The organism is Paraburkholderia adhaesiva (assembly GCF_021390575.1).
Lineage (GTDB): Bacteria > Pseudomonadota > Gammaproteobacteria > Burkholderiales > Burkholderiaceae > Paraburkholderia > Paraburkholderia adhaesiva.
Window position 1 is genome coordinate 1718638 of the sequence record NZ_JAJEJQ010000002.1, and the last position, 57671, is coordinate 1776308.

Below are 57671 nucleotides of genomic sequence, written 5' to 3' on the forward strand. Positions count from 1 at the left end.
GGGGCCCGCCACGAAACCGTACGAGCGGCGCGAGTCGATGTGCGTGTTGACTTCGGTGCGGATGCGCACAGTCGGATAGCACGCGCGCACCCGGCGCTCCAGCGCCTCGCCGCGGCGGTAGCGCGCGAACGCGTCGCGCAGGAACGACGTGTTCGCCTCGTAGATCGTGGAGAGCTGGGCGACTGCATCGGCGGCGTCCTCGTAAGACGCGGTCGGGAATTCGTGCGCGGGCATCATGAGCGGCCGCGCGTTGGTGTAGTTGTTCATCGTCATTCGCCTCCGGTCGGTCAAACCACATTACCACGGAACTCCGGCTTTCTGACGACACCCCTCGCCGCCGTACGGTGCCTCGCGGCGAGGGGCGGGGCAGCGGCGGATTTGCTAAAATTCGAGGATCGAACCGGAGAATCATCATGAAGTCGCTCCTTCCCGTTGTCGCCGCAGTCACACTCGCGATTTGCGGCGCCGCCATGGCCGCACCCGCCGATGACGCGAAAACCGCCGTCGAAGCCCAGTCCGCGAACGAACGGGCCGGTCTGCCAGACCTCGCGGCAATCAACAACGAGCCGGCCGCGAACGTCACGTCGAAGGTCGATGTCAACGTGCCGCGCACGCCGAGTTTCCACCTGGTGACCCCGTCCGGGACGGAAGTCACTGAGTTCCGCGACAAGGGCAAGCCCGTCGAAATCAACGTGCGCTCGAACCTGGGTACGCGCTACACGATGAGCGCGCCCGCGGATACGTCGCCGCAAGTGCGCCCGAACGGTACGCCCAGTACGCGGCTGCCGTCGGTCAACCTGCGCTACTGATACCTGATACCTGATAAGCAGCGCCGTCCGCCCGCTCCAGGTGCCTGGCAGACGGCGCGTTTCACCGGGCCACGGATTCGCTGCGAATCTGCGCCCAGGGGCCGGGCGTCACTAAGCGCCCTTCGCCCCTGAGCCGGCCACAAGTCTGCTGAAAGTCCGATAAAACACGTCGGCCGCACGTGCCAGCGCCGGCCGCCTGACAACACAACCAACCTACTTCCCGCATGGCCGTCTTCACCGCTGTCACAGAAACCCAGCTCGGCGCATGGATGCGCGACTACGATCTCGGCGACGTCGTCGAATTCCGCGGCATCCAGTCCGGCATCGAAAACAGCAACTTCTTCCTGACGACGACGCGCGGCGAATACGTCCTGACGATCTTCGAAAAGCTGTCGGCAGACCAGTTGCCGTTCTACCTCGACTTGATGCGCCACCTCGCGTCGCATCGCGTGCCGGTGCCGGACCCCATGCCGCGCGCCGATGGCGCCCTCTTCGGCCTGCTACACGGCAAGCCGGCGACGATCGTGACGAAGCTCGACGGCGTGCCCGAACTCGCGCCTGGCGTGGAGCACTGCACGGAAGTGGGCCAGATGCTCGCGCGCATGCACCTCGCCGGTCGCGACTTCAAGGGCGATCAGCCGAATCTGCGCAGCCTGCCGTGGTGGGAAGAAACGGTGCCCGCTGTGCTGCCGTTTCTCGAAGAAGCACAGCGCGACCTGCTTTCGGGCGAGCTTGCGCACCAGCGCGCGCTTTTCGCCTCGCCGGATTACGCCGCGTTGCCTGGCGGCCCGTGCCACTGCGACCTTTTCCGCGACAACGTCCTGTTTGCGCACGCGAATCCGGCGCCGGGTCATGAGGTACGCCTCGGCGGTTTCTTCGACTTCTATTTCGCAGGCTGCGACAAGTGGCTGTTCGACGTGGCGGTCACCGTGAACGACTGGTGCGTGGACCTCGCGACGGGCAAACTGGACCACGCACGCGCCGTTGCGCTGCTGCGCGCCTACCAGACAGTGCGCCCGTTCACGCCCGCCGAAAAGCGCCACTGGAACGATATGCTGCGTGCAGGCGCGTACCGCTTCTGGGTATCGCGCCTGTATGATTTTTACCTGCCGCGCTCGGCGGAACTGCTCAAGCCGCACGATCCCGGCCACTTCGAACGCATCCTGCGCGAGCGCCGCGCCGGCGATGCATCCGATGCCCTTCATCACGCAGAGCCAGGTTCATGCAACTAATCGAAGTTCCCGCGAAAACGGGCTACGTCTGGTTCCGCCAGGGAATCTGGCTGTTCCGCCGCAGCCCGCTCGCGTTCCTCACGCTGTTCTTTACGTATCTGCTTGTCGGGACGCTTATCTCCGCCATCCCGGTCGTGGGCGCCGTGCTACCGCTCATCTTCGTGCCTGGCGTGGCGGTCGGGTTCATGGCAGCCTGCCGCGACACGATTGCGGGCAAGCCGGTTTTCCCGACCATTCTCGTCGACGGCTTCCGCGCCTATGGCCAGACGACGGCGAAGCGCCTTTTCGCGCTCGGCGGCATCTATGTGGCGGCGATGGCGCTCGTGCTCGCGGCATCGGCGCTCGTGGATGGCGGCACGCTGCTGCAGTTGATGACCGTCGGTGGTTCGATGGATGCCGAGTCGTTCGGAAACAGCGAGACACCGCTCGCGCTGCTCGCGTCGATGGTGTTGTACGTGCCGGTAGCCATGCTGTTCTGGTTCGCACCCGTGCTGACGGCATGGCACGACGTGCCGCCTGCCAAGGCGATGTTCTTCAGCCTGGTGAGCTGCTGGCGCAACAAGGGCGCCTTCGTTGTGTACTGGGCGTTGTGGATGGCGGTGTCGATCAGCGTTTCGCTGGTGCTCACGCTGCTGGCACAGGCGCTCGGTGCTGGCGAATTCGCCCCGGCTCTGCTGATGGCGGCGCTCATCGTCGTGGTGACGATGCTCTACTGCTCGTTCTACGCCACTTATCGCGGCTGCTTCGGCGTCCAGGAGCAGCAGGCCGGCGATCCAGCCGACCCCAGCCGCTGAAATCCTGCTCCGGGCGGCGTTTTGCGCGCCGTCCGCTCTCTCAGGTCTAGTGCGAAGCCACGTGCGTGGTCAACGGCGTTACCCGCCAGCACCACGTGCGCTACATGTGTGCCGTCCAGGCACCAGAATCAGCGCTGGCTCATCCAGGCCGGATGACGCGTCGCCTTCTCGCGGTCAAGCTTGCGCAGACGGAATTCCAGATCGTAGATATCGACCGCGTCTGCAAGGTAGGCCTCTTCGCGCTCTCTTTCGACCACGGCGGAAGGCTTCATGATGGACAGGAAAAGACGGCTCAGGAATTGCATGATTCAGACCTGCTTCGAAAAGATATTCGCCCCGATGGGATGACAGAATTATAGGGTAAACCCTAAGCTCCTGTCAGCCATCGGAGTCGAATAACACTTCGAATCGGTCGCCGCTAGCCCGTCCCCTTGGCCGGTTCGACGCACCAGGCATCGTTGGCCGCTTCACGGCGGTGGCCCTCGAAAAAGCTCCAGATCATCGCGCTGGCGTCCGGCCCCGTCGCCGAGTGGAAGGGTACGGCGTCGTCGCCGCCGCTCCATGCGTGATCGAGATCCGCCACACGGCACAGGCGCACCACGCTCGCGCCCCGGCGTGCGTAGTCCTGCACGACGAACCCCTCACGCTCCGCTTCGCGCGACCTGACATCAGGCCGTACTCCGTCCGAGTCGGCGAGGCCATTCAATCGCAGAAATTGCACCGTAAGCTGCTCGGCATTGATCGGTGCGACCACGCCGTCGTCGTCGCCCTGCACGACGATCGCGGGCATGCCGGGGTGTGCCTCGTCGCCGAGCTGCCGTTCGAGCAGTTCGACCGGATCCTTGTGAAGCCCCCGCCGCATGACATCGAGCGCGGTGACACCCGAGCTGGCCTCACCGAATGCCGGCCCGGAATGCAGCGCGACCGCGGCAAACCGCCCGGGAGCACGAACCGCCAGCAGCGCCGCGAGACCGGCACCCGCCGACAACCCCGCGAGATAGACGCGCGAGGCGTCGAAGCCATACTCCTCGAGGAGCGCATCGACGAGCGAGACGACCGCCGCCGCCTCGCCGCCGCCAGCCTCGTCGCGGGCGTCGTACCAGTGCCAGCATTGGTGCGGGTGGGCGAGTTCGGACTGTTCGGGATACACCACGGCAAAGCCGTACCGGTCGGCGAGCAGGTTCATGCGCGTGCCTTCGGCGAATGTGTCCATCGACTGTTTGCAGCCATGCAACATGACGACGAGCGGCATTCCCGCCGTACGCCGGTTCGCCGGCAGGTAGAGGCCGTGGTGCAGTGCGCGCGATGCGCGTTGCGGCGTGGCCGGTACGATGTGTTCGGCGCGGCGCCATTCACCGGCGGCCCAGGCAGCCGCACGCGGGCCTACGCGAGATTCGCGCGGAGGCGTTGCCGGAGTTGCCATTCGGGATGTCGCCTTATGCGACGCTACGGCGCGTGCCGCGGCGGCACGTGGGGCGCCTGTACCGGGCGCTTGTGCGGTTCCGGTTTGCGCGTCCCGCCACGGCGGCGGGGGATGCTTCGTGTGACGGGCCGCCTCGCGCATCATCGTGCGGGCAGCCCGCGTCTGGACGGCGAGCAGACGTCGCACGCCAGTGGCCCACAACTTCGTCAGATTGTTCGTCATCGTCATCCTCACGAAAGAGGGTCGGATACGGTGCGGCAATCCACCGCGCCGCTTCGTTGTGCATTGCACCATAGCATCAAACGAACGAGGTTGCAGAGCTGTGCGCGCAAACCCTGCCGGACGATCGTGCAGCGCATCCTGGATGTTGGCGGGACGCGAACCGCCGCGCCCGACGTGCGCGGCTATACTGCAAAAATATGTGAGGTGCGTGTCTGTCCCTCCACTCGCTCGTGCGTTAAACAAGTAACCCTTTCCACTGCGTCGTCACGGCGCCGACTCATGCCAGACCTACCCCTTCACATGTGGTATGCGATCACGAACCTCGGCGGCGCGGGCCTCACCCTGCCGCTCGCGCTCGCGATCGCCCTCTGGCTTGTGACCGGCTACTCCTGGCGCATGGCGGCAAGCTGGCTGCTGCTGCTTGGCGGAGCCGTCGTCCTCGTGACCGCCACGAAGGTCGCGTTCCTCGGCTGGGGCGTGGGCGTGCGCGATCTCGACTTCACGGGCTTCAGCGGCCACGCCGTGCTGTCCACGGCCGTCTATCCGGTTGCGTTTTTCCTGATGCTGCAAGGCGCGCGCACGCCGATGCGGATCGCAGGCGTCCTCGTCGGGTTGGCTGTGGGGGTTGCGGTGGGCTGCTCGCGCGTCGTGCTGGAAGCGCATTCGCCGTCCGAGTCCGTCACCGGTTGCCTGGTCGGCGCGTCGACGGCGCTGGCGTTCATTGTTTACTGGTGGAATGCGCAGTCGGGTCGTCTGACAGCGTCGGTGGTCGCCCTGAGTCTCGCCGCGCTCACGATCGCATTGCACGATGTGCGTGTGCCGACGCACCGCTGGGTCACGGATATCGCACTAACCGTCTCTGGTCACGAGCGGCCCTATGTGCGCGCCCGCTGGAAGGCCAACCGCGCGCCGCATTCACCGGCTTCGCCCATCTCGCAGACGCGCCGCACGGTTGCGCTTCCCGTGCCTGGTCACGCCTGAAAGCGGACTCAGCCGCCCACACCCAGAATCACACTCGAAGCCTTGAATACAGCCGTCGCGGGTACGCCGGCGGCCAGGTCAAGCGCGTCGACACTCGCGTCAGTCACCACGGCTGCGATCACCGTGCCCCCCGGAAGATCGAGCGTCACCTCGGCGTTCACCGCCCCGCGCCGCACGTGACCGACCGCACCCACAAGACGGTTGCGCGCCGAAAGCCGCGTGGCGGCCTCCTCCCCTGCAACCAGCACTACCGACGAAGCCTTGACGAGCGCAACCGCTGCCGCGCCAACAGCCAGCCCGAGCGCCTCCGTACTCTCGCGCGTCACGACCGCCACCACCGTCTGGCCGCCCGGCAGTGTCATCGACACCTCGTCGTTCACCTCGCCGTGCACGATTGCCGCCACGGTGCCGTAGAGCTGGTTGCGTGCGCTCGTGCGCAGGCTGAAGCGGCTGAGCAGCGCCCAGTCGCTGTCGAACGCCTGCGCGGAATCGGCTCCGCCGAGCCCGCTGGCCGCCGCCGCCCGTTCGAGGAAACGCTGATGCTCGCGTTCGATCGCCCGCCAGGTCTCGATGAGGCGCAGCGCCCGCGGCGTCAGGGTCGTTCCGCCGCCGCCCTTGCCGCCAGTCGCGCGCTCGACGAGTGGAACGCCCGCGAGATTGTTCATTGCGTCGATGGCATCCCAGGCGCCTTTGTAGCTCATGCCGACCGCCTTCGCCGCGCCCGTGATCGAGCCCGTTTCGCCGATCGCGGCGAGAAGCGCGATACGCGCAGCACCACCGAGCATTTGCTGGCCGGACTGAAGCCAGACCGAGCCGCCGACGCCGAGGTCGTGCTCAGCGGCCCCGGTGTCTGAAGAGGACTGTGAGGAAGGATTCATCGCGGAGTGGCGTGGTGCAGGGCTGATGGAGGTCGGGCGTTCGATTATAGAGAGGACGGGCAACGACGACTCAGCCGCCGGAGACTTTCGGCTTGTGCAATTCGCGCAGCAGTCGCTCGCCCTCGCGCGCCGTGTAGCGCTTGACGGCTTCGCACCACCCGCGCGCGAAGCCGATCTGATACGGCTCGACCTCGATCATCTGAAGAAAGCGCAGCGCGACGGCCGCGTCGTTGCCGTCGCCCAGAACCGTCTGCAGCCGGGTGAGCGTGCGCACGGTCTCCGTGCGCGTGCGACGCGAGGTGGTCGACTCGAAGAACTCCAGCGTGTAACGCAGATACTTGGCATTGATGCGCGCGCGATGGCGGCTCGATTCGTCGATTGCCGTGAGCTTCTGCGTCCCGGCAAGGCGCGAGTAATACCGGCGCACGCGCCGGGCCGCATGCGCATGCAGCGGGCGGGCGTTTTCGCCGCCTGCGCGCGTGCGTCGCGCAAGCGCCGCCAGCCATTGCAGCCACGCCAGCGCGACGTGCGCATAGCGCGGTGAAGCCAGTGCCTCGCGCACCCGCTCACGCGCCGCGCGCCGCGCTGTTTCCGCCTCTTCGCGCACGGCGTCCCAGCGCGCGGCGTCGGTGTCGGCGGCGGCCAGCGCGGGCAAGGTCGACTCGACGAACACGTCGAGATCGCGTGCGTCGCCCAGCAGGCCGCCCAGCCACTTCAGATCCGGTTTGATACGTTCAGCCCACGTCTCATCCTGCCAGTGCGAGAAGATCCGCATCGCGGTGCTCAGCCGCCGCTGCGCGACGCGCATCTGATGGATGAACTCGGTCCTGGCCGAGTCGCGCACGGACGCGTCGTTGCCGAACCACTGCGTGCTGATGTTGCGGCCGATCACCACTAGCGCGGCGTCGGCGGTACTCACGCCGACCAGATCGACGGGTTCGGCACGCACGGCTTCGTCGTCACCGGCGAGGCCGCGTTCGCGGCGATCGGCCGTGCGCTCAAGTGCATCAGCCATCCGGACGAAGGCACGCAAGCTGGGAGAAAGCGCATCGACGAGATCGTGCGCACAGGCGAACAATGCGTCCACGACCGGTGCGTCGTCAGTCCCCTCGGGCCACGGCGCGCGCACGCGAAGCTCATTCAGCGACGGAATCTCGTCGCCCGCGTGGTTCGGATCGTGAAGACCGGCGTCCAGCATGAGCTCAACGTCGATGCCATCCCGCGTCCACCGCCAGCAACTGTGCTCGCCGTGCAGCTCGGCGACAGGCACAGGCACGCCTGCTACAGCCAGCACTTCCCGAAATGGCTCGGGTGCCGCGTCGAACAGGGAAGTGGCGAACCCGCTTGCGTCAAGCGGCGCTTCGAAGATGGACGTGAGCGCCGTGATACCCGGCGTACAACGCTGGCGATTCGACACGACGACCTGCTGGCGGTCGCGCCGGGTCTCGACGGCGACCCGCCAGCCCGCGCGGGTCAATCTGGCATCCTGATCGAACGTGATGGTCGTCACGCGCTCGTTTTCACACGACGCCGCAATGAGTTGCGGCAGCGCATCAGCCAGTGTCTTCGCGAGGGCCGTGGCGGTTCTGTCACGGGGAGGCCGGATATCGGCGGTCCCGTCACGCGACACGGGAAGGACGATTTCCAGCGCGATTTCGAGAACACGAACCATGAACGCTCCATAAACGAACGGACGCGCGAAACAAGGACCGGGAAAAATCGAAACGGCGTGAAGCCGACGTGAAGCCGACCTATTGTCCCCAATACTATACGGCTGTCTGCCAGGTCTGGGTGCCACACACGCCGATTGCGCGCACTCACTCTTCCCTGCTCTGACATCTTGACTATTATCAAGTCAGCAATTAGGCGGCAGTGAAAAAATGCTTACAACTTTGTTCGTACAAATCTGACGTTTGCAAGGAGTGTCGAGTGTTTCCCGAATACAGAGACCTGATTTCTCGCCTCAAAATCGAGGACGAGCATTTCGCACATATCTTTGATCGCCACAACGAGCTCGATCAGCAGATCAAGAACATGGAGGCCGGTATCGTCCCGGCCAACGGCGTGATGATCGAGAACCTGAAGAAGGAAAAACTTCAGCTCAAGGACTCGCTCTACCAGATCCTCCGCAAAGCTTCGAATGCCTGAATTTCACCGTGTGCCGGAGCACGGTGTACTTACTACACGGTCGCCGCAAGCGCGTGAACACGCGCTTGCTCGATCCTGTGCCGCGCCAGCAGGGCCGCTGGCGCGGTAGCGGGTACGGTGGCTGGCGCGGTGGCCGGCATTAAAGGGCGGATTTGCCGCTCCTGTGCCAACCATCGACGCCTGCAACAACGAAGGGACGATGCCGCCTCCAGGCTTCTTTGCCTTTCCGTAATCTCAAAAAAAATACCTATGCCAAAACTTGCCACGGAAACATCCTCTGCCTCGAAAGACTCCAACGAGCCCACCATCGCCCGCACGCAGCGCAACACCAGCCGAGGTGGACGGCTCGTGTCCGTCACGGCAGAGGAAGTAGAAAAGGACGCGGTCGACGATGCCGTGGAAGCGGCCACGCAGGTCAATGCAGGCTCGATGGGGGATGTCGTCGCAGCGGAAAACGCAGCGCACACGCCGCCCGCTTCGGTGATCGAGTCGATCACGGCGCTGATGAAAGGCATGTCGCCGGACGAAGCCACCCAGTTGCGCAGCCTGATTCTCGAGGGAAATCCCGCCGACCTGGTCAATGCGCGCTCGCGCCATCCCGACGACGAACTTGCGGCAGGCTGGCGCGAAGGCAACTATCCGTACCGCAACCTGATGTCGCGACGCGCGTACGAACGCCAGAAATACCGACTGCAGGTCGAACTGCTCAAACTGCAAGCGTGGGTGCGAGAAACGGGTGCGCGCGTCGTCATCCTGTTCGAGGGCCGCGACGCGGCCGGTAAGGGCGGCACCATCAAGCGGTTCATGGAACACCTGAACCCGCGCGGCGCGCGCGTCGTCGCACTGGAGAAACCCACCGAGGTCGAACGCGGCCAGTGGTACTTCCAGCGCTACGTGCAGCACCTGCCTTCGGCGGGCGAGATCGTGCTGTTCGACCGCTCCTGGTACAACCGCGCGGGTGTCGAGCGCGTGATGGGCTTCTGCACGCCCACCGAATACACCGAGTTCATGCAGCATGCACCGGAATTCGAGCGCCAGTTGATCCGCAGCGGCATTCATCTGATCAAGTTCTGGTTCTCGGTGAGCCGCGCCGAGCAGCGACGCCGCTTCAAGGAGCGCAAAGTTCACCCGCTGAAGCAGTGGAAGTTGAGCCCCGTCGATCTGGCGTCGCTCGACAAGTGGGACGAATACACGGTCGCCAAGGAAGCCATGTTCTCGCAGACCGACACCGCGGACGCGCCCTGGACCGTGATCCGCTCGGACTGCAAGAAGCGCGCACGCCTGAACGCAATGCGCTACGTGCTGCACAAGCTGCCCTACACGAGCCGCGATAGCAAAGCGATTGGATCCGTCGATCCGTTGCTCGTGAGTCGCGCGCTGTAGCGCGCACTCGCGCCGTGTGCCGGAGCGGATGCGGACACGGCGCGTCGTAATTCTTGCTGCGACCGCGCAGCCGGATCGCGTAATGCGATTGTCCGCGCTCTTCAACGTTTTGCCGTGAAACGACGCGATTTCCTGACGCTGCGTGCGTCGAGCGCCATGACCGCAGCGTTTCCGTCATGCGTCATGATTGCAGCGGCGGACGATCTGCGCGCCATGGTCCCACGACGCTTACCTGTGCGTACTGCCGCTCCTGACAATGGCGACCACTCTTGTTGCGTGGGAAGCATGCCCTGCCTGCAGTGACATCCGGGACCTGAACGGCAATTCAGCTAGTTGTGCCTGCAAACGTCTGCAGGATGCCCCCTCAGTATGAGTCATGCATAAGCTGTCGCTCTGAAATTACAGTTCGACACGGGACTGTTCATGCAACGCCTCGACAAAGCGAGCGTTAAGCCGTGTTTTGCAGTAGTCTGATTTGCGTTTGACGAACGTTTGCTGTGCCAACCGGGTCCTAACCGCCATCGCAATCTGATCCAGGAGCAAACACTGTGGACAAACTCGCCGATCCAATACTGCAGGTCCTGCACGACTACAAAGCTGCGGTTTTCGCAAAAGACGTCGATGGTTTTGTCGCCCTGTACGACCGTGACGTATCGGTCTTCGACATGTGGGGTGTCTGGTCATACAACGGCATCGCGGCGTGGCGCAGCATGGTGGCGGGCTGGTTCGGTTCGCTGGGCGCCGAAAGCGTTGTCGTGGATTTCAGCGAAGCGCAGACGATCGTCTCTCAGGACCTCGCCGTTGTTCACACATTCGCGACATATAAAGCTGTTACTGGCGACGGCGCGGTTTTGCGTTCTATGGACAACCGGCTGACCGTCACGCTCAGGCAAAAGGACGACGCGTGGAAGATCATCCACCAGCATTCGTCCGCGCCTATCGCACTCGATACAACACAAGTGATATTCAAGCGTTGATGGGTGCCCGCCGTAACGGCGGGCACCACAACCACAACGGCACTGGTATGGAATCTAGTCAGCTATCGACGATTGCAGACACCACGTGCCGTTCAGTCTTGCGCGCTTATTGCACCTTTATTGCACCTTGTTAGCCGTCTCCTTTGCAAGCAGACGCTGCGCCTGCCGATCCCCCTTGGCGGCTTCCTGTGCGGTTTGAACCGAGGTCTCCGTGGCTTCCGCCAGCAATGCACGCGCCTCGCTGCTGATGGTGACCGTCGACGACGACGTGGGTGCGCTGGTGCTCGATCCCGACTTCGAAGAACTGCTGGTGCTGGACGTTGCGGCCGTCGACGCTGAACCCTTACTCGATGCGACAGATTGACCGGTCGCCTGGGCGTTATTTTGTGTAATCGCCTGAATGGACATCTGATTCTCCCGATAGAAGATGTGGGTACTGCGTTCTATCTATCGGCCTCGATTTATAACGCTTGAGAAGTATATTTTTTTCGTTTATCGCTATTCTTAAGCGTCTGTTAAGGCCTGATATGAATCATGCCCACGCACCACTATTCGCGATCACCGCAATACGGGTACTCGATCGATTCCGTCTCTCCGCCGGTTCAATGGTTCGATGCAACAGGACGTTGCTCAACTCCCTGCATCCTCATCGTGCGCTTTCAATCTGTTCGACACGGCCCTGACTCCGAGCACGTTTCGCGCTGCGATGCCAGCGCGCGAGATCTGCCAGCTCTCCGGCACCCATCCGGTTAGCGTAACGACGCCGAGGCGCGCCCTGATGTGAATCTCCGAATCATCCAGATCCGGTACGCGCCTGATGGCACGGCGAACGTCGCGAATGATCGACGTGTCTGGCCTCGTGCCAGGCGGCGACGTCGAAGCCGCCACCCTTTGCACGCCCGCCCCGGCCGGTGTGCTCGCACTAGTTTGAGCGTTCGCATACGTTGCACAACTCGCGATGGCCGCAAAGAACATTGCTCCGATTATTCCGCCCGCGCCGCTTGTTTTCATGCTGCCTCCTTTGGGCTCTGCCAGCCTGGCAGGGGAAAATGGTATGCGTCGACAAGTGTCGACAAGCAAGCAACGTTGTGCGTTTCGCCTTGCGTGCGATTGAAGCAGTACGCAAGTATCGAATTGAAGAATACCTGGAATTGTCAAAACGGTACTCGCCAGAGTGCTCCGGACCCCACATCCTCGACGACGCGAACGGCGTCATGCCGTCGATTCACGCGCCAGTGAAACCCGCCTTGACCGGGTTGCGTCTCGCAACTAATATTGATTGCGAATCGCAACTTTTCTGGACGAGCCATGGATTTCATCGACGCTCCCGCGAAGCCCCGCGACACAACAATCCTCGAACTCCGCGACTTCTCCCGCAAGCTGGTTCGCGAACTAGGCTTCATGCGCGCGACCCTTGCCAATAGTGATCTGGCACCTTCAGCGGTTCACGCTGTCCTTGAAATCGGCATGACGCCAGGCATTAACGCGAAGGACCTGGGCAACATCCTGCGTCTGGACAAATCGAATACCAGCCGGCAAGTTGCGCGTCTCGAAGCGGACGGATACGTGGAGCGTCGCGTATCCAGCGACGATGCGAGAGCGTCCGAGTTGTACCTGACGGCGGAAGGAAAGAAACTCCGGAAGAAGATTGACCAGTTTGCGACGGATCAGGTGTCCAACGCCCTCCGACGCATGCTTCCCTCCGACCAGCAAGCCCTGCTCCGCTCCCTCGCGCTATACGCCGATGCATTGGCGAAAGACAACGACATCACGGCGACGGGTACGACGCTGGAACCGACGCCCATCGTCGAAGGTTATCAACCCGGCTGCATCGGCGATATTGCGAGCCTGCATGCGCGTTTTTGTTCAGAGCACTGGGGGTTCGGTTCGTACTTTGAGAAGAAGGTCGCAACTGAACTTGCGGAGTTCGCGGACGCACTCCCCGCCGAAGGCAAAGCACTTTGGCTTTATCTCGAGAACGGCCGCGCGCTCGCTTCTCTCGCCATCGATGGAGATGTCGGGGCTGGAATCGCACGTTTGCGCTGGTTCATCGTGGACGATTCACTGCGCGGCACTGGCATCGGTCGGCAACTCATGACGCGGGCAATGCGCTTCGTGGACGAGCAGCGGTTTCGCGAGACGTACCTTTGGACATTCAAAGGACTGGATGCCGCGCGCCATTTGTACGAGCTGTCTGGTTTTACGCTGACCGATGAATTTGCGGGTACGCAATGGGGCACTGAAGTGATCGAACAACGTTTTAGTCGGGTCGCCAGCTAACCGCCGATTTTTTCCAGCAATACAACTGCCTTCGACTACACCCATTATCGCCATGAAAATCGCTGTGTTATCCGACATTCACGGTAACCTCGCTGCGCTAGACGCCGTGCTGGAAGATATTCGTTCCGCTGGCGCAGACCTGATCGTCAATCTCGGCGACATTCTTTCCGGTGCGCTGCATCCACGCGAAACCGCTGATCGATTAATGCCTCTCGATCTTCCGACTATCCGGGGCAATCATGAACGACAGGTGCTAACGGTCAATCGCGAACGTATGCGGCTATCCGACCGCTGGGCACTCGATTGCCTGCGTCCGGATCAACTTGCCTGGATCGCCGGATTGCCTGATACGTTGTCGCTTGACGAAGATATTCTCCTCGTCCACGGGACACCGAAAGACGACCTGACCTACTTTCTGGAAACCGTAACGGACGCCGGATGCAGGAAGGCGACACACGACGAAGTCAAACTTCGCGCAGGGGATACGGATTCGAAGCTGATTCTTTGCGGTCACACGCACGTGCAGCGCGCGATGAAACTCGATGACGGACGCCTGATTGTGAATCCCGGCAGTGTCGGCCTTCAGGCTTACGAGGATGACCAGCCTTTTCCTCATCGCGTGGAAATGGGTTCACCGCACGCGCGATATGCCTTTGTGGCCAAAACCGGACTGGACTGGAAAGTCGAATTCCGCGCGGTTGAATATGACTGGGACACCGCATCGGCAACGGCACAATCCAATGGACGGCATGACTCGTCCGTCGCGCTTCGCAGTGGCCGTTGTTGAACCAGCGGTTGAAAGAGCGCTTACGCCCGGGCGAGTCGCCGCACTATCGACGCAACGGTCACCATGGCGCTTTCGAGCTCCTCGCAACGCGGCGTGCCGCAATTGATGCGCAGGAAACGATCGAATCGATTCGAATTCGAAAACATGAATCCCGGCGCCACATAGACCCCTTGCTCCAGCGCCTCTTCGAACACCGCCTCGGAAGACACGCCGTCGGGCAGCGACACCCACAGACATAGCCCACCGCGCGGCAGTGTGAGACGCGTGCCGGCCGGAAAGTTCGCTGCAATGAACCGGGCTGTCCATTCCCGCTGCGCCCGCAAGGCGGTGCGCAGCCGACGCATATGCCGGTCATAGCCGCCCGTCGCCAGAAAATCGGCCACTGCCCGCTGCGACAGCATTTCGTTGGGACGTGACAGCGCGAACTTCAGCATGGCTATCCGGCCATGCCACCGGCCGCCCGAAAGCCAGCCGATGCGCAAGCCAGGCGCCAGCAGCTTGTGGAGCGATGCACAGAAGATCACGTTGCCGGTTCGGTCGTGGGACTTGATGGCGGGCGGCGCTTCGTCGTCCACGGTGCCGGACAGACAATCGTCCTCGATCAGCGCCACACTGTGCTCCTCGCACAACTGCATCAGCCGAAGCCGATTTGCATCCGGCATGATGCTGCCCAGCGGATTCTGCAGCGTGGGGACGACCACGACCGCCCGGAGTTGCGGCTCGGTACGGATTGCGAGGTCAAGCGCCTCAAGCGACATACCCGTGGTCGGGCTGCAAGGGATCTCGAGCGCGCGAATATTCAGGCTTTCCAGGATCTGTAGCAATCCGTAGTAACAGGGCGATTCCACGGCAACGACATCACCGGGCGCGGCCACGGCGCGTAACGCCAGTTGCAATGCTTCGGTGCAACCGTGCGTTATCAGTATCTCGTCGGGCGACAGCGTCATGCGGTGTTGCAGCGCGAGCCTGGCCAGCGCCGCACGCAGTATCGGGTCTCCCGAGGGTGTGACGGCCCGACCAAGGACGTCCGGATCGCCGCGCAGCACCCGGCTGGTAGCCTGATTAAGCGCAGTCAGCGGATAGAGCGACGGTGCACCGCGGGCGCCGCCAAGACTGAAACGTATGGCGGCGCCATGGCTGCGCGCGAGAACCGAGGCAATACGCTGGTGGATGCCGACGTACTGGGCGGAGTCGGGCACTGCGGACACCGGTTCGTCGAGCGGCGCCAAACGCAAGGAAGCGGGTACGCAAACGAAGTAGCCGGAGCGCGGACGCGCCTCCAGCAGACCATCGGATTCGAGCTGCCGGCAAGCCTGTAGCGCGGTGGACAGGCTCACCGCGTGCTGGCGCATCAAGACCCGTACAGACGGCATCCGGTCACCCGGCGCCAGTGCGCGGGCGCGAATGGCCTGGCGGTAATGATCGGCGACTTGCTGGTAGAGCGGGACGGAATCCATGCGCCATGATCACGTATTCAGGGACGCCCGTACAGATGCAGTAATCGACGTATTGGACCGGAACAGATCTGATTATTTTGCTCTGTTCCGATCCGGGTCCCGATTTCCTGTGCCGGTCCGACGGCTTGCGCTGGCGGTAGCCTGAAGGCTCCTACCACCGCTCCCGAGGAGACGACCATGTCATCCCCCGTCACAGCTCCGGCATCGCAACGACTGACTCTGCCAGCCGGACAGGCGCTGCGTCAACGCATGGCGCGAGGCACCGTCGTGCATGTCGAGTCAGGCCGGATCAACGTGCGATTGCCGTTCCAATGGCTCGCGCAGACAGCATGGCGCCCCGAGCACCCGATGTCGGCTGGCAACGTACTTGTCATTGAGGCGAGTGGGTGGCTCGAAATCACCGGCGAGGCGCAAGCCGTCATCGAAGTTCGGCCGCCGGCCGCTTCCGCGTGGCGTCGAGGGCTGTGGCGAATTCGCGGGGTATGGGCTCATTCGTCGCATGCGGACAACGCGACCGCAAACTCGTCGCCCGTCGCGCGGTGAGACACATGGGCGGCGCGACAGCGCCGCCCGGCTACAGTCAACCATTTCGATCGACTGAGTTAGGCGCAAAGGCGAAGCATCGACGATGCAGCGCCCCACTCACTCTCAAGTGGCATATTGCGCGATGCCATTGCCGAACGACCAATTCTCCCGCGCCACGTCCACGAGATTGACGAACACGTCTTCGGGCCGCACGCCCGGACTTTCCGCGAGATTGCGCGCGATCTGCGCAAAGAGCGCTTTTTTCTGATCCTGTCCGCGTGTGTTGCTCACCGCGATCTGGATCATCACGAGGTCGTCGCTCCGCTCAATGCCGAGGTAATGCCGGCCGAAGAAAAAGTTATCGGCGTCGTGCTCGTTCACGAGCATGAAGATGTCGTCTTCGGGCGCCTTGAACACTTCCATCAGTGCGCCGTGCACGCCTTGTGCGAGCGCCTGGCGATATTCGGCTGACTTGCCGGCGCGAACCGCAATCCGGGTAAATGGCATGTCGTTCTCCTTCGGGTAACTGAACATGACAGGAGTCTAGGCAAGCACTATCATAATAAACAGCCATGATTGCCTATTTCATCCATTTACGTTTGAAATGAAAACACTCGACCTCGATGCGGTGCGAGCCTTTGTGCTGGTCGCCGAGCTGCGCAGCTTCACGCGCGCCGCCGACGCGCTCGACACCACGCAATCGGCCGTCAGTCTCAAGCTCAAGCGCCTCGAAGGCCACCTCGGAAGGCGGTTGCTCGAACGAACGCCTCGCGTCGTGCGGCTTTCGGCGGATGGACTCGCGTTCCTCGGCGCGGCGCGCGATCTGCTGGGCGCGCACGAGCGAGCGCTCGGCATGCTGGCCGATGACGAGCGGCGGCTCTCGCTGGGCCTGAGCGAGCACGTCGCCGACGCGCAGCTCGCACGACAGCTTGCGAGCCTGCGCGCTCATGATCCTGGGCTCGTGATCGAACTGCATCTTGGCCTCTCGGCGGCGCTGGTCGCGCAATACGACGAGCGCCGGTTCGACGCGGTGATCGTGCGCCAGGAGGAAAGCGAGATGCCGCGCGCCGATGCCCAGCCGCTCTTCGCCGAGCCGCTTGTCTGGCTTGCGGCACCAGGATTCCAGTGGCAACCGGACGGCACGCCGCTGCCGCTCGCGCTGCTGGCGGGGCCGTGTGCCGTGCGCGCGACCGCCATCCGCGCGCTCGACGCGGCGCAAATCGGCTGGAGCGAGGTGTTCGTGGGCGGTGGGGTCGCCGCGGTCGGCGCAGCGCTGGAGGCGGGGCTGGCGATTTCGCCGCTCGCGCGGCGCGTGGCGCCCCGTGGGCTCGTCGACGTGGGAGCGCGGTTCGGATTGCCCACGCTGCCCGCTTCGCGCGTGCTGATGTACTCGCGGGTCCGTGAGCCGCGCTCTGCGGCCACGCTGCAATTGTTTGCAGCCAGTCTGGAGGCAGGGTGAGCGCACGCCGGCGCTCGTATCGTCAGTGCAGAATCGGGGGCAGTGCCTGCGGTTGCGCAATCGCGGGACTATGCGGCTGGACAGCCGGTGCGGAAGGCGTCTGGGCGACAACCTTGTCATGCGGTGCAGGGAGCGCCTCGGTAGGCTTTGACGCGTTCGCAGCCGGGGCGTGTGCGGGCACGGAATGCACCGAGCTCGCGGCCGGTTGTTGTCGGGTTGAACGCGCCGTGCTGGCGTGGACTTGAGGCGCGTGTTGTACGCTCGCCCGCGTTGTGCTCGCGTGAGGCTCGGCGTGCCGTGCGGTTGCGTCGGGCTGCGTGTGTCGCGCCGAGGCGTGAGCCTTGCGCGAATGCGGATCGCCGTGCGTTGCAGCGGCGCTCCGCTCTCCGGAACGCGGTGACTTGTGCCCGCCCGCCTTTTTCGCAGTCATCGTGGCGGTGCCCGCGGCCTTGCTCTTCGCCTTGCTGGCCGACTTCGCGCCATGGCTGCGTTCACTATGCGTCACGTGATGCGCACTGCCGCTCCGTGCATGAACCTGCGCGCCATGCTTGCCTGCATGCGCCGCCCCCTGACGAGCCTCAGGCGGGTTCCAGGTCTCCTTGACCTGCCCGGCTGCCATCGCCGTCGACATCCACATTGCCGCGACCAACACTGCTACTGCCCGCACGCCGCCCTCCTGAACACCCGTCAAAGTCTGTCAGCTACAGGTCGGCGATTATACCCAGCCCAATCTTGCAATAATCCATATATGGACTAATATTTATCAAAAGTTCATATTAGGACTCAATCATGCCGCACGCGTCCGCCGCTTCGTCAGCCACGCCTGCTCGACGACCAGGCGCAGAACCCTCGCTCACGGAGATGTCCGCGGCTGGCTTGCGTGCCTTCTTCAAAATCGCGCACGACTGGGACCTGGGCGTCGACGAGCAGATCGTGCTGCTCGGTTCGCCGGGCCGCTCGACGTTCTTCAAGTGGAAGCACGCGCCGGAAAGCGCGCGCCTTGGCCGCGACACGCTCGAGCGTCTGTCGCTGCTGCTCGGCATCTACAAGGCGCTGCAGATCCTGCTGCCGCAGCCCGCCGCAGCCGATGCCTGGGTCAAGCGTCCCAACAGCGCACCGCCGTTTGGCGGGCGGCGCGCGCTCGACCGCATGCTGGCGGGCAATATCAGCGATCTCGTGGCCGTGCGTCAGTACCTCGATGCGATGCGGGGCTCATGGGCGTGACGCAGGCGAACTGGCAAGACCGCTGGCGCAGCGCGCCGCTCGCGTGGACGCCCGCGTACCGCGTGATTCCCACCCGCTTTCCCGCCGTGAACCTGTTCGACCGCGTGGCGTCGCCAGAGGACTTCGACGCCCTCTACGCGCTCGAAGCGCTGACCAACGACCGGCTGCGCACCGAAACCGGCGACCTCGATCTCGTGCCGCGCGAAGAACGCCGCTTCGGGCCCGGCTACGGACCGATCATGGCGGCGTTCACCCACCTGAATCCGCTGGGCAGCCGCTTTTCGGACGGCACCTACGGAGTGTTCTATTGCGCTCGCTCGCGCGAAACCGCGATCGCGGAGACGCGCTATCACTCCGGGCTGTTTCTCGCCGCGACCAGCGAGCCGCCACTGCGTCAGCAGATGCGTCTCTACACCGTCGCGGCTGAAGGCGACGTGGTGGATCTGCGCGGCGATCCCACGCTGGATCCCACGGTGCTGTCCCCCGACGACTATTCGGCGGGCCAGGCGCTTGGCCGCGCAGCACGCGAGGCGGGGGCGCCCGGCATCGCGTATCCGTCGGTGCGCGACGCGGGCGGCGAATGTCTCGCGGCGCTGCGCACGTCGCTCGTGCGCGCGTGCCATCACGCTGCGTATCTGGAATACAACTGGAACGGTCACACCATCGACATGGTGTTCGAGTTAAACCGTATCGTCTGAAGCCGGAGGTCTAAACCGCGCTGAACTGCGCCGAACCGCGCGTTCAGGGCAGCGCGAAGCCCGCCGCGCCCGCTTTGCGCGCGTCGACCGTGGACACGGACCAGCGCCGCGTCGTGAGCGCCTCGACCATCGTGAGCCGGCCCTCGGCGATGAATGCACCGGTGTCGATGAACATATGCGAGCCGACCTGCCTCACCTCATGCACGGGCGTATGCCCGCAGTACGTGAGCGAGAGCGCACGCTTCGGTGGCTTGGCCGAGCCGAGCGCCAGCTCGCGGCCCCACAGCATCTGCTCGCGCACGGTGTCGCTGAAGCGGCCTGCGTCGAGGTCGTCGTCGTCGCCGAAGAATTCCGCGTGCAGCACGTTGAAGCGCTCAGCGCCCTCGCCCACCACGCGCACGAGCGGCAATCGACGCAACCGCTCCGCCTCGCGCACGAGTTCGCCGTCGGGCAACGCCTCGGCCCAGGCGCCGCCGATGCCGTACCAGCGGTAGCGCGGCAGGGTCCCTTCGGCGACGGCGCACAACGTGTCCTCGTGATTGCCGAGCACCGGAAAAAACCACGGCTCGTCGATGAGCGCGAGCGCCTCCTCGCTCTGGTCGCCGCGGTCGACGAGATCGCCGACGGAAAAGAGACGGTCGCGCGACGCGTCGAAGCCGGCGTCGTGAAGCAGATAGCGCAGCGCATCCACGCAGCCGTGCAGGTCGCCGATCACAAAATCGCGGCCGGCACGGTTGCTCTCGTGATGCTGCACGACAGGGACAGAAACGCGTGTCATTTCTTCATAATAGTCCGGCCCGCGACGCCCGTATGCGCGCCGCGCCGCTCTCGGCGCACGAGCGTTCGCGACTGTTTTCAGCACCCTTACTGCGCCCTGCACGCAGCGCGCCGACCTGGTCGGGCATGATCGTCGCCCGCGGATTGACCAACTGTTTCGCCACGTATTCGAGATCGCAGCAATCCGATCGTTGGTCAGTTCGGTGCCGAACGGGGGCACCAGCACAAATCGTCCGCTGCGCGCGCACGCAGGTCATGATCGAACGCAGGTTTATCCTGACCGGACGCGCCACACAGCGAGATATATCGCTCCGCATCACCGGATGCGCGCTGTAGAATCGCCGCCACCCGCCAACGCCTCACATCCCGACGACATGAACCTCTACCCGCAGGTGCTTCGCAACCGTCCACACATGACGCTCGGCCTTGCCGCAGGCCTCCTGGTCGCCCTGCTGTCGCCGGCCAGGCTCACGCCTACCGCGCGCATCCTGCTCGGCTGGGATGCCGCGGTCTGGGTTTATCTCGTCCTCATCTGGTTTCACATGGCCTTCACCACCGAGGAAGGCGTGCGCAGCCACGCACAGCGCGACGACGAAAACGCCGTCACGGTCCTGTTCGTGATCTGCGTGGCGGCTGTTGCGAGCATTGTCGCCATCGTGCTCGAACTCGGCACGACGAAGGACCTCGGCATCGCATCCAAGGTGCTGCATTCGGTCATTACGGGCCTCACGCTGGTCGGCGCGTGGTTCCTGATCCCGACCATCTTTACGTTGCACTACGCACGCGTCTACTACGAGTCCGAACCGGACGCGCCCGCGCTCGTCTTCCCGGATCGCGATCTCACGCCCAACTACTGGGACTTCCTGTACTTCTCGTTCACGATCGCCGTTGCGTCGCAGACGGCCGACATCGGCATGCGAGGACGCAGCGCGCGACGCAGCGTCCTCGCACAATCCGTCCTCTCGTTCTATTTCAACGTCGCGGTGCTCGGCCTGTGCGTGAACATCGCCGCTAGCATGGTTGGAAACTGACCGCCCTGCGTTCCCCGCCTCCGTCCCCCGCCGTCGACCTTTCACGTCGCGTCCATCGCGACCGTTCTCGCCCCAACTTCGGGCATGGCCTTTGCTGAACCAGCCCGCGAGATGCCTGGCTGCGTTCGCAGTTTGGCTCCGGCCTGCTTCTGCACTACATTGAACAGGACGCGCCGCCACGAGCGCAGCGCGGCACGTTCCGGCACTCTCCGGGCAACGTGATCGCGGCAGGTCCGCATCCACTTGCCCGACGCATCTGGAAGACGACCGATGGAAGCGCCTCAGGCCTATGCGCCGCGGATCTACTTCGTCCATTCCGTCCATGTCGGTCCGCTCGACGCGTGGCCAGCCCTGTTCGCGCACGCGGCGTCGCTCGGTTTCGATCATGTGCTGATCGGCGCGTTGTTCGCGCCGGGTGTTTCGGGCGACGGTCGTATCGTCGCCGATCATGCGCGTCTCAATCCCGCCTTCGGAACGTCACAATCCGCAGATGTTGCGTTGCGCACGCTCACGCAATCCGCACGCGAGCGTGGCATCACGCTGCTCGCCGATCTCACGCTCGACCGCGCCGCCGCCGATGGCGTGCTCTACGCTGCGCACCGCGAATGGTTTCATCCGTTCGAGCCGGAAGATGCGCGGCTCGATCCGCGCCACGGCCATAGCGACGCGCACGTCGCCTACGCCGACTTCGAACGCGCGGCCGCGCCGCTCGCCGCGTGGTGGTCGCAGCGCATGATCGAACTGGTGCAGGCCGGGCTCGGCGGCTTTCGCGTCGAGTCGCCGCATCGCACGCCCGCGAACGTCCTGCGCGGCATCTTCGATGTCGTGCGCGAACGTCATCACGACGCACGCTGGCTCGCCGCGACACCTGGGCTCTCGCGCTCGGCCGTTGCCGGGCTGGAGGGCGCGGGATTCGATGCCGCATTCACGTCGCTGCGCTGGTGGGACTTTGCGTCGAGCTGGATGATCGAGGAGCACGACATAGTGCGTCGCGTGGGCTCGCCAGTGGCGTTTCCCGAGGCGCCCTACGGCAAGCGTTTTGTCCACGACCAGGAGGGCGCCGCCGATGCGCGGGCGATCGAGCGCGCGTACCGGCGCATGCTGCGCGCGGCCGCGGCGCTCGGCACGGGCTGGCTCGTGCCGATGGGCTTCGAATACGGCGTGGCCGATGCCGTCGAGTTCGCAGGCGGCGCGCCGGCGGACTTCGAAGCCGCCAGGGCGCGTGCGCCGTTCGATCTCTCCGCCGACATTGCGCACGCCAATGCGTTGCAGCGCGAGACGTGGGCCTTGCAGTGCAATGGCGAACTCCGCGCGCTGAACGGACCGGGCGCGCCCGTTGTCGCGCTGTTGCGCGGTGATCGCGCGGACTTGCGCGACGCCGAAGATGCCGTGCTCACGCTCATCAACCCCGCGCTCGCTGCACCCGTGCGCGTGAACATGGCGCATCTGCTCGACGCCGTGCCCGGCGGCTTCACGCGCTTTTCACCGCTCGACGCCGAGACATTACGCGGCGCGCACGGCGCTCCCGCTCGCGACGCAAGCGCGGTGCCGGACCATTTCGCGCTGCCCGCAGGCGCGTGCTGGATGTTCCGCGCGCTGGCCGCTCCGGCGGTCTTGCTCGCGCCGCGCGAGGACGTCGCCAAGGGCCGCACGAGTGGTCACAAGACCGTGGCCGATGCGCTCCTCTCCCCGCGCATCGCCATCGAAAGCGTGACGCCTTCGGTCGACGAAGGCCGCTTCGTGGCGAAGCGCATCGTCGGCGAACGTGTCGAAGTGCGCGCGGCGATCTTCGCCGATGGCCACGACCGCATCGACGCAGCGGTGCTGTGGCGCGCCGCCGACGAAACCGCGTGGCACGAGTCGCCGATGGCACCCGTGCTGCCGCCGGGCACCGACATGTGGAGCGGACACTTCCCGCTCGATCGCATTGGGCGCCACGAATTCGTCGTCATCGCGTGGCGCGACGACTTCGCTTCGCTTGTCGATCACGTTCAAAAGAAGCGCGCGGTGAACCAGAACGTCGATCTGGAGATGGAAGAAGCGAGCCGTCTTCTCGCGCTCGTCCTGGCGACGGCCGAAACCTCCGACACACCCGATCAAGCAGACGGCGGCCACAGCGCGGTGAACGCGTCACTCGACGCGATCGTGAAGCGTTTCGTCGGCGCGGACACGGACACGCGCTGCGCCCTGCTCGCGGCCCCCGCAACGGCCGCCGCTGTGCGCGCCGCGCGTCATCGACCATTCCTCTCTCGCGACGCTCACGTGCGCCGCGTCGACGCCGAACGCCGAGCCGCGCGTTTCGCGAGCTGGTACGAAATCTTCCCGCGCTCCATGAGCGACGACGAAGGGCGCCACGGCACCTTCGACGACGTCATCGCGAAGCTGCCGCGCATTCGCAACATGGGCTTCGACGTGCTGTACTTCCCGCCGATCCACCCGATCGGCCTCGCCAACCGCAAGGGCCGCAACAACACGCTCACTGCGGGGCCCAACGATGTGGGCAGCCCGTATGCGATCGGCGCGGCCGATGGCGGGCACACGGCGGTACATCCGCAACTCGGCACGCTCGACGATTTCCGCCGCATGCTGGCCGCCGCGCACGAGCACGGCCTCGAAATCGCACTCGATTTCGCAGTCCAGTGTTCGCCCGATCACCCGTGGCTCAAGGCGCATCCGGGCTGGTTCGCGTGGCGTCCCGACGGCACGCTGCGTTATGCCGAGAATCCGCCGAAGAAGTACCAGGACATCGTCAATCCCGAGTTCTACGCGCACGATTCGAAACCGGGCCTTTGGCTCGCGCTGCGCGACGCGATCCTGTTCTGGGCGGACGCGGGCGTGCGCATCTTCCGCGTCGACAACCCGCATACGAAACCGCTGCCGTTCTGGGAATGGATGATTGCTGACGTTCGTGCGCGCCATCCCGACGTGTTCTTCCTCTCCGAAGCCTTCACGCGGCCACGCCTCATGTACCGGCTCGCGAAACTCGGTTTCTCGCAGTCGTACACGTATTTCACCTGGCGCGAGTCGAAGCGCGATTTCACCGAATACCTCACCGAACTGACGCAAACGCCTGTACGCGACTTCTATCGCCCGAATTTCTTCGTCAACACACCGGACATCAATCCGCGCCATCTTCAAACGGGCACGCGCGCGAGTTTCATGATCCGCGCGGCGCTTGCCGCGACGCTCTCCGGCGTGTGGGGCGTCTATTGCGGCTTCGAGCTTTGCGAGGGCCGCGCACTGCCTGAAAGCGAAGAATATCTGGACTCCGAAAAATATCAGTTGCGGGCATGGGACTGGAACCGCCATGGCCACATCGTCGGCGAAATCACCGCGCTCAATCGCATCCGCCGCGCGAATCCGGCACTGCAAACGCACCTCGGCGTCACGTTCCTCGATGTGCACAACGATCAGATTCTCTGCTTCGAAAAGGCCACACCCGCACGCGACAACGTCATAGTCGTCGCGATCAGCCTCGATCCGTACAGCGATCAGCGCGCCGATTTCGAACTCTCGTGGCACACGTTCCACCATTGGCAGATCGACGATGGTGCAACGCTCACCGTCACCGACGAATATACGGGCCAGCGCTTCGAATGGCGCGGCCGCTGGCAGCATATGCACCTCGATCCGCACACGCGGCCCTTTGCGATCTGGCGCATCGAGCCCGCACGCGGCCTGCCGCGCGACGAGCCGCTCCCCGAATCGCCCGACGCGCACGTCGCGGGCCACCCCGAACTGGATACGGATTTCCCGCTCGCAGGTGCGACATGAAACGCGATTCCCCCAATCACGCACCGTCCACACACGACGTCACGCACGACACCGCGGCGCCCGGCGAGCCTGGCGAGCCCAGCGAACCCGGCGTACTGAACGCGACGCAGCGGCGCGGCAAGCTGTCGTTTCTCTCCGACGATCCGCTCTGGTACAAGGACGCCGTGATCTACCAGGTGCATGTGAAATCGTTCTACGACGCCAACAACGACGGCGTAGGCGATTTTCCGGGCCTGCTCGCCAAGCTCGACTACATCGCAGGACTGGGCGTCACCGCAATCTGGCTGCTGCCGTTCTACCCGTCGCCGCGCCGCGATGACGGCTACGACATCGCCGACTACCGCAACGTTCACCCCGACTACGGCCAGCTCGCGGACGTGCGCCGCTTCATCCAGGAAGCGCACGCACGCGGTATCCGCGTGATCACCGAACTCGTCATCAACCACACGTCCGATCAACACCCGTGGTTCCAGCGCGCGCGCCGGTCGAGGCCGGGCTCGAATCATCGCAACTACTACGTGTGGTCCGACACCGACACGAAATACGCTGGCACGCGCATCATCTTCATCGACACGGAGCCGTCGAACTGGACCCACGATCCCGTCGCGGGCGCGTACTACTGGCATCGCTTCTACTCGCACCAGCCGGACCTGAACTTCGACAATCCCGCCGTGCTGCGCGAAGTGCTGCAGATCATGCGCTTCTGGCTCGACATGGGTATCGACGGGCTGCGCCTCGATGCGGTGCCCTATCTCGTCGAACGCGAAGGCACGAACAACGAGAACCTGCCCGAGACGCACGAGATCCTTAAACAGATCCGCAAGACCATCGACGAGCACTATCCGAACCGGATGCTGCTCGCCGAAGCGAACCAGTGGCCCGAGGATGTGCAGGAATACTTCGGTAGCGAAGACGAATGCCACATGGCGTTTCACTTCCCGCTGATGCCGCGCCTCTACATGGCGATTGCGAGCGAGGACCGCTTCCCGATCATCGACATCATGAAGCAGACGCCGGATCTGCCGCCCAGTTGCCAGTGGGCGGTATTTCTGCGCAATCACGATGAACTGACGCTCGAAATGGTCACCGACTCCGAGCGCGACTACCTCTGGAACACGTATGCGAGCGACCGGCGCGCGCGCCTGAACCTCGGCATCCGCCGCCGCCTCGCGCCGCTCATGGAGCGTGACCGCCGCCGCATCGAACTCATCAACTCGCTGCTGCTCTCGATGCCCGGCACGCCCGTGATCTACTACGGCGACGAACTCGGCATGGGCGACAACATCCACCTCGGCGACCGCGACGGCGTGCGCACCCCGATGCAATGGTCGTCGGACCGAAACGGCGGTTTTTCGCGTGCAGATCCCGAACAACTCGTGCTGCCGCCGCTCATGGGCTCGCTCTACGGATACGACGCCATCAACGTCGAAGCGCAGAACCGCGATCCGCATTCGCTGCTCAACTGGACGCGCCGCATGCTCGCCACGCGTCGCGGGAAACAGACCTTCGGGCGCGGCACGATCCGCTTCCTGCGCCCGGAGAACCGCAAGATCCTCGCGTACCTGCGCGAAATGCCGGGCGAACCGGCGATCCTGTGCGTCGCGAATCTTTCGCGTGCGCCGCAGGCCGTCGAACTCGATCTTTCCGAATACATCGGCACGTCGCCCATCGAAATGACGGCCGACTCGGTGTTCCCGCCCATCGGCCAGTTGCCGTATCTGCTCACGTTCCCGCCTTACGGCTTTCTGTGGTTCCTCCTGTGTCCGGGCACCCAGCGTCCCGCATGGAGCCAGCCCACTTCCGAGCAATTGCCCGAGTTCGTCACGGTCGTGATCCGCGAAGGACAATTGGGCCCCACGCCGGAGAACGTGCGGCTGCTCGAATCGGAAGTGCTGCCGTCGTGGCTGTCGCGGCGACGCTGGTTCGCGTCGAAGGACCGGCAACTCAAGGGCGTGCGACTCGCCGCGCTCACGACGATCCAGGGCGGCGGCTTCGCCTTCACGGAAGTCGAAGCCGAATTCAGGGACGGCACGAGCGCACGCTACGTGCTCCCGCTCGCCATTAGTTGGGGAACCGAAACAACGACGCCGCTGCATATCCAGCTCGCACTCTCGCGCGTGCGCCGCGGACGCAACGTCGGCTACCTCACCGACGCGTTCTCGCTGCCATGGTTCGCCCACGGCGTCCTGCTCAAGCTGCGCGAACGTGCGGCGGTACCCACGGTCCAGCTTAGCGTGATCCATTTCCTGCCCACGGAACGCTTCGAAACCCTCGATCCAGGCGAAACGCCCGAAATACGCTGGCTCGCCGCGGAGCAGAGCAACAGTTCGCTTGTGATCGCCGAGATGCTCGTGCTCAAGCTCGTGCGCCGGCTTATGCCCGGTGTGCATCCCGAAGTGGAAATGAGCCGCTATCTGACGAAGCTCGGCTACGCGAACACGGCACCGCTAGTAGGCGAAGTGGTGCGTGTCGATCCGCAAGGCGTGCCACACACGCTCGCGATCCTGCAGGGTTATGTCGACAATCAAGGCAACGCGTGGGACTGGGCGCTCGACTACCTGCGGCGCGTGGTCGACGAGCTGGCGCTCTCCGGCAGCGACGACGAGGCCGCTGCCGATCAGGCCCAGGAAGAGGAAGCGGAGCGCGGTTATTGCACGGTGATCGGCGCGATCGGCAAACGGCTCGGCGAATTGCATGTGGCGCTCGCCACGCAAACCGAAGATGAGGCCTTCGCGCCGGTAGAGGCGACCCGTGCCGACGTGCGCGGCTGGATCGCCGACACGAAGGCGATGCTAACCGAAGCGCTCGACATCCTCGCACGGCACACTTCGACCGACCTGCATCAACTCGACGATGACGCCCGCGAACTCGCGCTCGGGCTGCTCGCGCGCCGCGATGCACTGATTGCGGCCGTGGAGCATCGCGTGCCGCTCGACGTCTCGGCGTGGCGTATCCGCATACATGGCGATTTTCATCTGGGCCAGGTGCTGCTCGCCCAGGGCGACGCCTATCTGATCGACTTCGAGGGCGAGCCTGCACGGACGCTCGAGTATCGCCGCGCGAAGGCTTGCCCGTTGCGCGACGTGGCGGGTCTCCTGCGCTCGCTTTCTTATGCAGCGGCGGCCGCGCAATCGACGACCGAAAGCGCCCCGCAGCAAACCGCCGATCGCAAGCGCACGCTGTTCGAGCGTTTTCGCGGCTACGCTGTCGAAGCATTCCTCAGCCACTATCGCGCCGCCGTCGCCGACGCGCCGTACGCGCTCGTGAGCGCCGCGCACGAACAGGATCTGCTCGACCTGTTCCTGATCGAAAAGGCCGCCTACGAAATCCGCTACGAAGCCGCCAACCGGCCCACGTGGCTCGCGCTTCCCGTACGTGGGCTCGCGGCGATCGCGGGACGCGTACTCGGTGCGACGGGCACATCCAGCGCGTCCACCACGCCCCCGGCAGGAGGCGCTCATGGCTGAACACGCGCCGGACGCAGGCCTCACGCAACAGGACATCGACACAATCGTCGGCGCGCGGCACGCCGATCCGTTTTCGCTGCTCGGCCCGCACGAGATCAACGGCACGCCGTATGTGCGTGCGTGGCTGCCCAACGCGTCGCGTGTGCAAGTGGTGGCGCGCGAAAGTGCACAAGCGCTTGGCGAACTCTCGCTTATTCATCCGGCGGGGCTTTTCGCCGGACCGCTCACCGCTTCAGCGCCCTATCGCCTCGACATCGACTGGCAAGGCGTGACCCAGGAGATCGAGGATACCTACTCATTCGGCCCGCAACTGCACGAGGAACCGCTGCACCGGCTCGCGAACGGCGATCCGTATGCCGTGCTCGAATGCCTCGGTGCGCGACCGGTCATCTGCGATGGCGTGCCCGGCGTGCGCTTCGCCGTGTGGGCGCCGAATGCGCGGCGCGTCTCCGTCGTGGGCGACTTCAACGCATGGGATGGCCGCCGCCATCCCATGCGCGTGCGTCACGAAGCCGGCGTGTGGGAGCTGTTCATCCCGCGCCTGGCAGCACTCGCACGCTACAAATACGAAATCCTCGGCGCACGCGGCGACGTGCTGCCGCACAAAGCGGACCCCTGCGCGCTGCAGGCCGAATGCCCTCCCGCTACGGCGTCCATCGTGGCGGACGTCGACGCGATCGACCACTACGCGTGGCACGACCACGACTGGCTGCAAACACGCGGCGAAAAACAGAGCGCGCGCAGTGCGATGGCGGTCTATGAGGTTCACGCGCCGTCATGGCTGCCAACGCAGGACGCCGACGCCCCCGTCCGCGACTGGTCCGCGCTCGCCGATCGCCTGATCCCCTACGCGCAGGGCATGGGCTTCACGCACATCGAATTGATGCCGGTGTCGGAGCATCCCTTCACCGGATCGTGGGGCTATCAGCCGGTTTCGCAATTCGCGCCCACCGCACGCCTCGGATCGTCGCTCGACTTCGCGGCCTTCGTCGATCGTGCGCACGCGGCAGGCCTTGGCGTGATCCTCGACTGGGTGCCCGCGCATTTCCCGAACGACGCTCACGGCCTCATCGATTTCGACGGCACCGCACTTTACGAACACGTGGATCCTCGCGAGGGCTATCACCCCGACTGGAACACGATGATCTACAACCTCGGCCGTCGCGAGGTCAGTGCTTTTCTGATCGCGTCGGCGCTCGCGTGGCTCTTGCGCTATCACATCGACGGACTGCGCGTGGACGCCGTCGCCTCCATGCTCTACCGCGACTATTCGCGCGACGCCGGCGAGTGGATACCGAACATCTACGGCGGCCGCGAGAACCTCGAGTCGATTGCATTCCTGAAGCGTCTGAACCACGAAACGCAGTACGTACCGCAACGCCCCGGCGTGATGACCGTCGCGGAGGAATCGACCGCATGGCCCGGCGTCACCGCGCGCATCGAGGACGGCGGCCTCGGCTTCCAGTTCAAATGGAACATGGGCTGGATGCACGACACGCTGCACTACATGCACGAAGACCCGATCCATCGCCGCTATCACCACCACCAGATGACGTTCGCGATGGTCTACGCATGGTCCGAGCGTTTCGTGCTGCCGCTTTCGCACGACGAGGTCGTGCACGGCAAGGGCTCGCTGCTCGGCAAGATGCCCGGCGACCGCTGGCAGCGCTTCGCCAATCTGCGCGCGTACTTCGGCTTCATGTGGGCGCATCCGGGCAAGAAGCTGCTTTTCATGGGCGATGAGTTCGGGCAACTGGCCGAGTTCGACCACGACGGCACGCCGCAGTGGAGCCTGCTCGACGACCCGCTGCATCACGGTGTGCAGAAACTCGTGAGCGACCTCAACCACCTCTATGCCACCGAGCCCGCGCTTTACGCGCTCGACGCCGAGCCTGCCGGCTTCGAATGGCTCGTCGGCGACGACGCCGAAAACAGCGTGCTCGCATGGCGCCGCGTGGACGGTGCGGGCCGCGAGATGGTGGCGGTCTGCAATTTCACGCCGGTGCCGCGCCACGGCTACCGCATCGGCATGCCGCAGCCAGGCCAGTGGGACGAAGTGCTGAACACGGATGCGTCGGTCTACGGCGGGTCGAACATGGGCAACGGCGGCCTGATCTCGACGGAGCCGGTGGCGAGCCACGGCAAGCCGCAGTCGGCATTGCTCGTGCTGCCGCCGCTCGGCACGCTTTACTTCCGCCTGCGGCGATAGCGTGGACGAGAACATAAAACATCAGGACTCCGATGCACGACGAAGAACAACACAAGGAGCATCGCCATGGTTAACGGCATGCCCGACCAGCTCTTGCCGGGCTCGCCCTGTCCGCTCGGGGCGACGTGGGATGGGCTCGGCACGAATTTCGCGGTGTTCTCCGCCAATGCCTGGCGTATCGAGCTGTGCCTCTTCGATCGAACTGGCCGCAAAGAATACGCGCGCTATACGCTACCCGAATGCACCGATGAAGTCTGGCACGGCTATCTGCCCGGCGCCCATCCGGGCACGGTATACGGCCTGCGCGCGCATGGCCCGTATCAGCCGCACGCGGGCCATCGCTTCAATCCATTCAAACTGCTGCTCGATCCCTACGCGCGGCGTCTCGTCGGCCGGTTTCGCTGGTCGGACACGCTCTATGGCTTTCGCGCCCACTCCGCGCGCGGCGACCTCTCGATCGAGCGGCGCGATTCGGCACCGGCCATGCCGAAGGCAATGGTCGTGTCGGACAGCTTCGACTGGTCGCATGACGTGCGTCCCAACGTGCCGTGGGACAAGACCGTGATCTACGAAACGCATCTGCGCGGCATCTCGATCCAGCGCGACGACCCGCGCCCACACACGCACGGTACGTTCGCCGCGCTCGCCACACCGCGTTTCGTCGAGCACCTCCAGCGGCTCGGCGTCACCGCCGTCGAACTGCTCCCCGTACATGCGTTCGTCACCGAGCGCTTTCTCGTCGAGCGCGGTCTGCGCAACTACTGGGGCTACAACACGGTCTCGTTTTTTGCACCCGAGCCCTCGTACCTCGGCCGCTACGATCCCGACATGATGCGCATCGCGGTGCGCCAACTGCACGCGGCTGGCATCGAAGTCTTCCTCGACGTCGTCTACAACCACACCTGCGAAGGCGGCGAAACGGGCCCCACGATCTCGTGGCGCGGGCTCGACAACGCCAGCTACTATCGCGTCGTGCCGGGCGACGCGCGCCACTACATCAACGATACCGGCGTCGGCAACACGATGAATCTCTCGCATCCGCGCGTGCTGCAAATGGTGGCCGACTCGCTGCGCTACTGGGCCACGTCGTACCGCATCGACGGTTTTCGCTTCGACCTCGGCGTGACGCTCGGGCGCGAGGCCACGGGCTTCGATCCGAACGGCGGCTTTTTCGACGTGTTGCGCCAGGACCCGGTGCTCGCGTCGTGCAAGCTGATCTCCGAGCCCTGGGACGTGGGGCCGGGCGGCTATCAACTGGGCCATCATCCGCCCGGGTTTTCCGAATGGAACGACCGCTTTCGCGACAGCGTGCGCCGCTTCTGGCGCGGCGACGCCGGTCAGCGCGCCGAACTTGCCGCGCGGCTCACCGGGTCGGCGGATCTGTTCGACAAACGCAGGCGGCGCCCGTGGTCGTCGATCAATTTCATCGCGGCGCACGACGGCTTCTCGCTCGCGGACGTCGTCACCTACGAACGCAAACATAACGAGGCCAACGGCGAAGAGAACCGCGACGGCCACAACGAAAACTGCAGCGCGAATTGGGGCGTCGAAGGCCCGACCGACGACCCGGCGATCAACGAGATACGTGCTCGCGTGGCACGCTCGATGCTTGCGACGCTTTTCATCGCGCTCGGCACGCCGATGCTGCTCGCCGGCGACGAAGCCTGCCGCACGCAGCGCGGCAACAACAACGCGTACTGCCAGGACAACGAGATTTCGTGGAATGACTGGACACTGGCGGCCTCGCCGCAGGGCGAAACGATGACGGCATTCGCCGCGCGCGCGATCGCGTTGCGCCGCGATCATCCGTTGCTGCGCGAAACGCGTTTCCTGTATGGCGAGCATGAAGTGCTGCCGGACATCCGCGACGTCGAGTGGTTCGATGAACGCGGCGAGTGGCTTTCGCCCGCGGTGTGGCAAAACCCCGATGCGCGCGCATTCGCGCTACGGCGCGCAGGGCCGGGCCTCGATGGCGAAATAGAAGTATTGTTAATGATGCTGAACGCCTCGCCGGACGCCATCACGTTTTCGGTGCCCAAGCCGCGCATGCAGTGGGACGTGCTGCTCGACAGCGCGCATCCCGAAGGCGCGCCGCGCGCGCTGCCCTGCATCACGTTCGAGGTGGCCGCGCACGCGCTCGTGGTGCTGTGTGCGTGGCCCACGCGCGAAAGCGTGCGCGAGGCCGCGCCTTCAGACGATGCAGTACCGTCGCCGCCTGATCCAGGGCCGCCGCCTGACGCGCGCATCGTCCCTCACTGACCGGCGCTCATCGACACGGGAAACCACTGGAATCCGCCATGTCCTCGCCAACACACGATCCGCATGCCCGCCGCTATATGCATTGCCTGCCGTTCGGCGCGCAGTTGAGCGGCGCGGCGCGCGGGAAGCCGCAAACGCGCTTTCGCTTCTGGGCGCCGTCGTGCAAGGCCGTGCAAGTGGTGTTCGAGACCACGTCCGATGGCGGCGCTGCGGACGTACCTGTCGCGCCGCTCGACATGACACCCACCGGGAACGGCTGGTTCGAGGCGCAGTCGCCGTGCGGGCCGGGCACGCTCTATCGCTACCGCATCGATGGCCAGCAGCTGGTTCCGGACCCTGCCTCGCGTTTCCAGCCGCAGGGCGTGCACGGCCCAAGCGCCGTGCTGGATCCACGCGCCTACGCGTGGCAGCACGCGCACTGGATGGGACGACCGTGGGACGAGACGGTGATTTACGAACTGCACGTGGGCGCGCTCGGCGGCTATCGCGGCGTGAGTGCACGCCTGCCCGCACTCGCTGAACTCGGCGTGACGGCAATCGAACTGATGCCGCTGAACGACTATCCGGGCGAGCGCGGCTGGGGCTACGACGGTGTGCTGCTGTATGCCCCGCACGCGGCTTACGGCACGCCCGACGAACTCAAGGCGCTCGTCGACACGGCGCACGGACTCGGCCTGCAAGTATTCATCGATGTGGTCTACAACCATTTCGGCCCGGATGGAAACTGGCTCGGCGAGTATGCGAAGCCGTTCTTCCGCCATGACGTTGAAACGCCGTGGGGCGTCGCCCCCGATTTCGATCGCTTCGAAGTGCGAGACTTCTTCTGCGACAACGCGCTGTACTGGCTCACCGAATACCGCTTCGACGGCCTGCGCATCGATGCCGCGCATGCCATCGCCAACGCACCCTGGTTGCGCGAACTGTCCGATCACGTGCATGCGCGCATCGAGACCGGCCGGCACGTTCATCTCGTACTGGAGAACGACCGCAACGCGGCGAATCTGCTGGAGTCGCACTTCGACGCCCAATGGAACGACGACGCCCACCACGCATTGCACGTCCTGCTGACTGGCGAAAACGAGGGCTACTACCGTTCGTATGCAGCGCATCCGATCCACAAGCTCGCGCGCGTGCTTGCCGAAGGCTTCGCGTACCAGGGTGAAGCGTCGCCCGCGCACGCCGGGCAGCCGCGCGGCGAACCGAGTGCGCATCTGCCGCCGAGTGCATTCGTGATGTTCCTGCAGAATCACGACCAGATCGGCAACCGCGCGTTCGGCGAGCGGTTGCGCACGCTCTGCAACGACGACGACGTGTTGCGCGCCGCGACGGCGCTCCACCTGCTCACGCCGCAGATTCCGCTCTTGTTCATGGACGAGGAGTACGGCTCGACACAGCCGTTCCAGTACTTCACCGCTTACACGGGCGACCTCGCGGATGCGGTGCGCGAAGGACGCAGGCACGAATTCGCGGCGTTCAGCGCGTTCAGCGATCCGGCTCGACGCGATCGGATTCCCGATCCCAACGATGCGACGACGTTCGCGAACTCTTCGCCGCCACTCGACACGCGCCAGGACGGCGACCGGCTCGAATGGATGCACTTCTACAAATCGGCGCTTGCGGTGCGCGCGCGTCTCTTGACACCGCGCCTGCGCCGCGCGAGCGCACTCGGCGCGACCGTACTCGCCGACGACGCCGGCCAGGATCTCGCGGCGCTCGTCGCGCGCTGGCGTCTCGACGATGGCGCGATCCTCACGCTCGCGCTCAATCTCGGCCACGAAGGCGTGCCGCTCAATCACGAGCCCGACGGCATGGTGGTTTTCGAAACGCCCGCCCGCGCGCGTGATCGCATCGACAACGGCGTGCTGCCCGCGCGATCCTGCGTCGCGTGGCTGACCGGCGATGTGCCCGACTACGCGATTCATCATGACGCGCGCGTCGTCCATCGCGAGGAGCCGCAAGCATGAGCACGGCGCGCCGCACGGAAACGGTCGCGAGCCTCGCCGAACGCGTGGGCTTCGAGGTGGAATGGATCGACGCGCACGGCAACATGCAGCGCGTGGCGGACAGCACGCTTGCCATGCTGCTCGAATGCGCGGGACTGCCGTGCAATAGCGCCGCGCAGTTGCGTCAGAGCGCGGCGATGATCAACGCGGAGCGCTCGGCGCGGCACCTGCCGCCGCTCATCACCGCCGAGTACGAAAGCGCGATTGCGCTGCCCGTCTCCGCGGTACGTGCGGGCGGTCGCTATCGCATCGACCTCGAAAGCGGCGAGCACATAGAGGGGCGCGTTACCGCGCCCAAATGCGCCCCCGCGCTGCTCGCGCCGCTCACCGAGCCGGGCTATCACACGCTCACGGTGAACGAGCATCAACTGACGCTCGCCGTCGCGCCGCCGCGCTGCCATACGGTCGCCGACGCGTGGCGCACCACCCACGGCGAGCACGCGCACGTGCCCGCGCTGTGGGGTGTCGCGGCGCAACTCTACGGGCTGCGCCGCAAAGGCGACGGCGGCATCGGCGATTACACCGCGCTCGCGACACTCGCCGCACACAGCGCGAAGCATGGCGCGCAGGCGCTCGCGGTCAGTCCGACGCATGCCATGTTCAGCGCGCAAGCGGGTCACTTCAGCCCGTATTCGCCTTCGTCGCGGCTCTGGCTGAATGTCATCCATATCGATCCGGCTGCGATGTTCGGTGCGCAGGCGGCCCGCGAAGCGATCGCTGCCGTTCACGCCGAAGCCGCCTGGGACGAACTCGAAGCGCTGCCGCTGATCGACTGGAAGCGCGTCGTTCCGCTCAAGCTGCAGGTGCTGCGCACACTGTTCGAGCGCTTCGACAAGGACGAACGCGCAAGTGGTTCGCCGCGTGCCGCTGCGTTTGAAGCGTTCTGCACGCAAGGTGGCGAATCGCTCGAAGATCACGCGCGCTTCGAGGCGTTGCAGGCCGAGATACTCCGCAGTCCAGACGGTCCGCGTCACTGGCGCGACTGGCCCGCCAGCGTGCGCGACCCGCGCAGCCCCGAGGTCGAAGCCTTCGCAGCGGAACACCGTCACGAAGTAGATTTCCATCGATTCCTGCAATGGCTCGCGGCTGAAGGCCTCGCGCGCGCGCAACGCGACGCGCGAGAAGCGGGCATGTCGATCGGTCTCGTCGCCGATCTCGCCGTGGGCTGCGACGGCGCGGGCAGCCATGCGTGGGCGCTGCCGCACGACATGCTGCAGCGCGTATCGGTGGGCGCGCCGCCCGACATCTTCAATCAGGCCGGCCAAAGCTGGGGCCTCACGACGTTCTCGCCGCGTGCGATGCACAACAACGGGTTTCGCGCGTTCATCGACATGTTGCGCGCTGCGTTCGTGCATTCGGGCGGCGTGCGCATCGACCATATTCTCGGCCTGCGGCGGCTGTGGCTCGTGCCTGAAGGCGAAAGCGCGAAGCACGGCGCGTATCTGCGCTATCCGTTCGAGGACCTCGTGCGGCTCATCGCGCTCGAATCGTGGCGCCATCGCGCGATCGTGATCGGTGAGGATCTGGGCATCGTGCCGCCCGGCCTGCGCGAGCGGCTCGCGAAGCACGGACTCTACGGCATCCGCGTGCTGTGGTTCGAGCGCGAAGGCGACGCATTCCTCGCGCCACGGCATTGGGACACGCACGGCATCGCGACGACATCGACGCACGATCTGCCAACCATCGCGGGCTGGTGGCGCGGGCTCGATATCGACTGGCGCAACCGCATCGGCCAGACCCTGCCGCGCGCGGACAAGCGCGATCCCGTCGCGCTCGAACACGCACAGCGTGCGGCCGAACGCACGGCACTATGGCACGCGCTGCAGGAAAACGGCTGCGTGCCGCGCAACGCAGGCGAACCGCCACGCAATCACGCGCCTGTGGAAGGCGCGCTTGGCTACGTCGCGGCGAGTGCAAGCCCGCTCGTGATGTGCCCACTCGAAGACTTGCTCGCCGTCGTGGAGCAACCGAATCTGCCGGGCTCGATCGACGAACACCCGAACTGGCGCCAGCGCCTGCCGCTACCCGTCGATGCGCTCTACGCCGATCCGGCGTTCGCCGCCCGTGTCGAAGCCGTGACTCGCGCGCGCGTTGCCGCGACGCACGGGTCCGCGGCGGGCGAGTCATCCGAACCAGGCGTGCGCGTTGTGCCGCCTGTCGTGCCACCCGCCGTACCTCCCGCAGCGCCGACGCCATGACCATTCCCCGCGCGACGCTGCGGCTGCAGCTGCATAACGGCTTCACATTCGACGACGCGCTCGCGCAGCTCGACTATTTCGCGGCGCTCGGCGTAAGTCATCTGTACACGTCGCCGATCACGACGGCGCAGCCCGGATCGACGCACGGTTACGACACGGTCGATTACGGCACGGTGAGCGCGGAACTCGGTGGCGAAGCGGGTCTGCGCAGGCTCGCCGCGAAACTGCACGATCGCGGCATGGGCCTCATCGTCGACATCGTGCCGAACCACATGGGCGTGGGCGGCGCGCACAACGCCTGGTGGCGCGACATTCTCGAATGGGGCCGTCACAGCGCCTACGCGCGGCACTTCGACGTCGACTGGCACTCGCCCGACCCCGCGCTGCGCGGCAAGGTGCTGATGCCGTTTCTCAACGCGCAATATGGCGAAGAACTCGCGGCAGGCCGCATCGAATTGAAGTTCGACGCGCGCGAGGCGCGCTTTTACATCGCGTATGGTCCGCACGTGTGTCCGATCTGCCCGACCGATTACGCGGCGCTACTACAGTCGGCCAACCGTGCCGATCTCGACGCGCTCGCGACACCGTTCCACGGTCTCACGACGCAGCCCGAGGACCAGCAGCGCGCTGCGGCCGCCTGCAAGGCGCTCCTCGCCTTCGTCGAACGCGAAGGCACCGCTCCAATCGACTACGTGCTGCAAGCGTATGCGGGCGCGGACCCAGCCGCGCGCGACCAGTTGCACCGGCTGCTCGAACGCCAGCATTACCGGCTCGCGTGGTGGCGCACCGCGACCGACGAAGTGAACTGGCGGCGCTTTTTCGACGTGAGCGCGCTCGCGGGCGTGCGCGTCGAGCGGCACGATGTATTCGAGGCCGTGCACAAGCTCGTGTTCCGGCTTTACGCCGATGGCGTGATCGATGGAGTGCGCGTCGATCATGTGGACGGCCTCGCCGATCCGCGCGAGTACTGCGAGCGCCTGCGGCAGCGGCTCGTGCCGCTGCGCGCGGCGCTGCCCTATATCGTCGTCGAAAAGATTCTGGCGCGCGGCGAAGCGCTGCGAGACGACTGGCCTGTGCAGGGCACCACCGGCTATGACTTCATGAACGACGTGGGCGCCCTGCTGCACGACCCGGCGGGCGCACAGCCGCTTGCGGAGACGTGGGCTGGCATCGCGGGAACGCACGCATCGTTCGCGCAGGTGCAGCTCGATGCGCGACGTGAAGTGCTGGCCGCGTATCTGTGCGCCGAACTCGACCACGCAGCGCGCGCGCTGCACCGCATCGCGCGCGAACAGACGGCCACGCGCGACTTCACCTACGCGAGCGTACATCGCACCGTGGCGCAGCTCGCCATTCACTTCCCCGTGTATCGCATCTATCCGGTGAACGGGCTGCGCGGGCCACTCGACAACCGCTATTTCGACATCGCACGCGATGCCGCGCGGCACGCCCTGCCGCGTGCAAACCGCGCCGTGCTGGAACAGGTCGATGCGTGGCTAGGCGGCCGGGCGCCGGACGCCGACGCGCAGGCCACGAACAACAAGGCAACGCGGGCGGTGCGTGGTGTACAAGGCAGTACGCAAAGCGGCACACAAAATGGCACACAAAACGGTTCGCCCAACGCGCCGCTCAGTCACGCGCTCATCGCGCAACGTACGGCGCTCGCGCTCTTCTCGCAGCTCACCGCACCGCTAGCGGCGAAGGCCGCCGAAGACACGGCGTACTACCGCTATGGCCGCCTGCTGTCGCGTAACGAAGTCGGCTCCGATCCCGACGATTTCGCGCGTAGCGTCGATGACTTTCACGCCGCGAATCAGGAGCGTCAGCGGCGTTTTCCCCACGCGCTGCTCGCCACGGCGACGCACGACCACAAACGCGGCGAGGATATGCGCGCGCGCCTCGCGGTATTGAGCGAACTACCCACGGAATGGGGCGCGGCACTGCGGGCATGGTCGACGTTGAACCAGCCGCACCGCCGCAACGACGTCGCGGGCGCCGCCAATGCGGCGGACTGGGCGCCGGGCCCCACGGCCGAGGCAATGCTGTATCAGACACTGGTCGGCTGCTGGCCGCCCGATCTCGATCCTGGCGACGAAGCGGGCGTTCGCGCACTAGCCGAGCGGGTCGCGCAATGGCAACTGAAAGCGCTGCGTGAAGCGAAACTGCGCACGAACTGGCTGGCCTCCGACGAATCCTATGAATCGGACTGCCAGGCATTTTTGTTCGATATCCTCGCGCCGCAACGACGCGACGGATTCCTGGACGCGCTCGCTGGCTTCGTCGCACGCGTCGCGCCTGCTGGCGCGCTCAACGCGTTACTGCAGACTACGCTGCGCCTTACGTCGCCGGGTGTACCCGATCTGTACCAGGGCACCGAACTGTGGGATTTCAGCCTCGTCGAGCCGGATAACCGCCGGCCTGTCGACCACGCGGCGCGCGCAGCGGCACTCGATGACGCGCCGCCCGCCGCAAAACTGCCGCACTGGCGCGACGCGCAGGTGAAACTCGCCATCGTTCGCCGGTTGCTCGCACTGCGCTCGCAGGCGCCTGAACTGCTGCGCGAAGGCAGCTATCTGCCGCTCGAAGTGCGCGGCGCACTCGCGCAACACGCCATCGCGTTCGCTCGCCGGCGAGGTAATGCCTGCGCCGTAATCGTCGGTACGCGACTGGCGGCGACGCTCATCGAAGGGCAAGCGCCGCTCGTCGCATCAGCGCGTTGGGGCGATACGGCGATCGTGTTGCCGAAAGACTGGAACGTGCCGCAATGGCACGACTGGCTCAGCGATGCCGTCCGGACCACGGACGGCGAAAACACGCTGCCCCTGCGCGACGTGCTCGCGGCGATGCCGGTCGCGGTGCTGTCGAATCTCTCGCGCACGGGTACGTGATGGCCATGAAGGCAGCGCCCGGCGCTCAGCCGCCTTCGTCTTCGAGATCCTTCGGATAGATCCGCACGAGCACGATACGCGGCCCCTTCATCTTCTTCACGACGATATCGAAGCGCTCGAACGAGACGCGCTGGCCTTCGGACGGTAAATCGTTGAGCGCGTGAATCACGAGACCCCCCACCGATTCGGCGCGACCCTCGTCGATGTCGATCCCGAGCACCTGCTCCAGCGACACCACAGGCAGACTCCCGCGGCCCATCAGCGTGCCGTCGTCCATCCGCGTCCAGCCGCCGGTACCGCCTTGATGAAACTCGTCGCGAATCTGGCCCACCAGCGCGCCGAGCATATTGTCGAGCGTGAGGAAGCCCTTGGGCCGCATGCCCTTGCGCCCCACCAGCGCGAAATGCGGCGCACCCTTGCGAAAGCGCCGGAACAGCACGAGGGCGGGCGTCTCTGGCAGCACGTACTGCACGGGCCGCGCGAACTTGCCGAGATCGTCGAGCGCGTGACCGGCCTCGCGCGCGAGCAGCACGTCCTTCAGGTGAACGAGCCCCGCGATGCGTTCGCCCGTGGCGTCCTCGAAGAGCGGATAGCGGCTGAAGCGGTGCTGCGCGACGATCTGCATGTTCTCGTGCAGCGGCAGGTCGCGCCGCAGGGCGATCATCTCGTGCGCGGGCCGCATCAGGTCGGAGACGGTCATGCGTGAGAAGTCGAGCGAATGCGCGAGGGTGTTCCATTCGTCGGGGCTGTACGCATTCGCGGCGGCGGGCTGGCGTACGGCGGCCGTTCCCGGCACGTCGTGCGCTGCGGCCTGGGCCGCGGCAGCCCTGGCGGCGGCGCGGCGGCTGCGCAGGATCAGCTTCAGTTCTTCCGTTGAATAGTGCGCGTCGGAGCCGTGGTCCGACGAAAGGCCCGCGAGGCGCAACACCGCGTTCGCGCTCGTGTTGAGCGTCCAGATCGCCGGGTACATGACCCAGTAAAAACCGTAGAGCGGCACGGCGGTCCAGAGCGAAATCGTTTCGGCTTGACGGAGCGCGAGCGACTTCGGCGCCAGTTCCCCCACGACGATGTGCAGGAACGAAATCAGCGTGAACGCGAACACGAGCGAAATGCTGTGAATCAGATTCGCGGACTGCACCCCTAGCAGTTCGAACAGCGGCGCGAGCAGCCGCGCGAAAGCGGGCTCGCCGATCCAGCCAAGGCCGAGCGACGCGAGCGTAATGCCGAGCTGGCACGCGGAGAGATAGGCGTCGAGCTGGCCGTGCACCTTCGCGAGCACTCTGCCGCGCAGGCCATATTGCGCCACGAGACTTTGCACGCGCGTCTGCCGCAGCTTGACGAAGCCGAATTCGGCGGCCACGAAGAATCCGTTGAGGGCGACCAGCAGCAGTGCGCCGACAAGGGCAAAAACCTGAATCAAGACGGGAGGCTCCGATAAAGCGAAGCGGTCAGTATAAGCGGTGAAAGGCTGATGAAAGCAATAACGGCGACGACCTCATGCTGTCTCGCGCATCTGAATTCGCTCACGGCGAAAGGGCATGACGCGTTTGCGCGTCACGCGGGCGCGAGCAGCAGCGTCAATACGAGCGCCGTGGTCGCGCCTTCGGTCAGCGGTTGCTGTTCGAAGCGACCGCCGTGCGCCTCGGCCACGCGCTGGCACAGCGACAGCACCCACGCCGCACGCCCCGCCTCCAGCGGTTCGCACGCCTGCGCACGCGCGAACGGTTCAAGCAGATGCGGTAACGCTTCGTCGGTCAGCGCCTGCGGTGCAGCCGTCCACTTCACGTCGAAATGGGGCGAAGCGGCCGTCGCGCTCACGTCGAGCGTCACGCCCGCGCCGTGCGCACTCGACTCCACCGCGAACATCAACATCAGCCACAGCGCCTGCGCGATCCGTTCGCGGTCGCCGTCGAGCGTCGCGCCCGTCGGCACGCCATGCACGGTCAGCGTCACGGCGCGCGCGTCTGCGAGCGCCACGCGTACGTCGTCTATCGTTTCGTCGATCAACGCATCGAGCGCGAATGGCGCACGGTCGATGTGCAATGTGCGCGTCTCGGCACGCGTCTTGTCGACCAGCGTTTCGAGCAGTTGCACCTGCTGCTCGACACCTGTGCGGATTCCGCCCAGCGCACGTTGCGCGGTCGCATCCACGGCATCGATCTTGCGCTCGAGCACGTATGCCCAGCTATGAATCGCATTGAGCGGACTGCGCAGGTCATGCGACACGCGCGACAGCACATGGTCGCGCATGAAAAGCGCGGTCTCCGCGCACAGCCGCGCAATGCGTTCGGATCTTGTATCGGGAGTTGGCGCCATCGGTGTCCTCTTCTGCGCTCGTGGCGGGTATTTCTGCGGGTATTTCTGATTAGCATCCGGCGTGCCGGGTCAGTGGCCAATTATAGGTAGACGCAAAATCGCCCGTACTGGGCGCGCCTCGCGCGCGTGCGTGCCGTACAAAACCCCTACAATAGCGTTTTTTCCTTCCGATCCAGGAGTCTTTCATGTCTGACGCGAACAAGGCGGTGACCACCGCATCCGGCCTCAAATACGAGGACCTGACCGAAGGCACCGGCGCCGAAGCGCGTGCGGGCCAGACCGTCAGCGTGCACTACACCGGCTGGCTGACCGACGGCCAGAAGTTCGATTCGAGCAAGGACCGCAACGATCCGTTCGCCTTCGTGCTGGGCGGCGGCATGGTCATCAAGGGCTGGGACGAAGGCGTGCAGGGCATGAAAGTGGGCGGCGTGCGCCGTCTCACGATCCCGCCGCAACTCGGCTACGGCGCGCGCGGCGCGGGCGGCGTGATTCCGCCGAACGCCACGCTGGTGTTCGAAGTGGAACTGCTCGACGTCTGAAACGTCGCACGCTCGTCTCACGTTCATTTGCCGTCATGAATCCGCATCACCACGCACCCGTCACTACGCCCGGCGTCGAACTGCGCCGCTACGGCGCGGTCGAGGAAACCGATCTGCACGATTTTCACCAGATCGTGCTCGGTTTCGACGGTGCGATGGAGATGACGGTCGGCGGCGTCGGCGAGCGCATCGACTGTTACTCCGCCTGGCTGATTCCCGCCGGCGACCGGCACGACTATGCGGGCATCGGCGAGAACCGCCAGCTTGTGCTCGATCTGCCCGCCGCATCGCTTGCCGTGCCCGAGCGGCTCTTCGATGCCGCGCGCGCCGTGCGCATCGATCCCGCGCTCACGCAACTCGTGAAGCAGATCGCGCAACGCGCTGCACAAGCGACGCCGCCAGACGCAAACGCAGACGCGCGCGCGCGTCGTTTTCACTGGGACGCATCCGCGCGACTGTGCGCCGCCTTCATCGCGCAAACCGGCATCGCGGGCAGTGCATCGTCCGATGCGGCGGCAGGTCTCGACTTCGCGCGCATCGACGGCTGGCTGCGCGCGCATCTCGCCGAGCCGTTGCGCATCGCGGACCTCGCCGCGCATTGCGGTTTCGGTATGCGGCGTTTCCATCAGCTTTTCATCGATGCGTTCGGCGAAACGCCGCATCGCTATCTGCAGCGGTTGCGCCTCGATACGGCGATCACGCTGCTCGCGGATCCGCGGCGCACACTCGTGGACGTTGCGCTCGAAGTGGGGTTTGGCGACCAGAGCGCATTCACGCACGCATTCACGCGTCGCTTTGGGCTCGCACCGGGACAATGGCGGGCGTTGCCGGATCACGCGAACTACTGACGTGTCATGCCGGCTGGCCGCTGGATGATCGCTTCAAGCGGGGTTCAAGCGATTGCGCGATTCACCAATCGCGAATCAAGCCGACGCTGCATCGAGCGATTTCAGCATCTTCCACACGATGAGCTTGTGCGCCGGCGCGACGGGCAGCATGTACAGCTTGCCGAAGGCGTTATACGTTTCCACCGAAGCCGTGATATGACACCATCGCCCAGACGGATCGGAGGGTGAAGACGTCATGTCGATCGATATCATGACCGCGAGATGCGTGTCTCTCGAAGTCAGAACGAGCTGATCGTCCGTGACCACCTCGACAGTGAAAAAATCGAGGCGCTGTCCAACCGCTGGCGCGGAACGCGGCCTCGCCCCTTTGAAACCGCGAATCGTCTGCACACCGAACAAACTGGAAATCTTGTCCCGCACGAGAAATGCCACCTGAAGCGGAACCGATGGACGCGCAGTCGACGCACAATAGGCTTCGAATGCCGTCATGTTCCGGCTCAAGCGCCGGCAAGCCGTATGCAAGTAATTCAGACGCTCCGGCTCGGCAACAAGACGTGCGCCCGAGGGAAGCTCCAGACTCGCGGGTTTGCTGTTCATGCCTGCGCCTGCTGTTACGCGTGTACGTCGAACGTGTGGACGTACCCCACGAATTCACCGCCGTGAGGCCGGACGCTCACTCGTCGAAACGCCACTCCCACTCCGCCGACGTCCCCACAGCCAGATGCTCGCCCGCACCTGACACGACCGTGGCGTTCACCCCGAACGTGAGGCCCCCGTTCACGCGCGGGTCTGCGCGAAACGTCATCAACGTATCGAGCGGCTCGTCGGGCCACTGCGCGTCGCGCTCGCCCGTTCGCTGATCGATTGTCGTGACCTGGCAACGATCGCACGGCTTCGCGAAACGCAGCACCACGTCTGTCCCGTCGATCGACATCGTTTCGACGAAGTCCTCGTCGAACGCCTCCTCGCCATCCACCACGACGTTCGGCCTGAAGCGGGTCATCGGCACGGGCGGCGCACCCTTTGCGGCGAGCCGCGCGTTGAGGTCCGCGAGCGATGCCTCGTTCGTCACGAGCAGCGGGAAGGCATCGGCGAAATGGGTCGGAACATCCTCTCCATTCGTCCACTTCCTGTTCGCAAAACGCGTGGCGTCGGGCGCGAATCGCACGATCCGCAGCGGCACGCCCACCGCCTTCGAGATCCACTGAGCGGCTTCGTCGCCCTCGTCGAAAGCGTCGACCGTGTCATTCCAGACCGTCGCGCGCACGCGGCGCTCGTCGCCTTGCGGCTCGAACGACAGCAGGAGCGACGACGCCATACCGTCAGTCGAAAGGCGCACACCGCCTTCGACGAACGCGCACACGACACGTGCCAGCGCCGCGTTCTGGCGCTGCGTGACGAGCTGGCCCGTTTCGTCCACCACCATCCAGTTGCGGTCCCACTTCAGCCCCTCGGCGAGGAGCTGCGCCTGATCGAGTGCGATGCCACCGAGCGACTTGACGGGATAGACGAACAACGCGCGAATGACGGCCATGACGGTCCACCTGTGAGATGAAGAAAAACGGGCCGTTTCACACGGCCCGAACTGCAAGAATACTACGCAAACTGAACGGCAAATCGGACGCTCAGGCCGCCGCGTCGAGTCCGCGCGCGAGATCGCTGCGAATGTCCTGCGCGTTTTCGAGCCCCACAGCAAGACGGATCAGCCCTTCGGTGATGCCAGCCGCCGCACGCGCTTCCGGCGTAATGCGGCCGTGCGTGGTCGTCGCGGGGTGCGTGATCGTCGTGCGCGTGTCGCCGAGATTACCCGTGATCGAGCAGACCTTAGTGTTGTCGATGACACGCCAGGCGTTCTCACGCTGCTGTTCGGGCGTATCGCCCTTCAGCTCGAACGAGACGATCGCACCGCCCGCCTTCTGCTGACGCATCGCGAGCGCGTGTTGCGGATGCGATTCGAGGCCCGGATAGAACACACGCTTGACGGCCGGATGCGCTTCGAGCCAGCGCGCGATTTCGAGCGCGTTCGCCGACTGCTTCTCGACGCGCAACGACAGCGTCTCCATGCCCTTGAGCAGCACCCACGCGTTGAACGCGGAGAGCGTCGGGCCCGCGCTGCGCACGAACGGGAACACCTTCCCCATGATGAATTCCTTCGAGCCCACGAGCGCGCCGCCGAGCACGCGGCCCTGGCCATCGAGGAACTTGGTGGCCGAGTGCATCACGACGTCCGCGCCGAGCTTGAGCGGCTGCTGCAGCGCCGGGCTGCAGAAGCAGTTGTCGACCACGAAGAGCGCATTCGCGGACTTCGCGATCTTGCTGATCGCTTCGATGTCCGACACTTCGGTAAGCGGGTTCGACGGCGTTTCGAGGAAGAACATCTTCGTCTCGGGACGCACGGCGTTCTTCCACGCGTCGAGATCGCTGGGATCGACGAAGGTGGTCGTGATGCCGAACTTGACGAAGATCTGCGAGAACATGCCGACCGTCGAACCGAAGATGCTCTGCGAGCTGACGATGTGGTCGCCCGCCTGCAGCGCGGCCATCACGACCGAGAGGATCGCGGACATGCCCGAGGCCGTCGCCATGCACGCCTCGCCGCCTTCGAGCGCGGCGAGCCGGTCCTGGAACATCGTCACGGTCGGGTTCGTGAAGCGCGCGTAGGTGTACGCGGTCTCGGCGTTCTTGAAGCGTTCGGCCGCCTCGGCAGCGCTCGAAAAACAGAAGCTCGAGGTGAGGAAGATCGCTTCCGAATGTTCGTTGAACTCGCTGCGCAACGTGCCAGAGCGCACGGCGAGCGTATCGAAGTTGAAGGTGTCGTCCATGTTCGCGTGGTTTCCTGTTCGTTTCACGTTCACTGGCCATGCGGTCGCGAGACCGTCGGGCACAAATCAGCCAAATGCCGGGCGCAAAAAAGCCCGCTTTGCGTCGGCAGAAGCGGGCTTTCGGGTGTTCGGGGCAGCAGCGCAGCGTATCGAAAATCGGGCGTTTGCGGTTCGATGTGTTCTGACCTTTCGCCCGTTTCGCTTTAGCTGTTTTGGGTTGCCCCGCGTCCGCAAGCTGAGATCAAATCGACGCAAGCGCTCATGCTAACACGGGCAAGCGCGCTGCGCACGCGTCACTCCACCGAGAGCTGCAGGTGCAGCTGCGAACGCGCCATGCCGCCGTCCAGTGCTTCGCTCGCTGCGTCGCGGTCCGACTGGGCCTGCGGCGCGAGGCGCGCGCTCTCGATGTTGTCGAGATACGCCGTAGTGATATCGCCGGTGATGTAATCGCCGTCGAAGCACGAAGCCTCGAAGTGCTTGAGCTCCGGATTGATATCGCGCACCGCCTGCTTGAGGTCAGCCACATCCTGATACACGAGGTGATCCGCGCCGATGATGCGCGCCACTTCCTCGTCCGTGCGGCCGTGGGCGACGAGTTCGCCGCGCGTCGGCATGTCGATGCCATACACGTTCGGATACTTCACGGGCGGCGCCGCCGAGGCGAAGATCACCTTGGTCGCGCCCGCGTCGCGCGCCATCTGCACGATTTCATGCGAGGTCGTGCCGCGCACGATCGAATCGTCGATGATCAGCACGTTCTTGCCCTTGAACTCGATGCCCATGGCGTTGAGCTTCTGGCGCACCGATTTCTTGCGCATGGCCTGGCCCGGCATGATAAAGGTGCGGCCCACGTAACGGTTCTTGAAGAAGCCTTCGCGGTATTCCACGCCGAGCTTCGCAGCAACCTGCATCGCAGCGGGGCGCGACGAATCGGGAATCGGCATCACGACGTCGATCTTCACGTCGGGCAGCTCGCGCAGGATCTTCTCGGCGAGGTAGTCGCCCATGCGCAGACGCGCGTTGTAGACCGGCACGCCGTCGAGCACGGAGTCCGGACGCGCGAGGTACACGAGTTCGAAGATGCAGGGATTGAGGCTCGGCGACACCGCGCACTGCTGCGAGTGGAAATTGCCGTCGAAATCGATGAACACCGCCTCGCCCGGCGCCACGTCGCGCACGAATTCGAAGCCGATGCCTTCCAGCGCCACGGATTCGGACGCCAGCATCCACTCGGTGCCCTCGGGCGTTTCGAGCTTGCCGATGCACATCGGACGGATGCCGAACGGGTCGCGGAACGCGAGCAAGCCATAGCCGGAGATCAGCGAAACGACCGCGTACGAGCCGCGCACGCGCCGGTGCACGCCCGACACGGCCTTGAAGAGCGCCGCGGCATCGAGTTCGAGGCCCGAGGTCGCCGTCTGCACTTCATGCGCGAGCACGTTGAGCAGCACTTCGGTGTCGGAGTGGGTGTTGATGTGCCGGCGGTCGATCCGGAACATCTCATCCTTGAGCTGCGGAACGTTCGTGATGTTGCCGTTGTGCGCGAGGATGATGCCGAACGGCGCGTTCACGTAGAACGGCTGGGCTTCCTCTTCGCTCGACGCCGATCCGGCGGTCGGATAGCGCACCTGGCCGATGCCGCTCGTGCCGGGCAGGCTGCGCATGTTGCGGGTACGGAACACGTCGCGCACCATGCCGTTGGCCTTGTGCATGTGGAACGTGCTGCCGTTCGCGGTGGCGATGCCGGCCGCGTCCTGACCGCGGTGCTGGAGCAGCAACAGCGCGTCATAGAGGAGCTGGTTGACGGGAGAGCGGGAAACTACGCCTACGATGCCGCACATGGCAGGTCCTTCAAAAAAGCGAAATCGATAGCGGCGGATGGCAAGAGCCGATCCTGTGCCGCAAAGGTGCTGGGCTGCCGCGCCGGGACGCCATCGCCACGCAACGTTACATGACGTTAAACGTGGACGTATGAAGCGAGCGGCTCGGGCAACATGGGTTTCAGTTCGAGCACACCACGCTTGGCATACGGCAAGAGCAGTGCATCGCGCCAGAATTCCTGCTGGGGCAGCTCGGTCAGTCCGCCAAGGACAACCAGAATCAGCACCAGCACGACGCCTCGCACGAGCCCGAACATCAATCCGAGCGACCGGTCCACACCGGACAGTCCGCTCACCTGCACCAGCCGGCCCAGCAACGCATTGACCATGCCGGCAACAAAAACGACGCCGATCACGATCAGCACGAAAGCAAGCCCCCACTGCGTCAGGGTACCGCCCGGCCAGTGTGCCGGCATCCACGGCACCACGTGTTCCACGTAGCGGCATGCCACCAGAAACGCAGCGATCCAGCCTATCAATCCAAAGACTTCGCCGATGAATCCGCGCCACGCCCCGCGCAGCGCCGACACAGCGATTACCGCCATTACAGCGTAGTCGAATGCTGTGAACATACGCGGGTTATTCCGCCGCGCCGTTGGAACCGGCCATCAGCCCCGCGCCCCGAACCTTCGCAATCGCCTCCGAGGCCGCTGCGCGATCCGCAAACGGGCCTGCGCGCAAAAGCGTGCGCGTCGAGCCGTCGGGCTGCTTACGTTGCTCGGTATATGCGGGCACGCCGGCGGCTTTCAACTTCGTTACCCAGTTGTGCGCGGTCGTCTCGTTCGAGAACGCGCCCAGTTGCACCGCGTAGCGCGCACCCGGCGGTGTCGCTGGCGTGGCGGGGCCGGAGGCGACGACAGTCTTGTCGGCGCTCGACACACCCTTCTGGCCCTGCGGGCTGGACTGGCTCGTCGCGTCAGAGTGCGCGCTGTGCGAGCCAGCCGCCGCTGCCGCAGTATTGGCCGGCGGCTGCCCGGCAGGCTTGCTTGTAGGCGAAGGCTGCGGTTGAGATTGGGTCTGCGCGGTTTGCGCCGTCTTGCCCGGCGTCGCCGAAGCGGCTGCGGCAGGCGTGCTATCCGTTTTCTGCGCGGTTTGCGTCGGCGCGGCTGGTGCAGCCGGAGCGATTGCCGACGCGCCAGGCGCCGCTGCCGTTGCGAGGTCCGACGCGCCAGGATTATCCGGCGCGACGCCGGCCTGCGTGTCCGCTGCGTCGTCGCGAGCGGCGGGCCCGCCAGCGGCCGCGGTCGGGCGGCTGGGGATATCGATCGCGATGTCGTCGGTGACGGGCTTCGGGTGCGAATCGAGCACCATCGGCAGAATCACGATGGCCGCCACCACCAGCGCGATCGCGCCGACGAGGCGCCGCCGCGCACGCTGTTTTTCAGGCAGGGTGGGATCGAGAAGCATCGCTTCGGCGTCGCCCGAACGGTCCGGCCGGCGGCTACGCCGTTCCACACGCGTGCCCTGGCTGCTACGCCGTTCCGAGCCCACTTCAGCGCCGCGCCGTCGCGGCGCCGTGTCGTCTTTCTTGCCGAACGAGAAAAGTCCCATGTATGGCTGCGCGTTTGGCCTGGTTTTGACCTGATATCTGCGTGGCGGCGTGCAGGGTGCCGTGCTTTAGTGCTGCTGTTTTGACTTTCGCCAGGCCATCACGCCAGCGACAGTCAGGAAACTTCCGAAAACAATAATTCTATCATTTTCGCCTGCGCGTTTTAGCGCATCTTCAAACGCGGCGGCGGGCGATTCGTAGCGCGTCACGCTGCTGTCGGGGCCGTCCTTGACGCCCGCCGCGCGCAGCGCCGCTTCAAGTTCCCCGGCCGATGCGGCACGCGCGCCCGGCAGGTCGGTGACGCACCAGTGGTCGATCTCGCCCGAGATGTTGTGCAGCACGCCTGCGATGTCCTTATCGCGCATCGCGCCGAACACCGCGTAAGTGTAAGGAAAGTAGCCCATGCTGCCGAGATTTTGCGCCAGCACGGCCGCCGCATGCGGATTGTGGCCGACGTCGAGAATCACGGAAGGCTTGCCCGGCAGCACCTGGAAGCGGCCCGGCAGTTCGACGTTCGCAAGACCGAGGCGGATGTCCTGCGCCGAGACCGGCACGCGGTCGCGCATGGATTCGAGCGCCGCGAGCGCCGCCGACGTATTGATCAACTGGTTCGCGCCGCGCAGTGCGGGGTACGCAAGCGAGGGGCGGCGCTGCGAGCGGCCCGCGTAGGTCCACTGCTGGCGCTCGCTGCCCGCCTGCCCTTCATAGCGGAAATCGCGGCCGAAGAGCCACAGATCGGCGCCGATGGCCTCGGCATGGTCGATGAGCGTCTTCGGCGGCATCGGATCGGCGCAGATCGCGGGCTTGCCCGCCCGGAAGATGCCGGCCTTTTCGAAGGCGATCTTCTCGCGCGTGTCGCCGAGGTACTCGGTATGGTCGATGTCGATGCTCGTGACGATCGCACAGTCGGTATCGAGCACGTTCACGGCGTCCAGACGGCCGCCGAGGCCCACTTCGAAGATGACGGCGTCGAGCGCGCGCGAGGCGAACAGGTGCATGATCGCGAGCGTCGTGAATTCGAAGTACGTCAGCGTTACCGGCTGCGCGAGCGAGAGGCGGGCCGCTTCGACGGCCTCGAAATGCGGCAGCAGGTCGGCGTCGCTGACCTGCGCGCCGCCAATGCGCGCGCGCTCGTTGAACGAAAGCAGATGCGGCGACGTATGGCAGCCGACGCGATAACCGGCCTTCAGCAGAATCGTTTCGAGAATCGCGCAGGTCGAGCCTTTCCCGTTGGTGCCGCCGACCGTGAAGATCGGACACTCGAAATTCAGTTGCAGCGCGTCTTTGACCTGCCGGATCCGGCCGAGCCCCATGTCGATGCCGACCGGATGCGCTGTTTCAAGGTGCGTGAGCCACGCGTCGAGGGAGGGAAAGGTACTCATCAAATGATTCGTGGCATGCGGCGCGCGGGCCGGGTGCGAGACGCCGGTCGTGTGCGCCGGTCATGTGAAATGTCCGCTGCAAATACGGCATTATCGCGGAAATGACAACGCGCCGCATGCTTACGCTTGCGGCGCGTGGGGAATGCGGCCTGCGGCGCGATGTCGCGAGGGCCTCCGGCACGTACCGGAAGGCCCACGGCGTCAGGCGACCGCGTCGGCGGGTTGGCGCGAGAGGATCGCCATGAGTTGCGCGAGTTCTTCGCGCAGCTTGCGGCGGTCGACGATCATATCGACCGCGCCCTTCTGCAGCAGGAACTCCGCACGCTGGAAGCCTTCCGGCAGCTTCTCGCGCACGGTCTGCTCGATCACGCGCGGGCCGGCGAAGCCGATCAGTGCCTTCGGCTCGGCGATCACGACGTCACCGAGGAACGCGAAGCTCGCCGACACACCGCCCATCGTCGGATCGGTCAGCACGGAGATGAACGGCAGCTTGGCCTCGGAGAGCTTCGTCAGCATCGCTGTGGTCTTGGCCATCTGCATGAGCGACAGCAGGCTTTCCTGCATGCGCGCACCGCCCGAGGCCGTGAAGCAGATGAACGGCACCTGCTGCTCCAGCGCGTTCTGCACGCCGCGCGCAAAGCGCTCGCCCACCACCGAGCCCATCGAGCCGCCCATGAACGAGAACTCGAAGCACGCCACCACGACCGGCAGCGTGTGGATCGCGCCACCCATCACGACCATGGCGTCGGTTTCGCCGGTGTCGTCCATCGCTTCCTTGATGCGATCCGGGTACTTGCGGCTGTCCTTGAACTTCAGGGCGTCGACCGGAACGATCTCCTGACCGATCTCATAGCGGCCTTCCGCGTCCAGCAGGCCATCAAGCCGCTCGCGCGCGCCGATGCGCATGTGGTGATCGCACTTCGGACAGACGTGGAGATTCGCCTCGACGTCGTTGCGGTACAGCACCGCTTCGCACGCCGGGCACTTGATCCACAGCCCTTCCGGGATGCTCTTCCGGCTTTTCGGATCGGTTTGCTTGATCTTCGGCGGCAGCAGTTTGTCGAGCCAGCTCATTTAGTTTCCTTCCTTGACCTTCGCGATGTCTTCATGCGCGCGCGGCGCGGGCGGACGACGAATCCGGTAAATTTGACCGGGTTCTGACCCCGACCGCGCATGGCGAAAAGTGGATTTTACCGCACGTGCTACCGGTTGCCGCCAGCCGGTGCATCAATCGCGGCACGAATGCCCGCGACAAACTGCGTGAGGGTTTGCGCCGCGGCTTCCGGCGGCGTTTGCTCCAGCAGCTGCACGATACGGCTGCCGATCACGACGGCATCGCTCACAGCGGCGACGGCGGCGGCAGTCTGCGCGTCGCGGATGCCGAACCCGACACCGACCGGCAGCGGCACGTTCGACTTGATCGCCGGCATTTTACTCGCGATGCTCGCGACGTCCAGATTGGCGGCGCCCGTCACGCCCTTGAGCGACACGTAATAGACATAGCCGCTCGCGGCGCGGCCGACTTCGGCGATGCGCTCGTCGGTGGAGGTGGGCGCAAGCAGGAAGATCGGATCGATGGCGGCCGCTTTCATCTTCGCAGCGAATTCCACGGATTCTTCCGGCGGATAGTCGACCACCAGCACGCCATCGACGCCCGCATCCTTTGCCGCGACGGCAAACGCCTCGGCGCCCATGCGCTCGATCGGGTTGGCGTAGCCCATCAGCACGACCGGCGTTTTGTCGTTGGTTGCGCGGAAGCGCTTGACGTCGGCGAGGACGCTCTTCAACGAGACGCCTTTTTCGAGCGCCCGCTCGGAGGCCTGCTGGATCACGGGGCCGTCGGCCATCGGGTCCGAGAACGGCACGCCGAGTTCGATCACGTCCGCGCCGCCGGCGGCGAGCGCGTGCATGAATTCGACGGTGCGCGCGGGATCGGGATCGCCGGCGGTCATGAACGGAATGAGGCCTTTCTTGCGCTGGGCGGCCAGCGCGTCAAACGTGCTTTTGATACGGGACATGGCAGGGTCCTCTAAATTTGGAACGTCACTGCGTGTGGTTGGCGGCGGCGCGTCAGGCGCCCGCCGCGACACCCTGTACGGCTGACGCCGGCGCGGCAGCTGCCGCGCTCACACGTTCGCGCGCGATCGCGCAGTAACTTTCGTTGATTTCATAGCCGACGAATTCGCGCTTCTGGCGTGCGCAGGCGACTGCCGTGGTGCCGCTGCCCATGAACGGGTCCAGCACGCGGCCACCCGGCGGGCAGCTCGCGAGCACCATGCGCTCGACGATTTCCAGGGGCTTCTGGGTCGGGTGATCGACGCGCTCCGCGTGCTGCCGGTGCAGACGCGAAACCGACCAGACGTCCTTGGGGTTGTAGCCGAGCTCCAGCCACCTGCTACCTTCGAATATTTTCCGCGAACGCGCCTTCTTCGTGACGGCATCGTACGGGATGCGGACGGGATCGAGATCGAAGTAGTAATTCTTCGACACCGCGAAAAAACCGATGTTGTCGTGCACCGACGTGAAACGGCGCGTCGTGCCGCCCATGCTCGGCACGCGACGGTCCCAGACGATCTCGTTGATCATCGTGAGCTTCGACTTCAGGAAGACGAAGATTTCCGGCGCGTACTGCCAGGTGCAGAACACGTAGAGCGAGCCGCTCGGCTTGAGCTTGGGAATAGCCAGATCGAGCCACTCACGCGTCCAGGCAAGGAAGTCCTCGCCCGAGCGCATGTCGGAGTCGTTGCCGTAGTCCTTGCCGAGCCCATACGGCGGGTCGGCCACGATCAGGTCGATCGAGGCGTCGGGCAGGTTCGCTGCATCGGTCAGAAAATCGCGGTTCAAGAGCCGGATGCTGTCCGGCACCGTGGCGACCGCGCCCGGCGCGGCAGCCTTGGCAGGCTGCGCGCGGGGCGTGTCTTCGGCGACCTGAACGGCAACTTTAGCCGCACGGTCAATGACGGGGGCCGGTGCTTGAGGCTCGTCGAACTCGTCACGCATCGTGTGGGCGCTCAGAACTGAATGCCCGATCGCTCGGCGACCGTGTGCATGTCCTTGTCGCCCCGGCCCGACAGGTTCACCAGAAGGATCTTGTCCTTCGGCAACGTGGGCGCGAGCTTCGCCGCGTACGCGAGCGCATGGCTCGATTCGAGCGCGGGAATGATGCCTTCGATGCGGCAGCAGTCGTGGAACGCCTTGAGCGCTTCCTCGTCGTCGATCGTCACGTACTGCGCGCGGCCACTGTCCTTGAGCCACGCATGCTCCGGACCGACGCCCGGATAGTCGAGGCCCGCCGACACCGAATGCGTCTCGATGATCTGGCCGTTCTCGTCCTGCAGTAGATAAGTGCGGTTGCCATGCAGCACACCGACGGTACCCGCCGTAAGCGCGGCTGCGTGGCGCCCCGTCTCCATGCCGTCGCCGGCCGGTTCGACGCCGATCAACTGCACGGAACTATCGTCGATATACGGGTAAAAGATGCCCATCGCGTTCGAACCGCCGCCCACGCACGCGATCACGGCGTCGGGCTGACGGCCCGTCATCTCGGGCATCTGTACGCGGCATTCGTCGCCGATCACGCGCTGGAAGTCGCGCACCATCATCGGATACGGGTGCGGGCCCGCCACGGTGCCGATGATGTAGAACGTGTTCTCAACGTTGGTGACCCAGTCGCGCATGGCTTCGTTGAGTGCGTCCTTGAGCGTGCGCGAGCCCGATTCCACGGGCACGACCTTCGCGCCGAGCAGCTTCATGCGGTACATGTTCGCGGCCTGGCGGCGCACGTCCTCGGCGCCCATGTAGACCACGCACTCCATGCCGAAGCGCGCAGCGATCGTGGCGGTGGCGACGCCGTGCTGGCCCGCGCCCGTCTCGGCGATCACGCGCGGCTTGCCCATACGCTTGGCGAGCAAGGCCTGGCCGATCACGTTGTTCACCTTGTGCGCGCCGGTGTGGTTCAGGTCTTCGCGCTTCAGGTAGATCTGCGCGCCGCCGACCATTTCGCTCCAGCGCTGCGCGTGATAGATCGGCGACGGACGGCCGACGAAATGCTTCAGCTCGCGCTGATATTCGGCGACGAAGTCGGGATCGTCCTTGTATTTCGCGTAGGCGTCGCGCAGTTCGTCGATCGCCTGCATGAGGGTTTCGGCAGCAAAGATGCCACCATATGGGCCGAAGTGGCCCCGTTCATCGGGTAAGTTGTACATAAGTCACTCGCTCGGCCCGCCTCGGAGTGTCCTGCGTTGCGCAGGACGGGCGTCGGCCATTGGGTTCATCCCGCGTCCGCCGCATCTGCTTCATGCACTGCGCGTACGAACGCCGCCATACGGGCGTGATCCTTCACGCCCCGCGCGCCCGGAACCTCGATGCCACTGGAGACATCGACGGCATACGGACGCACCTGGCGAATCGCATCACCGACGTTTTGCGCGTTCAAGCCACCACTCAAAACGGCCCGACGCGCGAGCCCTGCGGGAATAAGTGACCAATCGAAGACCTTTCCACCGCCGCCGTATCCGTCGACGTGCGTGTCGAACAGCAGGCCGCTGGCTGATGAATAACTATTTGCCGATTCTACCAAATCGGCCTCGCGAGTATCTGCCGCTACCCGCAACGCACGCAACCAGGGCAAACCGGCAACGGCGGCGAGCGCCTCGCACTGACCGGGCGTTTCGTCTCCGTGGAACTGCAGCATCGTGAGAGAGACATTGCTCGCCACCTCACCGATCCACTGCGGCGTGGCGTTCACGAAGAGCCCCACGACCGAGACGAACGGAGGAATGTCGTGGGTGAGTTCAACGGCCTGCGCGACACTCACCGATCGCGGGCTCGGCGGATAAAACACAAGACCGATCGCGTCGGCGCCCAGGTCGATGGCATGCGCAACCGCCTCAGGCGACGACAGGCCGCACAGTTTGATGCGGGTGCGATGCACGGCTGATAGATCGGCTGAAGTCATGACTGAGGAAGCGGATTGCTCTTGCGATGGTTCTCGATGGTTCTGATCGTGCGCCGCGTTGCGCGCATCAGGCGGCGGCGTTTGACTCGTCGGACCAGATCGCGCTCCACGGGACGCTGGCCGTATGCGGCGCGGGTACCAGGAACTCGTCAGGATAGCCTACTTGAGCAAGGTAGAGGCCATCGGGCATGAACGTCGGCGCGGCCTTCGTGCGGTCGAGGCCTGCCAGCACCTCTGCCATCCACGACACCGGATAGCGTCCACGCCCCACCGCCACGAGGCAGCCCATCAGGTTGCGGACCATGTGGTGCAGGAACGCATTGGCGCGAAAACGGAAGTGAATGAAGTCGCCCTGAGGCCGGATGTCGATCTGGTACAGGTGCTTGACCGGCGTCTTCGACTGGCATTCCGACGAGCGAAACGCCGAAAAGTCGTGCTCGCCGATCAGGTATGCAGCGGCCTCGCGCATCGCGTCGACGTCGAGCGGGGTGTGGATCCAGCCGGTGCGGGCCGCCAGCATCGGCGAGCGCACGGCGTTGACGTACAGCACGTAGTAATACGTGCGCTCGAACGCGGAAAAGCGTGCGTGGAACGCCTCCGGCATCGGTTGCGCCCACTGCACGGCCACCGTGTGCGGCAGGAACGCGTTGGTCCCGCGCACCCACGAGAACGGTGCGCGGTCGAGTTCGGTATCGAAATGGACGACCTGACCGAGGCCGTGAACGCCGGTATCCGTACGCCCTGCCACGACCGTCTGCAGCGGCACGCACGCGAACTCGCGCAGAGCCCGCTCGAGTTCGTCCTGCACCGTCTTGCCGTGCGGCTGCGACTGCCAGCCGCAAAACGCGGCCCCGTCGTACTGGATTCCTAGCGCGATACGCATACGGATTGCGGTGCCTCGATCACGACAGCGGCGCGAGCGTCGACAACAGCGACTGCGCGTCGGCGCGGGTGGCCGGATCGTTTGACTCGATCACCTCGTTGATCAGTGCACGTGCGCCGCCAAGGTCGCCCAGCGCGATGTACTCGTGCGCCAGTTCGAGCTTGTTGCGCGCGATCCGCGCCAGTTGCTCCGGCGTAAAGACCGGCAACGGCTCGGCGGAATCAGGCGGCAGATTGAGGTCGAAATCGAGTGTCAGCGCGCCGAAGCGTGGTGCTCCCAGGCCTGCGGTCGCCCCCAGCCCTGCCATGCCCGCCGCGAGGGTTTCGGCCACACGCGGCGCCGAAGGTTCGGACAACGGCACCGCCTGCGCTACAGTCGTTTCCGGCGACGCCACCGGCTGCGTTGAGAGTGGCGCACTCTGTACGACCGGCTCAGCCACGCGCGGCGGCAGCGTCATGTCGATGCCACCGAGCGCATTGATGGCATCTTGCGGGAACTCGCTGGGTACTTCGGCCTTTTTCGCGACTTCGGCTTCTACTGGTGCGGCAGGGGCGGCCGGTTCTTCGAAATGAGCCGGTTGCGGCGCTAGTGCTTCCGGTTCGGTCGCAATGT

50 protein-coding genes (2 of these 50 only partly in view) are annotated in these 57671 nt (G+C 65.1%); 24 read left to right on the forward strand and 26 right to left on the reverse strand.

Features of this window, described 5'->3' with window-relative positions; translation table 11 throughout:
• Positions 1 to 237: the start of an AMP nucleosidase gene (locus L0U80_RS23310; protein ID WP_373322277.1), read on the reverse strand. Its footprint begins 1260 nt before the window's first position; only the first 237 of its 1497 coding nucleotides appear in the window; it begins with the start codon at positions 235 to 237; its stop codon lies beyond the left edge, outside the window.
• A gap of 176 nt (positions 238 to 413) precedes the next feature.
• Here L0U80_RS23310 and L0U80_RS23315 point away from each other — a divergent pair, with 176 nt between their 5' ends.
• From L0U80_RS23315 to L0U80_RS23325, 3 genes are all read left to right on the forward strand, one after another.
• Positions 414 to 809 (forward strand): hypothetical protein, encoded by a 396-nt coding sequence (locus L0U80_RS23315; protein ID WP_233870765.1) that lies wholly within the window; start codon positions 414 to 416, stop codon positions 807 to 809.
• A gap of 224 nt (positions 810 to 1033) precedes the next feature.
• Positions 1034 to 2041: a homoserine kinase gene (locus tag L0U80_RS23320; protein WP_233870768.1), complete on the forward strand. Its 1008-nt coding sequence runs from the start codon at positions 1034 to 1036 to the stop codon at positions 2039 to 2041.
• Positions 2032 to 2835 (forward strand): BPSS1780 family membrane protein, encoded by an 804-nt coding sequence (locus tag L0U80_RS23325; protein WP_233870771.1) that lies wholly within the window; start codon positions 2032 to 2034, stop codon positions 2833 to 2835. Before L0U80_RS23320 ends, L0U80_RS23325 begins: the two co-directional genes overlap by 10 nt.
• Before the next feature lie 128 nt (positions 2836 to 2963).
• On the opposite strand, the gene L0U80_RS23330 is transcribed toward L0U80_RS23325, so the two are convergent.
• The gene (locus L0U80_RS23330) at positions 2964 to 3140 is read right to left on the reverse strand and encodes a DUF3563 family protein (protein WP_233870774.1); all 177 of its coding nucleotides are present in this window, start codon (positions 3138 to 3140) and stop codon (positions 2964 to 2966) included.
• A 113-nt stretch (positions 3141 to 3253) separates the two neighbouring features.
• Positions 3254 to 4480 carry an extracellular catalytic domain type 1 short-chain-length polyhydroxyalkanoate depolymerase gene (locus tag L0U80_RS23335; RefSeq protein ID WP_233870791.1) on the reverse strand — a complete coding sequence of 409 codons (1227 nt, stop codon included), beginning with the start codon at positions 4478 to 4480 and terminating at the stop codon, positions 3254 to 3256.
• A gap of 279 nt (positions 4481 to 4759) precedes the next feature.
• Between L0U80_RS23335 and L0U80_RS23340 the strand changes: the two genes are divergently transcribed.
• Complete coding sequence (locus tag L0U80_RS23340) at positions 4760 to 5461, forward strand: phosphatase PAP2 family protein (protein WP_233870794.1); 702 nt, start codon at positions 4760 to 4762, stop codon at positions 5459 to 5461.
• Positions 5462 to 5469: 8 nt separating this feature from the next.
• On the opposite strand, the gene L0U80_RS23345 is transcribed toward L0U80_RS23340, so the two are convergent.
• Both L0U80_RS23345 and L0U80_RS23350 read right to left on the reverse strand, forming a co-directional pair.
• A complete protein-coding gene (locus tag L0U80_RS23345) occupies positions 5470 to 6339 on the reverse strand; it encodes a TOBE domain-containing protein (RefSeq protein WP_233870797.1) in 870 nt (289 codons plus the stop codon).
• A gap of 70 nt (positions 6340 to 6409) precedes the next feature.
• Positions 6410 to 8011, reverse strand: a complete 1602-nt coding sequence (locus L0U80_RS23350; RefSeq protein WP_233870800.1) for a CHAD domain-containing protein — start codon at positions 8009 to 8011, stop codon at positions 6410 to 6412.
• A gap of 257 nt (positions 8012 to 8268) precedes the next feature.
• Between L0U80_RS23350 and L0U80_RS23355 the strand changes: the two genes are divergently transcribed.
• From L0U80_RS23355 to L0U80_RS23370, 4 genes are all read left to right on the forward strand, one after another.
• Positions 8269 to 8487, forward strand: a complete 219-nt coding sequence (locus tag L0U80_RS23355) for an HP1242/YdcH family protein (RefSeq protein ID WP_233870803.1) — start codon at positions 8269 to 8271, stop codon at positions 8485 to 8487.
• Between the two features lie 249 nt (positions 8488 to 8736).
• Complete coding sequence (gene ppk2 / locus L0U80_RS23360) at positions 8737 to 9870, forward strand: polyphosphate kinase 2 (RefSeq protein ID WP_233870806.1); 1134 nt, start codon at positions 8737 to 8739, stop codon at positions 9868 to 9870.
• Positions 9871 to 10418: 548 nt separating this feature from the next.
• On the forward strand, positions 10419 to 10847 hold the full coding sequence (locus tag L0U80_RS23365) for a YybH family protein (RefSeq protein ID WP_233870809.1): 429 nt from the start codon (positions 10419 to 10421) through the stop codon (positions 10845 to 10847).
• Between the two features lie 211 nt (positions 10848 to 11058).
• Positions 11059 to 11211 (forward strand): hypothetical protein, encoded by a 153-nt coding sequence (locus L0U80_RS23370; RefSeq protein ID WP_233870812.1) that lies wholly within the window; start codon positions 11059 to 11061, stop codon positions 11209 to 11211.
• Between the two features lie 266 nt (positions 11212 to 11477).
• Here the strand turns inward: L0U80_RS23370 and L0U80_RS23375 are convergent, their stop codons facing one another.
• Positions 11478 to 11858 (reverse strand): BON domain-containing protein, encoded by a 381-nt coding sequence (locus L0U80_RS23375; protein ID WP_233870814.1) that lies wholly within the window; start codon positions 11856 to 11858, stop codon positions 11478 to 11480.
• 297 nt (positions 11859 to 12155) lie between these two features.
• Between L0U80_RS23375 and L0U80_RS23385 the strand changes: the two genes are divergently transcribed.
• Together L0U80_RS23385 and L0U80_RS23390 are read left to right on the forward strand one after the other, a co-directional pair.
• Positions 12156 to 13127, forward strand: a complete 972-nt coding sequence (locus L0U80_RS23385; protein ID WP_233870817.1) for a bifunctional helix-turn-helix transcriptional regulator/GNAT family N-acetyltransferase — start codon at positions 12156 to 12158, stop codon at positions 13125 to 13127.
• Between the two features lie 52 nt (positions 13128 to 13179).
• Positions 13180 to 13914 (forward strand): metallophosphoesterase family protein, encoded by a 735-nt coding sequence (locus L0U80_RS23390; protein WP_233870820.1) that lies wholly within the window; start codon positions 13180 to 13182, stop codon positions 13912 to 13914.
• 20 nt (positions 13915 to 13934) lie between these two features.
• Here L0U80_RS23390 and L0U80_RS23395 read toward each other — a convergent pair whose 3' ends face one another.
• Positions 13935 to 15371 (reverse strand): aminotransferase-like domain-containing protein, encoded by a 1437-nt coding sequence (locus tag L0U80_RS23395; RefSeq protein ID WP_233870823.1) that lies wholly within the window; start codon positions 15369 to 15371, stop codon positions 13935 to 13937.
• Positions 15372 to 15548: 177 nt separating this feature from the next.
• On the opposite strand from L0U80_RS23395, the gene L0U80_RS23400 reads away from it, so the two are divergent.
• A complete protein-coding gene (locus L0U80_RS23400; RefSeq protein ID WP_233870825.1) occupies positions 15549 to 15914 on the forward strand; it encodes a hypothetical protein in 366 nt (121 codons plus the stop codon).
• 105 nt (positions 15915 to 16019) lie between these two features.
• Here the strand turns inward: L0U80_RS23400 and L0U80_RS23405 are convergent, their stop codons facing one another.
• Positions 16020 to 16403, reverse strand: coding sequence for a tautomerase family protein (locus tag L0U80_RS23405; RefSeq protein WP_233870828.1), 384 nt, complete (start codon positions 16401 to 16403; stop codon positions 16020 to 16022).
• Positions 16404 to 16500: 97 nt separating this feature from the next.
• On the opposite strand from L0U80_RS23405, the gene L0U80_RS23410 reads away from it, so the two are divergent.
• A complete protein-coding gene (locus tag L0U80_RS23410; protein ID WP_233870831.1) occupies positions 16501 to 17355 on the forward strand; it encodes a LysR family transcriptional regulator in 855 nt (284 codons plus the stop codon).
• A gap of 22 nt (positions 17356 to 17377) precedes the next feature.
• On the opposite strand, the gene L0U80_RS23415 is transcribed toward L0U80_RS23410, so the two are convergent.
• Positions 17378 to 18022 carry a hypothetical protein gene (locus L0U80_RS23415; protein ID WP_233870834.1) on the reverse strand — a complete coding sequence of 215 codons (645 nt, stop codon included), beginning with the start codon at positions 18020 to 18022 and terminating at the stop codon, positions 17378 to 17380.
• 122 nt (positions 18023 to 18144) lie between these two features.
• Here L0U80_RS23415 and L0U80_RS23420 point away from each other — a divergent pair, with 122 nt between their 5' ends.
• Complete coding sequence (locus tag L0U80_RS23420) at positions 18145 to 18579, forward strand: MbcA/ParS/Xre antitoxin family protein (protein WP_233870837.1); 435 nt, start codon at positions 18145 to 18147, stop codon at positions 18577 to 18579.
• Positions 18576 to 19277, forward strand: a complete 702-nt coding sequence (locus tag L0U80_RS23425) for an RES family NAD+ phosphorylase (RefSeq protein ID WP_233871554.1) — start codon at positions 18576 to 18578, stop codon at positions 19275 to 19277. The genes L0U80_RS23420 and L0U80_RS23425 overlap by 4 nt, the downstream gene beginning before the upstream one ends.
• Positions 19278 to 19320: 43 nt before the next feature.
• Here L0U80_RS23425 and L0U80_RS23430 read toward each other — a convergent pair whose 3' ends face one another.
• The gene (locus tag L0U80_RS23430; protein ID WP_233870840.1) at positions 19321 to 20055 is read right to left on the reverse strand and encodes a metallophosphoesterase; all 735 of its coding nucleotides are present in this window, start codon (positions 20053 to 20055) and stop codon (positions 19321 to 19323) included.
• Between the two features lie 373 nt (positions 20056 to 20428).
• Between L0U80_RS23430 and L0U80_RS23435 the strand changes: the two genes are divergently transcribed.
• The 8 genes from L0U80_RS23435 to treY all read left to right on the forward strand — a co-directional run bounded on the left by L0U80_RS23435 (position 20429) and on the right by treY (position 39883).
• Positions 20429 to 21085 carry a DUF1345 domain-containing protein gene (locus L0U80_RS23435; RefSeq protein WP_233871557.1) on the forward strand — a complete coding sequence of 219 codons (657 nt, stop codon included), beginning with the start codon at positions 20429 to 20431 and terminating at the stop codon, positions 21083 to 21085.
• A gap of 270 nt (positions 21086 to 21355) precedes the next feature.
• The gene (locus L0U80_RS23440; protein ID WP_233870843.1) at positions 21356 to 24859 is read left to right on the forward strand and encodes an alpha-1,4-glucan--maltose-1-phosphate maltosyltransferase; all 3504 of its coding nucleotides are present in this window, start codon (positions 21356 to 21358) and stop codon (positions 24857 to 24859) included.
• The gene (gene treS / locus L0U80_RS23445; protein ID WP_233870846.1) at positions 24856 to 28326 is read left to right on the forward strand and encodes a maltose alpha-D-glucosyltransferase; all 3471 of its coding nucleotides are present in this window, start codon (positions 24856 to 24858) and stop codon (positions 28324 to 28326) included. Before L0U80_RS23440 ends, treS begins: the two co-directional genes overlap by 4 nt.
• Positions 28319 to 30535, forward strand: a complete 2217-nt coding sequence (glgB, locus tag L0U80_RS23450) for a 1,4-alpha-glucan branching protein GlgB (RefSeq protein ID WP_233870849.1) — start codon at positions 28319 to 28321, stop codon at positions 30533 to 30535. Before treS ends, glgB begins: the two co-directional genes overlap by 8 nt.
• A gap of 66 nt (positions 30536 to 30601) precedes the next feature.
• The gene (gene glgX / locus L0U80_RS23455) at positions 30602 to 32794 is read left to right on the forward strand and encodes a glycogen debranching protein GlgX (protein ID WP_233870852.1); all 2193 of its coding nucleotides are present in this window, start codon (positions 30602 to 30604) and stop codon (positions 32792 to 32794) included.
• Positions 32795 to 32832: 38 nt separating this feature from the next.
• The gene (gene treZ, locus L0U80_RS23460) at positions 32833 to 34758 is read left to right on the forward strand and encodes a malto-oligosyltrehalose trehalohydrolase (protein WP_233870855.1); all 1926 of its coding nucleotides are present in this window, start codon (positions 32833 to 32835) and stop codon (positions 34756 to 34758) included.
• Positions 34755 to 36995, forward strand: a complete 2241-nt coding sequence (malQ, locus tag L0U80_RS23465) for a 4-alpha-glucanotransferase (RefSeq protein WP_233870858.1) — start codon at positions 34755 to 34757, stop codon at positions 36993 to 36995. Before treZ ends, malQ begins: the two co-directional genes overlap by 4 nt.
• Positions 36992 to 39883 carry a malto-oligosyltrehalose synthase gene (gene treY, locus L0U80_RS23470; protein ID WP_233870860.1) on the forward strand — a complete coding sequence of 964 codons (2892 nt, stop codon included), beginning with the start codon at positions 36992 to 36994 and terminating at the stop codon, positions 39881 to 39883. Before malQ ends, treY begins: the two co-directional genes overlap by 4 nt.
• A gap of 25 nt (positions 39884 to 39908) precedes the next feature.
• On the opposite strand, the gene L0U80_RS23475 is transcribed toward treY, so the two are convergent.
• Both L0U80_RS23475 and L0U80_RS23480 read right to left on the reverse strand, forming a co-directional pair.
• Positions 39909 to 41303, reverse strand: coding sequence for a hemolysin family protein (locus L0U80_RS23475; RefSeq protein ID WP_233870863.1), 1395 nt, complete (start codon positions 41301 to 41303; stop codon positions 39909 to 39911).
• Positions 41304 to 41437: 134 nt separating this feature from the next.
• Positions 41438 to 42199 carry a sensor histidine kinase gene (locus tag L0U80_RS23480; RefSeq protein WP_233870866.1) on the reverse strand — a complete coding sequence of 254 codons (762 nt, stop codon included), beginning with the start codon at positions 42197 to 42199 and terminating at the stop codon, positions 41438 to 41440.
• A 185-nt stretch (positions 42200 to 42384) separates the two neighbouring features.
• Between L0U80_RS23480 and L0U80_RS23485 the strand changes: the two genes are divergently transcribed.
• Entirely contained in the window at positions 42385 to 42738 is a 354-nt protein-coding gene (locus L0U80_RS23485; RefSeq protein WP_233870869.1) for an FKBP-type peptidyl-prolyl cis-trans isomerase, read from the forward strand.
• Positions 42739 to 42773: 35 nt separating this feature from the next.
• A complete protein-coding gene (locus tag L0U80_RS23490) occupies positions 42774 to 43586 on the forward strand; it encodes an AraC family transcriptional regulator (RefSeq protein WP_233870884.1) in 813 nt (270 codons plus the stop codon).
• 75 nt (positions 43587 to 43661) lie between these two features.
• Here L0U80_RS23490 and L0U80_RS23495 read toward each other — a convergent pair whose 3' ends face one another.
• The 14 genes from L0U80_RS23495 to L0U80_RS23560 all read right to left on the reverse strand — a co-directional run.
• Complete coding sequence (locus L0U80_RS23495; RefSeq protein WP_233870886.1) at positions 43662 to 44183, reverse strand: DUF2867 domain-containing protein; 522 nt, start codon at positions 44181 to 44183, stop codon at positions 43662 to 43664.
• Positions 44184 to 44259: 76 nt separating this feature from the next.
• Positions 44260 to 45120, reverse strand: coding sequence for an MOSC domain-containing protein (locus L0U80_RS23500; RefSeq protein ID WP_233870889.1), 861 nt, complete (start codon positions 45118 to 45120; stop codon positions 44260 to 44262).
• Positions 45121 to 45211: 91 nt separating this feature from the next.
• A complete protein-coding gene (locus tag L0U80_RS23505) occupies positions 45212 to 46408 on the reverse strand; it encodes an O-succinylhomoserine sulfhydrylase (protein ID WP_233870892.1) in 1197 nt (398 codons plus the stop codon).
• Positions 46409 to 46701: 293 nt separating this feature from the next.
• A complete protein-coding gene (gene purF, locus L0U80_RS23510) occupies positions 46702 to 48249 on the reverse strand; it encodes an amidophosphoribosyltransferase (RefSeq protein ID WP_233870895.1) in 1548 nt (515 codons plus the stop codon).
• 116 nt (positions 48250 to 48365) lie between these two features.
• Entirely contained in the window at positions 48366 to 48860 is a 495-nt protein-coding gene (locus L0U80_RS23515; RefSeq protein ID WP_233870898.1) for a CvpA family protein, read from the reverse strand.
• A 7-nt stretch (positions 48861 to 48867) separates the two neighbouring features.
• Positions 48868 to 49839 (reverse strand): SPOR domain-containing protein, encoded by a 972-nt coding sequence (locus L0U80_RS23520; RefSeq protein ID WP_233870901.1) that lies wholly within the window; start codon positions 49837 to 49839, stop codon positions 48868 to 48870.
• A gap of 66 nt (positions 49840 to 49905) precedes the next feature.
• Positions 49906 to 51219, reverse strand: a complete 1314-nt coding sequence (gene folC / locus L0U80_RS23525) for a bifunctional tetrahydrofolate synthase/dihydrofolate synthase (RefSeq protein ID WP_233870904.1) — start codon at positions 51217 to 51219, stop codon at positions 49906 to 49908.
• 201 nt (positions 51220 to 51420) lie between these two features.
• Positions 51421 to 52293, reverse strand: coding sequence for an acetyl-CoA carboxylase, carboxyltransferase subunit beta (gene accD / locus L0U80_RS23530; RefSeq protein WP_233870907.1), 873 nt, complete (start codon positions 52291 to 52293; stop codon positions 51421 to 51423).
• A 128-nt stretch (positions 52294 to 52421) separates the two neighbouring features.
• Entirely contained in the window at positions 52422 to 53237 is an 816-nt protein-coding gene (gene trpA / locus L0U80_RS23535) for a tryptophan synthase subunit alpha (RefSeq protein ID WP_233870911.1), read from the reverse strand.
• Between the two features lie 52 nt (positions 53238 to 53289).
• Positions 53290 to 54219 carry a DNA-methyltransferase gene (locus tag L0U80_RS23540; protein WP_233870914.1) on the reverse strand — a complete coding sequence of 310 codons (930 nt, stop codon included), beginning with the start codon at positions 54217 to 54219 and terminating at the stop codon, positions 53290 to 53292.
• Between the two features lie 11 nt (positions 54220 to 54230).
• Positions 54231 to 55424 carry a tryptophan synthase subunit beta gene (trpB, locus tag L0U80_RS23545; RefSeq protein ID WP_233870930.1) on the reverse strand — a complete coding sequence of 398 codons (1194 nt, stop codon included), beginning with the start codon at positions 55422 to 55424 and terminating at the stop codon, positions 54231 to 54233.
• 65 nt (positions 55425 to 55489) lie between these two features.
• Entirely contained in the window at positions 55490 to 56176 is a 687-nt protein-coding gene (locus L0U80_RS23550) for a phosphoribosylanthranilate isomerase (protein ID WP_233870933.1), read from the reverse strand.
• Positions 56177 to 56243: 67 nt separating this feature from the next.
• Positions 56244 to 57059: a tRNA pseudouridine(38-40) synthase TruA gene (gene truA, locus L0U80_RS23555; RefSeq protein WP_233870950.1), complete on the reverse strand. Its 816-nt coding sequence runs from the start codon at positions 57057 to 57059 to the stop codon at positions 56244 to 56246.
• A gap of 19 nt (positions 57060 to 57078) precedes the next feature.
• Positions 57079 to 57671 carry the 3' portion of a FimV C-terminal domain-containing protein gene (locus L0U80_RS23560; protein ID WP_233870953.1) on the reverse strand. 1726 nt of this gene lie beyond the right edge of the window, so only the last 593 of its 2319 coding nucleotides appear in the window; the start codon falls outside the window, past its right edge — the gene reads right to left on this strand; the stop codon is at positions 57079 to 57081.

Bases quoted from the DNA above. Each gene is read 5' to 3' on its own strand.
- L0U80_RS23430 (WP_233870840.1), bottom strand. From the start codon at position 20,055: ATGACACGCGTTTCTGTCCCTGTCGTGCAGCATCACGAGAGCAACCGT.
- L0U80_RS23490 (WP_233870884.1), top strand. From the start codon at position 42,774: ATGAATCCGCATCACCACGCACCCGTCACTACGCCCGGCGTCGAACTG.
- L0U80_RS23410 (WP_233870831.1), top strand. From the start codon at position 16,501: ATGAAAACACTCGACCTCGATGCGGTGCGAGCCTTTGTGCTGGTCGCC.
- L0U80_RS23345 (WP_233870797.1), bottom strand. From the start codon at position 6,339: ATGAATCCTTCCTCACAGTCCTCTTCAGACACCGGGGCCGCTGAGCAC.
- treS (WP_233870846.1), top strand. From the start codon at position 24,856: ATGAAACGCGATTCCCCCAATCACGCACCGTCCACACACGACGTCACG.
- L0U80_RS23340 (WP_233870794.1), top strand. From the start codon at position 4,760: ATGCCAGACCTACCCCTTCACATGTGGTATGCGATCACGAACCTCGGC.
- L0U80_RS23485 (WP_233870869.1), top strand. From the start codon at position 42,385: ATGTCTGACGCGAACAAGGCGGTGACCACCGCATCCGGCCTCAAATAC.
- accD (WP_233870907.1), bottom strand. From the start codon at position 52,293: ATGAGCTGGCTCGACAAACTGCTGCCGCCGAAGATCAAGCAAACCGAT.
- L0U80_RS23515 (WP_233870898.1), bottom strand. From the start codon at position 48,860: ATGTTCACAGCATTCGACTACGCTGTAATGGCGGTAATCGCTGTGTCG.
- L0U80_RS23500 (WP_233870889.1), bottom strand. From the start codon at position 45,120: ATGGCCGTCATTCGCGCGTTGTTCGTCTATCCCGTCAAGTCGCTCGGT.
- L0U80_RS23540 (WP_233870914.1), bottom strand. From the start codon at position 54,219: ATGCGTGACGAGTTCGACGAGCCTCAAGCACCGGCCCCCGTCATTGAC.
- L0U80_RS23520 (WP_233870901.1), bottom strand. From the start codon at position 49,839: ATGGGACTTTTCTCGTTCGGCAAGAAAGACGACACGGCGCCGCGACGG.
- L0U80_RS23480 (WP_233870866.1), bottom strand. From the start codon at position 42,199: ATGGCGCCAACTCCCGATACAAGATCCGAACGCATTGCGCGGCTGTGC.
- L0U80_RS23420 (WP_233870837.1), top strand. From the start codon at position 18,145: ATGCCGCACGCGTCCGCCGCTTCGTCAGCCACGCCTGCTCGACGACCA.
- L0U80_RS23375 (WP_233870814.1), bottom strand. From the start codon at position 11,858: ATGAAAACAAGCGGCGCGGGCGGAATAATCGGAGCAATGTTCTTTGCG.
- L0U80_RS23330 (WP_233870774.1), bottom strand. From the start codon at position 3,140: ATGCAATTCCTGAGCCGTCTTTTCCTGTCCATCATGAAGCCTTCCGCC.
- L0U80_RS23550 (WP_233870933.1), bottom strand. From the start codon at position 56,176: ATGACTTCAGCCGATCTATCAGCCGTGCATCGCACCCGCATCAAACTG.
- ppk2 (WP_233870806.1), top strand. From the start codon at position 8,737: ATGCCAAAACTTGCCACGGAAACATCCTCTGCCTCGAAAGACTCCAAC.
- L0U80_RS23320 (WP_233870768.1), top strand. From the start codon at position 1,034: ATGGCCGTCTTCACCGCTGTCACAGAAACCCAGCTCGGCGCATGGATG.
- malQ (WP_233870858.1), top strand. From the start codon at position 34,755: ATGAGCACGGCGCGCCGCACGGAAACGGTCGCGAGCCTCGCCGAACGC.
- L0U80_RS23395 (WP_233870823.1), bottom strand. From the start codon at position 15,371: ATGGATTCCGTCCCGCTCTACCAGCAAGTCGCCGATCATTACCGCCAG.
- glgB (WP_233870849.1), top strand. From the start codon at position 28,319: ATGGCTGAACACGCGCCGGACGCAGGCCTCACGCAACAGGACATCGAC.
- L0U80_RS23325 (WP_233870771.1), top strand. From the start codon at position 2,032: ATGCAACTAATCGAAGTTCCCGCGAAAACGGGCTACGTCTGGTTCCGC.
- trpB (WP_233870930.1), bottom strand. From the start codon at position 55,424: ATGTACAACTTACCCGATGAACGGGGCCACTTCGGCCCATATGGTGGC.
- L0U80_RS23315 (WP_233870765.1), top strand. From the start codon at position 414: ATGAAGTCGCTCCTTCCCGTTGTCGCCGCAGTCACACTCGCGATTTGC.
- L0U80_RS23350 (WP_233870800.1), bottom strand. From the start codon at position 8,011: ATGGTTCGTGTTCTCGAAATCGCGCTGGAAATCGTCCTTCCCGTGTCG.
- L0U80_RS23405 (WP_233870828.1), bottom strand. From the start codon at position 16,403: ATGCCATTTACCCGGATTGCGGTTCGCGCCGGCAAGTCAGCCGAATAT.
- L0U80_RS23390 (WP_233870820.1), top strand. From the start codon at position 13,180: ATGAAAATCGCTGTGTTATCCGACATTCACGGTAACCTCGCTGCGCTA.
- L0U80_RS23400 (WP_233870825.1), top strand. From the start codon at position 15,549: ATGTCATCCCCCGTCACAGCTCCGGCATCGCAACGACTGACTCTGCCA.
- trpA (WP_233870911.1), bottom strand. From the start codon at position 53,237: ATGTCCCGTATCAAAAGCACGTTTGACGCGCTGGCCGCCCAGCGCAAG.
- glgX (WP_233870852.1), top strand. From the start codon at position 30,602: ATGGTTAACGGCATGCCCGACCAGCTCTTGCCGGGCTCGCCCTGTCCG.
- folC (WP_233870904.1), bottom strand. From the start codon at position 51,219: ATGAGTACCTTTCCCTCCCTCGACGCGTGGCTCACGCACCTTGAAACA.
- L0U80_RS23335 (WP_233870791.1), bottom strand. From the start codon at position 4,480: ATGACGAACAATCTGACGAAGTTGTGGGCCACTGGCGTGCGACGTCTG.
- truA (WP_233870950.1), bottom strand. From the start codon at position 57,059: ATGCGTATCGCGCTAGGAATCCAGTACGACGGGGCCGCGTTTTGCGGC.
- treZ (WP_233870855.1), top strand. From the start codon at position 32,833: ATGTCCTCGCCAACACACGATCCGCATGCCCGCCGCTATATGCATTGC.
- treY (WP_233870860.1), top strand. From the start codon at position 36,992: ATGACCATTCCCCGCGCGACGCTGCGGCTGCAGCTGCATAACGGCTTC.
- L0U80_RS23440 (WP_233870843.1), top strand. From the start codon at position 21,356: ATGGAAGCGCCTCAGGCCTATGCGCCGCGGATCTACTTCGTCCATTCC.
- purF (WP_233870895.1), bottom strand. From the start codon at position 48,249: ATGTGCGGCATCGTAGGCGTAGTTTCCCGCTCTCCCGTCAACCAGCTC.
- L0U80_RS23495 (WP_233870886.1), bottom strand. From the start codon at position 44,183: ATGAACAGCAAACCCGCGAGTCTGGAGCTTCCCTCGGGCGCACGTCTT.
- L0U80_RS23385 (WP_233870817.1), top strand. From the start codon at position 12,156: ATGGATTTCATCGACGCTCCCGCGAAGCCCCGCGACACAACAATCCTC.
- L0U80_RS23505 (WP_233870892.1), bottom strand. From the start codon at position 46,408: ATGGACGACACCTTCAACTTCGATACGCTCGCCGTGCGCTCTGGCACG.
- L0U80_RS23435 (WP_233871557.1), top strand. From the start codon at position 20,429: ATGAACCTCTACCCGCAGGTGCTTCGCAACCGTCCACACATGACGCTC.